The 57671-nt window shown below is 68.5% G+C and carries 50 protein-coding genes (2 of these 50 cut by a window edge); 32 read left to right on the plus strand and 18 right to left on the minus strand.

Features of this window, described 5'->3' with window-relative positions:
* The 6 genes from HII28_RS12555 to HII28_RS12580 all read right to left on the minus strand — a co-directional run.
* On the minus strand, window positions 1–75 hold the beginning of the coding sequence (locus tag HII28_RS12555; protein WP_170025693.1) for a DUF1304 domain-containing protein. 321 nt of this gene lie to the left of the window's left edge; only the first 75 of its 396 coding nucleotides appear in the window; the start codon lies at window positions 73–75; the stop codon falls past the left edge of the window.
* Between the two features lie 119 nt (window positions 76–194).
* The gene (locus HII28_RS12560) at window positions 195–1199 is read right to left on the minus strand and encodes an MDR family oxidoreductase (protein ID WP_170025694.1); all 1005 of its coding nucleotides are present in this window, start codon (window positions 1197–1199) and stop codon (window positions 195–197) included.
* A 111-nt stretch (window positions 1200–1310) separates the two neighbouring features.
* A complete protein-coding gene (locus tag HII28_RS19915) occupies window positions 1311–2030 on the minus strand; it encodes a hypothetical protein (protein WP_205864646.1) in 720 nt (239 codons plus the stop codon).
* Window positions 2031–2224: 194 nt separating this feature from the next.
* Window positions 2225–3511, minus strand: coding sequence for an ABC transporter permease (locus tag HII28_RS12570; protein WP_170025695.1), 1287 nt, complete (start codon window positions 3509–3511; stop codon window positions 2225–2227).
* On the minus strand, window positions 3508–4260 hold the full coding sequence (locus tag HII28_RS12575) for an ATP-binding cassette domain-containing protein (protein WP_170025696.1): 753 nt from the start codon (window positions 4258–4260) through the stop codon (window positions 3508–3510). The genes HII28_RS12570 and HII28_RS12575 overlap by 4 nt, the downstream gene beginning before the upstream one ends.
* Before the next feature lie 197 nt (window positions 4261–4457).
* Window positions 4458–5516 (minus strand): substrate-binding domain-containing protein, encoded by a 1059-nt coding sequence (locus tag HII28_RS12580; RefSeq protein ID WP_170025697.1) that lies wholly within the window; start codon window positions 5514–5516, stop codon window positions 4458–4460.
* 440 nt (window positions 5517–5956) lie between these two features.
* Here HII28_RS12580 and HII28_RS12585 point away from each other — a divergent pair, with 440 nt between their 5' ends.
* On the plus strand, window positions 5957–7354 hold the full coding sequence (locus tag HII28_RS12585; RefSeq protein ID WP_170025698.1) for an LssY C-terminal domain-containing protein: 1398 nt from the start codon (window positions 5957–5959) through the stop codon (window positions 7352–7354).
* Between the two features lie 18 nt (window positions 7355–7372).
* On the opposite strand, the gene HII28_RS12590 is transcribed toward HII28_RS12585, so the two are convergent.
* Window positions 7373–8317 carry an NAD(P)-dependent oxidoreductase gene (locus HII28_RS12590; protein WP_170025699.1) on the minus strand — a complete coding sequence of 315 codons (945 nt, stop codon included), beginning with the start codon at window positions 8315–8317 and terminating at the stop codon, window positions 7373–7375.
* A gap of 155 nt (window positions 8318–8472) precedes the next feature.
* On the opposite strand from HII28_RS12590, the gene HII28_RS12595 reads away from it, so the two are divergent.
* Window positions 8473–9129 (plus strand): TetR/AcrR family transcriptional regulator, encoded by a 657-nt coding sequence (locus HII28_RS12595; protein ID WP_170025700.1) that lies wholly within the window; start codon window positions 8473–8475, stop codon window positions 9127–9129.
* 90 nt (window positions 9130–9219) lie between these two features.
* On the opposite strand, the gene HII28_RS12600 is transcribed toward HII28_RS12595, so the two are convergent.
* Window positions 9220–10158 (minus strand): aldose 1-epimerase family protein, encoded by a 939-nt coding sequence (locus HII28_RS12600; protein ID WP_346769292.1) that lies wholly within the window; start codon window positions 10156–10158, stop codon window positions 9220–9222.
* Window positions 10159–10291: 133 nt separating this feature from the next.
* Here HII28_RS12600 and HII28_RS12605 point away from each other — a divergent pair, with 133 nt between their 5' ends.
* The 11 genes from HII28_RS12605 to HII28_RS12650 all read left to right on the plus strand — a co-directional run bounded on the left by HII28_RS12605 (window position 10292) and on the right by HII28_RS12650 (window position 22017).
* Window positions 10292–10993, plus strand: coding sequence for a YoaK family protein (locus tag HII28_RS12605; protein WP_170025702.1), 702 nt, complete (start codon window positions 10292–10294; stop codon window positions 10991–10993).
* Between the two features lie 456 nt (window positions 10994–11449).
* Entirely contained in the window at window positions 11450–13090 is a 1641-nt protein-coding gene (locus HII28_RS20275) for a glycosyltransferase family 39 protein (RefSeq protein ID WP_346769293.1), read from the plus strand.
* Window positions 13087–13842, plus strand: coding sequence for a polyprenol monophosphomannose synthase (locus HII28_RS20280; protein WP_346769294.1), 756 nt, complete (start codon window positions 13087–13089; stop codon window positions 13840–13842). Before HII28_RS20275 ends, HII28_RS20280 begins: the two co-directional genes overlap by 4 nt.
* Window positions 13843–14006: 164 nt before the next feature.
* The gene (locus HII28_RS12615) at window positions 14007–14528 is read left to right on the plus strand and encodes a YbhB/YbcL family Raf kinase inhibitor-like protein (RefSeq protein WP_346769295.1); all 522 of its coding nucleotides are present in this window, start codon (window positions 14007–14009) and stop codon (window positions 14526–14528) included.
* 151 nt (window positions 14529–14679) lie between these two features.
* The gene (locus tag HII28_RS12620) at window positions 14680–15360 is read left to right on the plus strand and encodes a nicotinamide mononucleotide transporter family protein (protein ID WP_170025704.1); all 681 of its coding nucleotides are present in this window, start codon (window positions 14680–14682) and stop codon (window positions 15358–15360) included.
* A 135-nt stretch (window positions 15361–15495) separates the two neighbouring features.
* Window positions 15496–16581: a dipeptidase gene (locus HII28_RS12625; RefSeq protein ID WP_170025705.1), complete on the plus strand. Its 1086-nt coding sequence runs from the start codon at window positions 15496–15498 to the stop codon at window positions 16579–16581.
* A 129-nt stretch (window positions 16582–16710) separates the two neighbouring features.
* Entirely contained in the window at window positions 16711–18294 is a 1584-nt protein-coding gene (locus tag HII28_RS12630) for an ABC transporter substrate-binding protein (protein WP_170025706.1), read from the plus strand.
* Window positions 18272–19363 carry an ABC transporter permease gene (locus HII28_RS12635; RefSeq protein WP_240977347.1) on the plus strand — a complete coding sequence of 364 codons (1092 nt, stop codon included), beginning with the start codon at window positions 18272–18274 and terminating at the stop codon, window positions 19361–19363. The genes HII28_RS12630 and HII28_RS12635 overlap by 23 nt, the downstream gene beginning before the upstream one ends.
* 152 nt (window positions 19364–19515) lie before the next feature.
* A complete protein-coding gene (locus HII28_RS12640; protein WP_170025707.1) occupies window positions 19516–20388 on the plus strand; it encodes an ABC transporter permease in 873 nt (290 codons plus the stop codon).
* Entirely contained in the window at window positions 20385–21242 is an 858-nt protein-coding gene (locus tag HII28_RS12645) for an ABC transporter ATP-binding protein (protein ID WP_346769296.1), read from the plus strand. The genes HII28_RS12640 and HII28_RS12645 overlap by 4 nt, the downstream gene beginning before the upstream one ends.
* A complete protein-coding gene (locus HII28_RS12650; protein WP_170025708.1) occupies window positions 21232–22017 on the plus strand; it encodes an ABC transporter ATP-binding protein in 786 nt (261 codons plus the stop codon). Before HII28_RS12645 ends, HII28_RS12650 begins: the two co-directional genes overlap by 11 nt.
* A gap of 65 nt (window positions 22018–22082) precedes the next feature.
* Here HII28_RS12650 and HII28_RS12655 read toward each other — a convergent pair whose 3' ends face one another.
* Window positions 22083–22721, minus strand: a complete 639-nt coding sequence (locus HII28_RS12655) for a LysE family translocator (RefSeq protein ID WP_170025709.1) — start codon at window positions 22719–22721, stop codon at window positions 22083–22085.
* 131 nt (window positions 22722–22852) lie between these two features.
* Here HII28_RS12655 and HII28_RS12660 point away from each other — a divergent pair, with 131 nt between their 5' ends.
* The 6 genes from HII28_RS12660 (at window position 22853) to HII28_RS12685 (ending at window position 29880) form a co-directional block, all read left to right on the plus strand.
* Window positions 22853–24391: an MmgE/PrpD family protein gene (locus HII28_RS12660; RefSeq protein ID WP_170025710.1), complete on the plus strand. Its 1539-nt coding sequence runs from the start codon at window positions 22853–22855 to the stop codon at window positions 24389–24391.
* Between the two features lie 233 nt (window positions 24392–24624).
* A complete protein-coding gene (locus tag HII28_RS12665; protein WP_170025711.1) occupies window positions 24625–25752 on the plus strand; it encodes a bifunctional 2-methylcitrate synthase/citrate synthase in 1128 nt (375 codons plus the stop codon).
* Window positions 25753–25895: 143 nt separating this feature from the next.
* Window positions 25896–26444 carry an acyl-CoA thioesterase gene (locus HII28_RS12670; RefSeq protein ID WP_170025712.1) on the plus strand — a complete coding sequence of 183 codons (549 nt, stop codon included), beginning with the start codon at window positions 25896–25898 and terminating at the stop codon, window positions 26442–26444.
* Window positions 26445–26828: 384 nt separating this feature from the next.
* Window positions 26829–27200 (plus strand): MarR family transcriptional regulator, encoded by a 372-nt coding sequence (locus HII28_RS12675; protein ID WP_277348477.1) that lies wholly within the window; start codon window positions 26829–26831, stop codon window positions 27198–27200.
* Window positions 27201–27282: 82 nt separating this feature from the next.
* Window positions 27283–28848: an MFS transporter gene (locus HII28_RS12680; protein ID WP_170025713.1), complete on the plus strand. Its 1566-nt coding sequence runs from the start codon at window positions 27283–27285 to the stop codon at window positions 28846–28848.
* Between the two features lie 39 nt (window positions 28849–28887).
* Complete coding sequence (locus HII28_RS12685; RefSeq protein ID WP_205864649.1) at window positions 28888–29880, plus strand: DNA-3-methyladenine glycosylase 2 family protein; 993 nt, start codon at window positions 28888–28890, stop codon at window positions 29878–29880.
* 31 nt (window positions 29881–29911) lie between these two features.
* Here HII28_RS12685 and HII28_RS12690 read toward each other — a convergent pair whose 3' ends face one another.
* Window positions 29912–30706, minus strand: a complete 795-nt coding sequence (locus tag HII28_RS12690) for a thioesterase family protein (protein WP_170025714.1) — start codon at window positions 30704–30706, stop codon at window positions 29912–29914.
* A 175-nt stretch (window positions 30707–30881) separates the two neighbouring features.
* Between HII28_RS12690 and HII28_RS12695 the strand changes: the two genes are divergently transcribed.
* Complete coding sequence (locus HII28_RS12695) at window positions 30882–31241, plus strand: hypothetical protein (RefSeq protein WP_170025715.1); 360 nt, start codon at window positions 30882–30884, stop codon at window positions 31239–31241.
* A 45-nt stretch (window positions 31242–31286) separates the two neighbouring features.
* Here the strand turns inward: HII28_RS12695 and HII28_RS12700 are convergent, their stop codons facing one another.
* Complete coding sequence (locus HII28_RS12700; RefSeq protein WP_170025716.1) at window positions 31287–32144, minus strand: siderophore-interacting protein; 858 nt, start codon at window positions 32142–32144, stop codon at window positions 31287–31289.
* 40 nt (window positions 32145–32184) lie between these two features.
* Window positions 32185–33096, minus strand: coding sequence for an SDR family oxidoreductase (locus HII28_RS12705; protein ID WP_170025717.1), 912 nt, complete (start codon window positions 33094–33096; stop codon window positions 32185–32187).
* Between the two features lie 164 nt (window positions 33097–33260).
* On the opposite strand from HII28_RS12705, the gene HII28_RS12710 reads away from it, so the two are divergent.
* From HII28_RS12710 to HII28_RS20290, 6 genes are all read left to right on the plus strand, one after another.
* A complete protein-coding gene (locus HII28_RS12710) occupies window positions 33261–33881 on the plus strand; it encodes a TetR family transcriptional regulator (RefSeq protein ID WP_170025718.1) in 621 nt (206 codons plus the stop codon).
* A gap of 34 nt (window positions 33882–33915) precedes the next feature.
* Window positions 33916–34509, plus strand: a complete 594-nt coding sequence (locus HII28_RS12715) for a gamma carbonic anhydrase family protein (RefSeq protein ID WP_170025719.1) — start codon at window positions 33916–33918, stop codon at window positions 34507–34509.
* A gap of 112 nt (window positions 34510–34621) precedes the next feature.
* Window positions 34622–35893 carry an MFS transporter gene (locus tag HII28_RS12720; RefSeq protein ID WP_170025720.1) on the plus strand — a complete coding sequence of 424 codons (1272 nt, stop codon included), beginning with the start codon at window positions 34622–34624 and terminating at the stop codon, window positions 35891–35893.
* 135 nt (window positions 35894–36028) lie between these two features.
* The gene (locus tag HII28_RS12725; RefSeq protein WP_170025721.1) at window positions 36029–39805 is read left to right on the plus strand and encodes a bifunctional proline dehydrogenase/L-glutamate gamma-semialdehyde dehydrogenase; all 3777 of its coding nucleotides are present in this window, start codon (window positions 36029–36031) and stop codon (window positions 39803–39805) included.
* Window positions 39806–40336: 531 nt separating this feature from the next.
* The gene (locus HII28_RS20285) at window positions 40337–41203 is read left to right on the plus strand and encodes a C40 family peptidase (RefSeq protein WP_240977349.1); all 867 of its coding nucleotides are present in this window, start codon (window positions 40337–40339) and stop codon (window positions 41201–41203) included.
* A 265-nt stretch (window positions 41204–41468) separates the two neighbouring features.
* Window positions 41469–43442 (plus strand): C40 family peptidase, encoded by a 1974-nt coding sequence (locus HII28_RS20290; protein WP_240977351.1) that lies wholly within the window; start codon window positions 41469–41471, stop codon window positions 43440–43442.
* Window positions 43443–43516: 74 nt separating this feature from the next.
* Here HII28_RS20290 and HII28_RS12740 read toward each other — a convergent pair whose 3' ends face one another.
* The 4 genes from HII28_RS12740 to HII28_RS12755 all read right to left on the minus strand — a co-directional run bounded on the left by HII28_RS12740 (window position 43517) and on the right by HII28_RS12755 (window position 47154).
* Entirely contained in the window at window positions 43517–44044 is a 528-nt protein-coding gene (locus HII28_RS12740; protein WP_170025722.1) for a hypothetical protein, read from the minus strand.
* 90 nt (window positions 44045–44134) lie between these two features.
* A complete protein-coding gene (locus HII28_RS20735; protein WP_170025723.1) occupies window positions 44135–45799 on the minus strand; it encodes a HAMP domain-containing sensor histidine kinase in 1665 nt (554 codons plus the stop codon).
* Complete coding sequence (locus tag HII28_RS12750; RefSeq protein ID WP_346769297.1) at window positions 45796–46638, minus strand: response regulator transcription factor; 843 nt, start codon at window positions 46636–46638, stop codon at window positions 45796–45798. The genes HII28_RS20735 and HII28_RS12750 overlap by 4 nt, the downstream gene beginning before the upstream one ends.
* Before the next feature lie 78 nt (window positions 46639–46716).
* Window positions 46717–47154 carry an Lrp/AsnC family transcriptional regulator gene (locus HII28_RS12755; protein ID WP_170025724.1) on the minus strand — a complete coding sequence of 146 codons (438 nt, stop codon included), beginning with the start codon at window positions 47152–47154 and terminating at the stop codon, window positions 46717–46719.
* A gap of 257 nt (window positions 47155–47411) precedes the next feature.
* Here HII28_RS12755 and ddaH point away from each other — a divergent pair, with 257 nt between their 5' ends.
* Together ddaH and rocD are read left to right on the plus strand one after the other, a co-directional pair.
* Complete coding sequence (gene ddaH, locus HII28_RS12760; protein WP_240977900.1) at window positions 47412–48203, plus strand: dimethylargininase; 792 nt, start codon at window positions 47412–47414, stop codon at window positions 48201–48203.
* Window positions 48176–49525 carry an ornithine--oxo-acid transaminase gene (rocD, locus tag HII28_RS12765; protein ID WP_170025726.1) on the plus strand — a complete coding sequence of 450 codons (1350 nt, stop codon included), beginning with the start codon at window positions 48176–48178 and terminating at the stop codon, window positions 49523–49525. The genes ddaH and rocD overlap by 28 nt, the downstream gene beginning before the upstream one ends.
* Before the next feature lie 79 nt (window positions 49526–49604).
* Here rocD and HII28_RS12770 read toward each other — a convergent pair whose 3' ends face one another.
* Window positions 49605–50684, minus strand: a complete 1080-nt coding sequence (locus tag HII28_RS12770) for a crosslink repair DNA glycosylase YcaQ family protein (RefSeq protein ID WP_170025727.1) — start codon at window positions 50682–50684, stop codon at window positions 49605–49607.
* Between the two features lie 197 nt (window positions 50685–50881).
* Between HII28_RS12770 and HII28_RS12775 the strand changes: the two genes are divergently transcribed.
* Complete coding sequence (locus HII28_RS12775; RefSeq protein ID WP_170025728.1) at window positions 50882–53158, plus strand: glycoside hydrolase family 3 C-terminal domain-containing protein; 2277 nt, start codon at window positions 50882–50884, stop codon at window positions 53156–53158.
* 219 nt (window positions 53159–53377) lie between these two features.
* The gene (locus tag HII28_RS12780; RefSeq protein ID WP_170025729.1) at window positions 53378–54853 is read left to right on the plus strand and encodes a peptide MFS transporter; all 1476 of its coding nucleotides are present in this window, start codon (window positions 53378–53380) and stop codon (window positions 54851–54853) included.
* Between the two features lie 23 nt (window positions 54854–54876).
* On the opposite strand, the gene HII28_RS12785 is transcribed toward HII28_RS12780, so the two are convergent.
* Window positions 54877–56070, minus strand: coding sequence for a hypothetical protein (locus HII28_RS12785; protein ID WP_170023363.1), 1194 nt, complete (start codon window positions 56068–56070; stop codon window positions 54877–54879).
* 173 nt (window positions 56071–56243) lie between these two features.
* Here HII28_RS12785 and HII28_RS12790 point away from each other — a divergent pair, with 173 nt between their 5' ends.
* Together HII28_RS12790 and HII28_RS12795 are read left to right on the plus strand one after the other, a co-directional pair.
* The gene (locus HII28_RS12790) at window positions 56244–57545 is read left to right on the plus strand and encodes a UDP-glucose/GDP-mannose dehydrogenase family protein (protein ID WP_170025730.1); all 1302 of its coding nucleotides are present in this window, start codon (window positions 56244–56246) and stop codon (window positions 57543–57545) included.
* Between the two features lie 50 nt (window positions 57546–57595).
* Window positions 57596–57671, plus strand: the start of a protein-coding gene (locus tag HII28_RS12795) for an acetylxylan esterase (RefSeq protein ID WP_170025731.1). The gene runs 887 nt beyond the window's last position; only the first 76 of its 963 coding nucleotides appear in the window; its start codon is at window positions 57596–57598; its stop codon lies beyond the right edge, outside the window.

The raw sequence follows: 57671 nt of genomic DNA on the forward strand, positions 1-57671 counted from the left end.
CACGCTCTCCATCGCGAAGATCAGCACGTGCAGCACGGCGGCCAGGGCGATGACCAGCGTTGCGATCACGATCATGCGGCCAGCCTAGGACCGAGGATGTGCGCTCCGGCGGAACCGGGGCGCACGCGTCGGCGCGCCTCCGGGCGCTCCGCGGTGTGTCGGCCGGGAATGCCGCCGGAACGTATCGCGATCAGTCAGCGGCGAACGTCGACGACGGTGCGACCGCGGATTTGGCCGGCCAGGATGCGATCGGCCGCGCCGATGGCATCAGCGAGGCCGATCGTCTCGGTCATGGCGTCGAGCAGGTGAGCGTCGAGGTCGCTCGCCAGTCGTGACCACGCCTCCTCGCGCAGCGAACGCGGCGCCTCGACGGAGTTGATGCCGGCCAGCGTCACACCGCGCAGGATGAAGGGCATCACGGTGGTCGGCAGGTCTGCGCCCCCAGCGAGCCCGCAGGCCGCGACGACGCCGCCGTACGAGGTCTGTGCGAGCACGTTCGCGAGAGTGACGCTGCCGACGGCGTCGACGGCGCCCGCGAAGCGGGCCTTCTGCAACGGCCGTCCCGGCTCGGTGAAGTCCGCGCGGTTGAGTATGGCGGATGCCCCGAGCTCGCGCAGGTAGTCCGCCTCCGTCTCGCCACGACCCGTCGACGCCGTGACGGAGTATCCGAGATGAGCGAGCACCGCGATGGCGACGGATCCGACGCCTCCCGCCGCACCCGTCACCAGCACATCGCCGGACTCGGGCGTGACCCCGCCGCGCTCCAGCGCGAGCACGGCGAGCATCGCGGTGAATCCCGCGGTGCCGATGGCTGCTGCGTGGTGCTGCGTGACGGAATCCGGAACGTGGACGAGTCCATCGCCGCGCACGACGGCGAGCTCGGCGAGACCGCCGTTGCGGGACTCCCCGATCCCGTCGCCGTTCAGGACCACGCGGTCGCCTGCGCGGAACCGGGCATCCGTCGATGTGCGGACGCGCCCCACGAGGTCGATCCCTGGGATGAGGGGCGTGCGCCTCAGCACGCCCGGACGTCCCGCGAGGGCGAGGCCGTCCTTGTAGTTCAGGCAGGAGTAGTCGATGTCGATGGTGACGGCGTCCGGTTCGAGCACGTCGTCATCGAGCGTCAGGAGTCTGGCCGAGTGCGCAGTGATGACGCCGTTCTCGAGCTGCTGGTCGACGTAGTACGCGCGGAACGACATGGCCTCAGCCTAGAGCGGCACCACGCTCGTGCTCGGTGGGTCTTAGAGAGAGGCCGAAGCCCTTGGCGACCGTACTCACCCGGCAGTCAAGCGATCGGATGCGTGCAGTGATCAGGTGAGCGGCGGCCGCTCTTCTCCCTGCTGCTCACCAGGAGCCGGAGCGGCAGGAGGTGCGGGCTGGGCCGGCGGCACGTACGGAGCTGCGGGCTGAGAGGGAGCCCCGGCCGGCGGAGCTGCCGGTGCGACGGGCGCCGCGGCGGGCGGAGCTGCCGGTGCAGCAGGCATGGCGGTGGTGGGCGGAGCGGCCGGTGCCGAGTACGCCGACGGTGCGGGGGAGCCCGCGCTCTGGTAGGCGTTCGCCCCTGCTGCGAGGTCGCGTCCGGGCGCTGCGATGCCGCCGGCGGCGAAGTAGACGTTGGCTGTCGGGAGATACATCAGGATGATGGCGATGATGAGCACCACGATCTGAACCACGGACCACGTGGAGGTCGAGTTCCAGCCGCCGGAGAACCACGGCACGATCGACCCGATGAGCGACAGGATGCCGAGCACTGTGAGCACGACGCGCGCCCAATTGCGACCGTCCCTCATGCGGTTCACGATGATCAGCTCGACGATCGCGACGATGAACACGAAGATCGCGAAGATCAGCACGATGGATCCCGCAGCCGCTCCGGCCACCCCGCCGAGTGCGGCACCGGCGCTGATCGCGATGATGCCAACGATGAGCGCGAAGATCGACCCGATGAGCGAGACGATCGCGCCGATCAACCAGATGACGTATGCCGCGGTCACGACGCCTGGTCGTTTCGCGGGTGCAGCAGTGCTCATGTGACTTCCCCCTCGTCAGCTGCCGGTTCCGGATGCCCCCGCACCGGCCGGTCGGACACCGCGCGAGAACGCGGCTCCACCATCCCGAATCCTACTCGTCGGCCGTCGTGGACCCCGGGATTACGCGGTTCCGCCACGGCGATGGGGCCGGACGATTGCTCGTCCGACCCCATCACCCACGAGGATGCGCGTCGTCAGCGGTTGAGGAGGCTCCCACCGGCGCGAACGCGCGAGAGTGCATCGACGGTCGCCGCCAGGATGAGCACGCCGCCCGTGACGGCGTAGTTGACGCCGGCCGGCAGGTTGAGCAGGCCGAGGCCGTTGGTGATGATTGCGATCACCACGGCGCCGATGGCCGCGTGCATGAGTCGGCCGCGTCCGCCGAACAGGCTGACACCGCCGACCACGGCCGCCGCAACGCCGCTCAGCACGATGGAGACACCGGCCGACGGATCGACCGATCCCACCTTCGAAATGCTGAACAGCTGCGACACCACCGCGAGGAACGAGCAGATGATGAACGCCACCCAGCGGATGGTGATCACCTTGATGCCGGCGCGACGCGCCGCCTCCGCGTTGCCGCCGACGGCGTAGAGGTAACGGCCGAACTTGGTGCGGTCGAGCACGAACGTGCCGATCCACAGGATCGCGAGCGTGATCGGCACGACGATCGGCACACCCTCGACCTTGATGAATCCCGTGCCCCGGTTCTGGCTGAGCAGCCCGACCAGGGTGGCGCCGAGCACCGCGATGACGATCACCTTGATCCAGACCAGGATGATGGCGCGATTCGGAACTCCCGCGCGACGACGCCGTGCGCGGTCCCAGAACGAGGTGCCGAGCGAGACCAGCACCATGACCACGAGCATCGTCCACCCGGCCCAGTCGGGCAGGTTGTTGTTCATGATCGCGAGAACCACCGGATCCTGCACGTTGTACAGGCCGCCGTTGCCGATGATGATCAGCTCGATGCCCTGGAATCCGAGGAAAAGGCCCAGCGTCACGACGAACGACGGGATCCCGACCCTCGCCACGAAGAATCCGATGAACGTACCGGTCGCGATGCCGATCAGGAAGCCGATCAGCAGGGCGATGAGTGACGGCCACTTCGCGACGTCGACCAGCACGATGTAGGCGCACATCGCGACGCCGCCGGTGACACCGGCCGACAGGTCGATCTCGCCGAGGAGGATCACGAACACCAGCGCCATGCCCAGCATGACGAGGGTGGCGGACTGCGTCAGCAGGTTCGCGAAGTTGCGTTCCGTGAGGAAGTAGGGGCTGAGGAACGAGAACAGGATGCCGAGCACGATGAGGCCGCCGATGGCCGGCAGAGCGCCCATCTCCCCACCGCGCAGACGCTGGAAGTAGGCACGGACCTGGTCGCCGATCCCGCCCTCGACGCCGCTGCCGATGAGGTCGCCGACCATCGGGTCGGGCAGAGCCTCAGTGGTCTGTGCTTCGCGCGCGTTCGTGCTCATGCGGGTTCTCCCGTGTAGGTCTTGCTGCCGGTGATGTAGCCGACGACGTCGTCGTACGTCGTCTCGCTGGTCTTCACCGACGCCACCATGCGGCCCAGGTAGAGCACGCTGATGTAGTCGGCGACCTTGAACACGTCGGCCAGGTTGTGGCTGATGATGATGATCGCCACGTTCTGCGCCGCCAGACGCGAGACCAGGTTGAGCACCTGCTCCGTCTGCGCGACACCGAGCGCGGCGGTGGGCTCGTCGAGGATGACCAGTCGCGACTTGTTGATCACTGAGCGGGCGATCGCGACGGACTGGCGCTGACCGCCGGAGAGCGACGACACCTTCTGCCGCACGGACTTCACGGTGCGGACCGAGAGCTGCTGAAGAGCACGGCTCGTCTCGAGCTCCATCTGTCCCTCGTCGAAGGTGCCCCACCGGGTCTCTTCGCGGCCGAGGAACATGTTCTGCACGATGTCGAGGTTGTCGGCCAGCGCGAGGTCCTGATAGACGACCTCGATGCCGAGCCGGGATGCCTCGCGCGGGTTGTGCAGCACGACGGTGTCGCCGTCGAAGGTCACGATGCCGTCGTCGTACGGCTGCACGCCGGCGAGGCCCTTGATCAGGGTCGACTTGCCGGCGCCGTTGTCGCCGACCAGCGCTGTGACCTTGCCGGGATAGGCCTTCAGGTCGACGCCGCGCAGCACGTCCACCGGGCCGAAGCTCTTCTTGACTCCCGTCAACGAGATGAGCGGCTCATCCATGTGTCGGGTTCCTTTCGTTCGGATTCGCGTCAGGGTGTTCGCCGTCGCCACGGGGGCGTGGACGGACGGCACATGACTCAGGGGTCCCGCCAGACCGTTGCATCCGCGGGCGCGGAGCACGATGACGGGACCCCAAAGGGGCTTCGCGGCGGACCTTCGGTCCGAGCACGAAGCCCCCTTCGGATCAGGCGATGCGGTTAGTGAACGCCGTACTTGGTGCAGGCGGCTGCCACGTCACCGGTGCAGATGTCGCTCGCCTTGGCATTGCCGTCGTCGATGACCTTCTGCACGTTCGACGCGGTGATCAGGATCGGCGTCTCAGCGATGAACGGCACCCCGCCCACGTTCTGTGTGATACCGGAGGGCTTCTTGCCCTTCAGCAGCGTGATCGCCAGGTCGGAGGCGGCCTTCGCCTCGTCCTGGTACGGCTTGTAGACCGTGGAGGTCTGCTTGCCGAGCAGCACGTTCTGCAGACCGGCGGTGGAGGCATCCTGTCCGGTGACGGGAACCTTCAGGCCGTTCTTGTCCAGAACCGAGATGACGCCGGACGCGTTGGTGTCGTTGGCGACCCAGACGGCGTCGACCTGACCACCGAGCGAGGTGAGAGCCTGCTCGAAGTTGGTGGCCGACTTGTCGGCGTCCCAGATCCCCGGCGGCTCGGCGGCCGGCTTGATACCGGCAGCGGACATGATCTTCACGGCGCCGTCGTGGAACATCTTGGCGTTGCCGTCGGTCGGGTCGCCGCCCATGTAGACGACCTTGGCGGTCGCCGGGTCCTTACCCTCTGCCTTCAGCGCGTCGACGATCGACTGACCCTGGAGCTCGCCCACCTTCTCGTTGTCGAACGAGACGTAGTAGTCGGCTCCGGCGATGGGGCGGTCGTAGGCGATGACGGGGATTCCCTGCGCCTTGGCTTTCTTGGCCACCGTGACGCCCGCGCCGTTGTAGTCGACGAGGAGCATCACGCCGCAGCCCTTGTTGAGCTGCTGGTCGGCGATGGTGGCGTACTTGCTGGTGTCACCCTGCGCGTTCTGGATGTCGGCGGTGAAGCCGGCGTCCGTGATCGCCTTCTGCAGAGCAGGGCGGTCGCCGTTCTCCCAACGGGGCGACGACACTGCGTCGGGCAGAATCACGCACGCGCGCGTCTTGCTGGCGTTGTCAGTGCTGTTACCGCCGCTTCCACTCGAACAACCCGCCAGCAGAAGTGCTGACGCGCTGGCGAGAACGGCGAGGGAAATCATTGACGATTTCTTCACGTCTCTCTCCTTTGATGAGACTCGGACTCCTCCGGGGATCGCCGCGTTCAACTTCCGAATGCGGCATAGGTGATCATGCACTGTTTCGTGCCGCGCCGACACATTTCGGGGCCACAATCCGATAACGGTTGAGTAACTTACAGACAGGTCAGTAAGAGGCTGCATCCCGCTCCCCGTCTGGGAAGTCGCCTCAGGTCGACCCGGTGGCCACCCGACTGGGGGGCAGCGGATGCCCGTGAGCGCCCACAGAGATCGCTTTCCTTCGACTCCTGACGAAAGCACCGAATTCTGTTCGGTCTGAATCTGCGCGGGATCCGGTCTCGGACCGGCCGGCGGAGGCAGGCGGATCGACCTGCCGGGCCAGGAGCAGCGGAGGCGGGCTGGCGACGATCGGCGGCCGGAGACGTGATGATCGTCACGCCCGGTCATAGCATGGGCGCATGTCGGTCGGGGGTGCGGCGCAGGGGGACACCGCCGTGCGCGAGCCGCGCAAGAGGCCGGCACGGAACATCCGCTGGCGCCTGGCCAGCGCGCTCGACTACCTCTACTTCCTGATCGCGGCGCTCGCGGCGATCTGGCTGGCGTGGCTGCTGGCCGTGGAGAGCTTCAGCTGGGGATGGTGGCTGATCCTCTTCTTCGTGCTGTTCTGGGCGTTGCTCGCGTACCTCGTTCTGCCGCGGCTGCACAGCATCCTGACCCGCATCTATGTGCCGAACTACTTCATCGGCCGCGCGCGTACGAGTGACGGGCTCCTCGGCGACCCGATCAACCTCGCCGTGCTCGGGAGTCAGGCCCAGCTAGAGACGGCGATGGCCGAGGCGGGCTGGACCCGCGCCGATGCGGTGACGGCTCGCACCAGCTGGCGCATCGTGACAGCGACACTGTTGCGCCGGAGCTACGACGAGGCCCCGGTGAGCCCTCTGCTGCTCTTCGGGCGCCAGCAGGACCTCGCCTACCAGCAGGAGGTGCTCGGCAACCCGGCCAAGCGGCATCACGTGCGCTTCTGGAAGTGTCCGGAGGACTGGCGGCTGCCGGGCGGCGAGCCGGCAGAGTGGCTCGGTGCTGCGACGTTCGACAGGCGCGTCGGGTTCTCGCTGTTCACCCTGCAGATCACGCACAAGATCGACGCGAACACCGACATCGAGCGCGATCACGTCGTGAGGTCCATCGAGCACGCGGACGCCGGCGTGTGGCTGAGCGTGATCCGCGACTTCTCGACGGGCTATCACGCCCGCAACGGCGGCGGCGACTCGATCATCACGGACGGCGACCTGCCAGTGGTGGATCTGCGCGGCATCCGCTCGCGCGCCGAGTTCGAGGACGAGACGGATGTCGTCGAAGCGGCCGCCGACAAGCGTCCCGTCTCGATCGCACTCGGTGCAGCCCTGCTGGCGCTGCGCGCGGTGGCCGGCGTGGTCTTCGTGGTGATCACCGCCACCCACTGGACGGACTACGTGCGCTCACTCACCATCGACGTCGAGGGGGCGCAACAGGACCTGGTGAAAAACGTCGTCCTGTCGGTCGCGGTGTTCGCGCTCGTGGTCACCGTCGTGGGGCTGCTCGTGCAGTTCGCGCTCATCACTCTGATCTTCCGCGGCAGCAACTGGGCGCGCATCCTGTCCATGACGCTGAGCGCAATAGCGGTGATAGCGGCTGCCGTCGACTTCTTCAACGGTGGTCCGCAGGTGAGCCTGCGAGCCAATCTGCTGGGGCTGCCCCTGGACATCCTGGTGCTGTTCGCGTTGTCGTCCGAGCGTTCGAGCGCTTGGACGCGGCGCATCCGCTATCTGCACATCGAGCGGCGGTCGGAGAAGCGCGCCTCGCGGCAGCCTGCCTGATCGACCGGGCGAGTCCGCTCAGCGGTGCGCTGGTGCCGCCAGCTGTGCGGCGCTCGCCGCCACGCCTTCGCGGATCGACGGATACCTCGGCGCCCAGCCGAGCTCGCGTCGCGCTTTCTCGTTGGACACCAGCATGCTGACGCCGTCCATCATGGCGGCGCCGTAGGGCGCCATCATCCGCAGCACCCAATCCGGGAGCGCGAACGGACGGGGAGCTCCCGCGGCCGCCGCGATCTCGTCGAGCACCTCGCGGAACGTCACGCTCGTGTCGTCGACGACGTTGTACGCCTCGCCGCCCGTTCCGTGCTCCAGAGCCGCGACAGTGGCGGATGCCGCATCCGAGTGGTGCACCCAGGCCAGCCGGCCGCCGGTGCGGGCGCTCGGCAGCGTGCGGTGACGCAACATGGTGACGATGGTGGCGAGATCCGCTCCGTAGAGGAGCCCGTAGCGCACGGCGATGCCGTCGATTCCGTCGGCCGAGAACGCCTGGCGCTCGTTGGAGGCCATCGCGACCAGGTGTTCGTCGAACGCGTCGTGCTGAGGGACGCCGAAAGGGGCATCTTCGGTGAGGGGCGCTGTGCCGAGGTCGCGGTATCCGTACCCGAAGACCATGGACTGCGTGACGAAGCGATCGGCGCCGACCTGGCGGGCGACATCGAGCAGGTTCGCGGTGCCGACGGTGCGCAACACGTTCGTCCCGCGCATGTCGGAGTGGTGCAGCGGCGCCTTGCGGAGTGCCGTGAGGTCGCTGATCACCGCATTCGCCTCGACTCGCTCTGTGGCGAGCAGCAGCGCGTCGCGGTCCAGCACGTCGGCCGTGACGGACGAGGCGCCGAGCTCGCCGAGACGGTCGACGCCTGCCAGGCCGCGCACGATGCCGACGACCTCGTGGCCCGCGGTCATCAGCCGAGCGACGAGCGGGATGCCGGCGACGCCGGTCGCTCCCGCGATGAGTACTCGCATGATCGTTCCTTTCCGATTCGAAAGTAAGTACTTACTTTCTAGATCGGATAAGATGAAACCGCAAGGGGTCATCGCACGATGTGCGCGGAACGGTCGTTGCAGTGCGGTGGCCGGCAACGTTCCCGCAGAAGGCCGACACAGGGGAGGATCGGGGGATGGCGATCAAGGAACGCGCGGATGCCACAGCAGCCGGCCCGGACGCACCGGACGCACCAGCTGTCTCGACGGCGAAGTCCCGCGTGCTCGACGCGGCCATGCGGCTCTTCGGCGAGCAGGGCTATGCGGCGACCTCGGTCGCTCAGATCGAGGCTGCGGCGGGACTCCGCCCCGGATCGGGCGGCCTGTACCGTCACGTCGCCTCCAAGCGCGACCTGCTCGAGCAGGGCGTGCGCCGCGTGCTCGACGGACCGAACGACGTCGCCGAAGCCCTCGCCGCCACACAGAACGAGACGGATGTCGCGCCCAGCGTGCGGCTCAGGGCCATCGCCGAGGCCGGACTCGCGCGCCTCGATCACGATCGAGACCTCAGCCGCATCATGCTCCGCGACCTTCGCGAGTTCCCGGAACTCGCGGCCGACGTCCGTCGCTACGAAGTGGACGGCGTCACGGCGGCGCTCGCCGCGTGGCTCGGGGCGCGGGCGACGGTGACGGGCGCGGACGTCGATGCGGCGGCATCCGTCATGGTGTCGGCTGTGAGCCACTTCTGGACGATGACGGACGCCACAGGTGCGGCCCCACTGGAACTCGGCCGCGCCCGATTCCTCGACGCGCTCGTGCTCATGGTGACGAGCGCGCTGGGGCTCGACGGCTGACCCCGTTCACCAGGCTGCCATGGCCTGCCCGCGCGGTCGGCGAGCCGTTCCCCATCGAGGGATTGCGTCACCGCCCGGTGTCGCCCCGAGTCAGAGTGCGCTGATCCTCCAGCCGGCGGTCGTCGACTCGTCCGGCTGCAGCACGATGAGGTCGGTGCCGGAGTTGAAGGCATCCGGCGGGCAGGTCATGGGCTCGACGGCCATGCCGAGGCGGCTGGTCGCCGGGTTGTCCTGATCCGCGGTGTGCACCTGCACCCAGGGGCACGCGGCGTCCCAGCGCATGGCGACGCCGTGTCCGTCCGGTGCCATGAGCTCGACGGAGGCCACGCCATCCGCATCCCGAGACAGCGCCGTGAACGCGTGGTCGATGAACAGGTCGCCGACGAGCCGGGCCGAGCGGAAGTCGTACGCTGCCGGCGGCTCGGATCCGACGACCGCCGTGGCAACGCCCGCCAACGCCACGGGCGAGAGGCGGTCCGGCGTGACCATGAGGATCTCGGATGCCGGCAGCAGCATCGTCCACTCGTCGACGCGGCCGGACCCCGCAACGAGATACGGGTGCGGTCCGGTGCCGAAGGGAGCGGCATCCGCTCCGGTGTTCCTCGCGACCACCGATGAGAACAGGCCGTCGTCGTCGAGGCGGAAGACGACGGTGAGGTCGATGCGGTGCGGGTAACCCTGCTGCGCCTGGATCGTCGTGGTCAGCTCCACGAAGTCGTCGCCGCGGTCGCGCACGTCGAAGTCCTGCCAGACGACGAGGCCGTGCAGCGCGTTGGCCAGGTGCGGCTCTGTGAGTGCCACCTGCTGCTCGATGCCCGCGAATGAGTAGCGGCCGTCCACGATGCGGTTGGGCCACGGCGCGAGTGTCGCGCCGCGGTAGGCGGGCCGCACCTCGTCGGCGCCGAAGGGCACGACGAGATCGCGGCCGGCGTGGGTCAGCGACCGCAGAGATGCGCCGACAGAGGCGATGGACGCGGTGTAGTCGCCGTGTTCGAGGTCGATGGACGTTCCGGAGAGGGGGATGCTCACCCCTCTATTCTGCCGGGTCCGCGAACCGTCGTGAGAGCGCTCCCACAACGATCGGCTGATCACCCCACTACGCGGCCCGTTCCGGCGGGTGCGCCGGGCTGTGGTGAGATCGATCGGACGACGGGAGCACCACATGGCCAAACAGTGGGGACTGCACGAGCGCACGCACCTCGGATTGATGCTGGCACTCACCTTCTCGACGGGTGTGGTCGATGCGGTCGGCTACCTCGGCCTCGACCGCGTCTTCACCGGCAACATGACGGGCAACGTCGTCATCCTCGGCATGGCTCTGCTCGGCGCCGACAACCTGCCGATCATCGGTCCGGTCATCGCGCTGGTGTGCTTCATGGCGGGCGCGGCGATCGGCGGACGGACGCTGCGCCGCGTCGACGCGGGCTGGACGCGGCTCTCGACGACGGTGTTCACGGGGGTCGGCGTCGTTCTGCTCGCGGCCGCGGTGGTGTTGTTCGCCGCCGGGCGGCATCCGGAGCAGGCGCTGCAGTGGACGGTGACCGGGATGCTCGGCCTCGCGATGGGCGCACAGGCGGCGACCGCCAGGCACATCGCCGTGAAGGATGTCACGACCGTCGTCGTGACATCCACCCTGGCCGGCCTCGCTGCGGACTCCGTGTTCGGAGCCGGGAAGGCGCAACCGTGGGCGCGTCGAGCGGGAGCCGTCGTGCTGATCGGGCTCGGTGCGGTTGTCGGTGCAGCAGCGGTGCACCTCGAGCCGTCGCTGGGACTGCTCGTCTCCGCTGTGATCGTGCTCGTCGTCGCCGGATGGGGGCACGTCGCGACCGGCGGCCCGGTGCCCGAGGTCGCTGCGGAGGCGTAGCCGGCGGTTGGTCGGGAACGATTCGCCGCACGTGCGTACCGCTCGTGCGCACAGCTCGAGGGACTCGGTCCGCGGGTGAAAAGACCCGCATTGTCTACTGTTCGTCACCCTGAGGTAACGTACAGAGAGCACACTTCTGAGAAGAAGTTCACCCCATCGCTAACCAGGGGAAGGCGAACGCCCAGGCCGCCACGATGATCTGGATCCGTGGCCGCGCACTCGGCGCCGGCGCGATGGATGACGCGGGGAGCGGCGGTGACGACAGCACGAGCGGGGGCCGGACGATCGGGGCGATACAGCGCCACGGTCACCGGCGGGCATGCGCCCGAAACCCTCGGCGAGGCTTCGAGTGGTCTGAGTCGGACATCGGACTCATCCGCGATGACCGCACCGCTGCGCGTCCCGGGCCGACGGCCCCCCGGGGCACGGGGACTCCGCCGCCATCGCGTCGCCGTCGTGGCCACTCTGCTCGGCATCCTCGCCTTCGTCGTCTCCTGGATCGGATCGTGGATCCCGTCGTTCTGGGGCGATGAAGCGGCCAGCATCATGTCGGCCGAACGGCCATGGGCGTCCCTGCTGGCGGAACTCGGTCGCGTGGATGCCGTGCACGGCACGTTTTACGCCATGATGCACGTCTGGATCGACTTCTTCGGGGCCAGCCAGCTCTCAACGCGGTTGCCCAGCGCGATAGCCGTCGGCGTCGCGACGGCCGGCATCGTGGTGCTGGTCGAGCGGTACGGCGGCCTTCGGCTCGCCGTCACCGCGGCCGCCGTGTTCGCGATCCTGCCGCGCACCACCTATATGGCGACCGAGGTGCGGTCGTACGCCATCGGCACGGCCTGTGCGGTCTGGCTGACGGTGTTGTTCCTGCGGCTGGTGACCAAGCGAACGACGCGCATTGTGCCGTGGGTGGGGTTCGGCGTCGCGTACGCGGCCTGCATCTACGTGTTCCTATACCTCTCGCTGATCGCCCTGCCCTTCGCGGCCGTGCTGCTCTGGATCACGCGCGGAAGGTGGGGCGCGATCGCTCGGGCCGTGCTGAACCCGCGGTCGGCTGTGTCGGCGGAGCTCACCCTCGACCGTGCGGTCTGGGTGCGCTGGGTCGCGGCGACCGCGGGCGGGGCGATCCTCGCCCTGCCGGTGATCGGATTCGCGCTCAAGGAGCACGGCCAGATCGCGTTCCTCGGTGAGCATCCGGGCGTGACCTTCCTCACGTTCACGGTGAACCAATGGTTCGACACGGACTGGGCGATCGCGATCGCGGCATGGGCGATCCTTCTCGCGCTGCTCGTGGCGGGCATCGTCGCGTGGAGTCGACGGCGCGGCTCCTCCGCGCGCATGCTCCCCGGTGCGCGCAGCGTGCTGCTGGTGTTCGCGGCCGCGTGCTTCGTGCTTCCGCCCGCCGCGCTGCTCGCCCTCAACTCGTTCGTACCCGCGTACACGGTTCGCTACATGTCCTTCACCACGCCGGCGCTGGCCATTCTGTTGGCGGTCGCGCTCGAGGGAGCAGCGAAGTGGGTGACAGCGCGATGGGCAGCCAGAGGGAGAGCGGATGCTCGCGCCGGCTCTCTGCGGATGCACACGTGGCGCACATCCTCCGTCGCCATCGCTGTCGCCGTCGCCCTCCTCGCGGTCATCGCCTATCCCGGATACCTCGCCCAGCGCGGTCCGTATTCGAAGAACGGCGGGAGCGACTGGGCCGAGGTGGCCGCCGTCATCCAGCAGAACTCGAAGCCGGGGGACGACATCGCCTTCGACGAGACGACGCGACCGTCGCGGAATCCGCGACTCGTGATGCACCTCTACCCGGCGCAGTTCGCGAACGTCGTCGACGTCACCCTCGAGATCCCCTACGTCGACAGAGACTCGCTGTGGGACAAGGCGTACACCATCCCGGAGGTGGCCGGTCGGCTCTCCGCTGGCAACGGACGCGTCTGGCTCATCGAGTATCGCGGTCCGGACAAGGAGGGCGCCATCGCCTCCACCGGCATGCGCGAGCGGATGGCCGCTCTGCGCGCCCAGGGATTCGAGGCCACCCAGACATTCACCCTGCACCGGGATGTCGTTTACCTTTTTACGAGAGGAACAGGGTCGTGAACGCAATCGTCATCATCCCGACCTACAACGAAGCGCAGAACATCGCGTGGATCGTCGGCCGGCTGAGGAACGCGGTGCCAGAGGCATCCGTGCTGATCGTCGACGACTCCTCTCCCGACGGAACGGGTGATGTCGCCGACGGCCTCGCCGCCGCGGATCCGGCCGTCAGCGTGCTGCACCGCGCGGGCAAAGAGGGACTCGGCGCCGCGTACCGCGCAGGAATGCGGTGGGCGCTCGAGCGCGGTCACGACGTCCTCGTCGAGATGGATGCCGACGGCTCGCACCGACCGGAAGACCTCCCAGCCATGCTCGCCGCTCTGAGCAAGGCAGACGTCATCGTCGGATCCCGCTGGGTGCCGGGCGGCGGCGTCGTCGGATGGCCGTTCTACCGCAAGGCGATCTCGCGCTGCGGCAGCGCGTACGCACGCTTCGCGCTCGGTGTTCCGGTGCGCGACATGACGGGCGGATATCGGGTCTTCACCTCCGACGCGCTCGAGCGCATCGACCTCGACGCCGTGCTCAGCCAGGGCTACTGCTTCCAGATCGACATGCTGTGGCATGCGCAGGTCGCGAGGCTTCGCATCCGGGAGGTCCCGATCACGTTCCCTGAGCGCGAGCGCGGCAGCTCGAAGATGTCGGGCACGATCGTGTTCGAGGCGATGCTGCGGGTGACCGGATGGGCGATCGGCTCGTTCCCGGCGCGCATCCGCCGTGCCTTCGCGAAGGAGCCGGCGGCGGCCAGCACCCGCTGAAGGGGTCCGAAGGGCCCTGGTCACCACGGCCGCGGCTGACGACATCGAGGGCGGGCGCCGAACGGACCACGCTCCTGGAGGTAGCGGCGTGCACGCCACCGCGCGCTACGGCGTATCGTGCGGACTGCGGTGCGCGGTGCGCACGAAACGAGCAGGGAGGCATCGTGGCCGAAGATCCTTATGAGCGGTTCGGAGCCGTGCCGCAGTTCACCGTGACGAGCGAGGATGTCGCTGACGGGCGTCCGGTTGCCGCGTTGCATCGCGGCAGCAAGGGCAACACGTCACCGCAGCTGTCGTGGAGCGGGTTCCCGGAAGGGACGAAGAGCTTCGCGGTGACCATTCATGATCCGGATGCGCCGACCGGCGCGGGCTTCTGGCACTGGGCCGTATACAACATCCCGCCATCGGTGACCTCGTTCGATCGCGGGGCCGGAAGCGCGGGCGGCTCGATGCCGGCGGGAGCGTTGCAGCTGAAGAACGAATACCGGGAGGTCGGATTCGCCGGCGCCGAGCCGCCGGACGGAACCGGGCGTCACCGCTACTACGTCGTCGTGCACGCGGTGGACGTCGACCGGCTCGACCTCGATCCCGAGTCGACGCCGTCGGTCCTGGGCTTCAACCTGCACTACCACACGCTGGCGCGAGCGGTCATGGTGCCGACAGCGGCCTTCGACGATCCGGACTGACGTCGCACGTGCGGGTCCCCGGCCGAGAAGTCGCGAAACGCGATGCCGGTGCGTGCCCGAGCGCGCATTGTGACGTCTCGATGAGGTTCCACGGCCACGGTGCGCATGGGCGACAATGTTGCTTCGTATGCACGAGCAGATTTCTAGCGGATTGACCGCCTTCGCCTGGCTGAACACCCAGTTCAGCCTCTTCGGGCTGCCGGTCTACTGGTCGGACTTCATCGGCAACATCCTGGCGCTGGCCACTGTGGTGCTGGCGCTCAAGCGGTTGGTGTGGGCGTGGCCGGTGCAGATCCTCGGATCCGTGTTCCTGCTCATCGCGAGCCTCAACGTGCATCTGCTCGGCAACGCGGGACGCCAGATCATCATCATCGTTGTCGCCAGCTGGGGCTGGGCGATGTGGGGCCGCAACAAGCAGCAGCAGGGTGAAGTGCACGTTCGCTGGGCGTCGTGGCGCATGCGAATGGTCCTCATCGCCTCGATGCTCGTCGGCACCGCGCTGGTCACGCTGCTGCTCAAGTCGATGAACCTGTCGTTCTATCCGGGAGCGCCGTGGTGGCTCGTGGCCTGCGACGCCTGGATCTTCGTCGGCACGGTCATCGCCATGGTGGCTCAGGGGCGCCGCTGGGTCGAGTTCTGGTTCGTCTGGATCGCGGTGGACGTCGTCGGAGTGCCGCTCGCGGTCAGCTCAGGGTTGTACTTCTCGGGAATCGTCTACGGCATCTTCTTCGTGCTGGTGCTCATCGGCATCCGCGACTGGGTGAAGCAGAGCGGACCTGCCCGATCCGTGAAGGCGACCACCACGCCGATAGATCTTCCGCCCGCGGCCTGAGCCCTGGGCCGATTGGCGCGTCCTCGGTCGCGAGTGAGCCTCGGTGCGAGTGATCACCGCCGGAAACCGGCCGACTCGCTCCGTTCGTGCAGCGTGCTCCAACACCCCAGGCGCGGCTGGCCCTAGGTTCGACGCATGACTCCTCGTGACACTGCCGCCGTCGTCGCCGAGGCGCTCGACCTGTGCCCGATCGTCGACGGACACAACGACTGGGCATACGAGAACCGGCTGAACCGCCAGTACTCCGTCGAAGGCCTGGATGAGCTGCTCCCGACGGACACGGACATCCCGCGACTGCGTCGTGGCGGAGTCGGCGCGCAGTTCTGGTCCGTGTTCGTCGAAGACGACGGATCAGGGGCCGCTGCCGTGCAGGCGACGCTGGAGCAGATCGACTGGGTGCATCGTCTGGTCGCCCGCTACCCGGGCGACTTCGAACTGGCCCGTTCGGCCGCCGACGTCGCGCACGCGCGGTCGCGTGGCCGCATCGCGTGTCTCCTCGGGGCCGAAGGCGGCCATCAGCTGAACGACTCGCCTGCGGTGCTGCGCATGTACGCGGCGCTGGGCGTGCGCTACCTCACGTTGACGCACCTCCGAACGTCGCCCTGGGCGGACTCCGCGACCGACGAGGCAGTGCACGACGGCCTGAGCGAGCGTGGCAAGGCGTACGTGCGGGAGTTGAACCGCATCGGGATGCTCGTCGACCTCTCCCACGTGTCACCCGCGACGATGCACGCGGCGCTGGATGTGACATCCGCTCCGGTGATCTTCAGTCACAGCTCTGCTCGCGCGCTCGCGGACAATCCGCGCAACATCCCGGACGATGTTCTGGCGCGTCTGTCGCACAACGGAGGCGTTGCGATGATCACCTTCGTGCCGCAGTTCGTGCGCGAGGACTTCGGGCAGTGGTACGAGTCCGATCGCAGCGAGCCGATGCCGCCGGTGACGATCGCGGATGTCGCCGATCACGTCGAGCACGCACGCGACGTCGCCGGGATGAGGCACATCGGACTCGGTGGCGACTTCGACGGAACGGATGTCTTCCCCTCCGGACTCGAGGGCGTCGACGGCTATCCCGCACTGCTCGAGGAGCTCGCCGCACGTGGCTGGAGCAGCGGCGAACTCGCCGGACTCGCCGGCGCGAACGCGCTTCGGGTGCTCGCGGAGACGGATGCCGCCTTCGAGTCGGGCCGTCTCACGAGCCCTCCGGTGCTCACGTTGTAACGAACCCGCGCCGTTTCAGGCGAGCCGAAACGTCGGCGAAACGGACCGCCCTTACGGTGTAGGAATCCGTGCGGTCCCCCGGCATCCACCCACGGATGCTGCGCCGCGAACCCAAGAGAGAAGGCACCCATGATCCGCTCTCAACTCAGCCCACGTGGCCGTCGACTCGCTGGTGCGGTCGTGATCGCTGCGAGTGCCGCCATTGTGCTGGCCGGCTGCTCGGGCGGAGGCGGTTCCGGCGGCGGCGGCAAGACGCTCGTCGTGGACAACTCGTTCGACCTCAAGACGTCGGATCCGGCACGCGCGTTCGAGCTGACCGGATCCATCGTCGACCGTGCTCTGTACGACACGGTTCTGACGTTCAAGGGCAGTGACGTCACGAAGCCGGTGCCGTCGCTCATGTCGTTCACCGAGTCATCCGACGACAAGACGCTCACCCTGAAGATGGAGGGCAAGCACTACTTCTCGAACGGCGACCCGGTCACCGTCGACGACGTCGTGTTCTCGCTGAAGCGCGTGCAAGGCATCGCAGGCAACCCGTCGTTCCTGCTCGACGGCGTCACAGTCACGAAGAAGGACGACACGACCGTCGTGCTCACCAGCAAAACGGCGAATCCCGCGCTCCCGTTCATCCTGCCGAACCCCTCGCTCGGCATCGTCGACTCGAAGCTCCTGCAGAAGAACGGCGGATCCACGACCAAGTCGGATTCCGCGGAATCCTTCCTCAACAAGACCTCGGCAGGCTCGGGGCCCTACATGTTGTCGTCGTACAGCGTGAACACCAAGGTCGTGTTCACGCTCAACCCGCACTACGCAGGACCCAAGCCCGCATACAGCAAGGTGGTTCTCGAGAACGTCGCCGGTCCGACGCAGAAGATCAATGTGCAGGCCGGATCCAGCCAGGTCGCACTCGACCTCAACGCCGACCAGGTCTCGGGCCTCGGCACGGGCAAGACGAAGGTGATCAAGGGCGTCTCGCCCGACCTCATCTACCTGTGGTTCAACCAGGACTCGGCAGTCTCCGGCGGCGTCACCGACAAGCAGGACTTCCTCACCGCTGTGCGCAAGGGCATCGACTACAGCAAGATGCTTTCGCTCTCCGGCGAGGGCGCGACGCAGCCGGGCGGCATGGTGCCTTCGCAGTTCCTCGGATCCATCAAGCCCGACTCGACCAACACGTACGACGCCGCAGCAGCGAAGGCAGCCCTTGCGAAGAGCGGATACTCGGGACAGTCCGTGACGTTCTCGTATCCGAACGACATCACCATCAACGGACTCCAGATGGAGACCCTGGCCCAGGCACTCCAGTCCCAGCTCGGTGCGATCGGCATCAAGCTCACGCTTGCTCCGTCGCCGATCTCGACGTTCCTCGACGCGTATCGGGCGGGCAAGCTGCAGTCCGGGATCATGTACTGGGGCCCGGACTTCCCGGACCCGTCCGACTACCTGGTGTTCAACCCCGGCGAGGACCTCGGTCTCCGCGCCGGTTGGAAGGCGGGAGCGGACGACACGGTGACCGCTGCACAGCAGGCGGCGCTCGCGGCCAGCGGGGATGCCCGCGCTTCCGCGTACGCGGACTGGCAGCGCGCACAGAACGCCACGGGACCGTTCGTGCCCGTCGTGCAGCCGGCGCAGTACGTCGTGACGGCGTCGAGCATCACGTCGCTGGAACTGAACCCCGTGTGGACTGTTGACCTCGCTGCCATCAAGTAGCGAAGTCGAGCTGGCGTCGGCCGGTGCCAACCGTGCCGGCCGGCGCCGCCATCCGCTGCTCCGCTACATCGGGATCCGCTTCGGCATCAGTTTGCTGCTCGTCCTCGGCGTGACGATCATCACGTTCGTGCTGACCAACCTGGTGCCGGCCGACCCCGTGCAGGCGGCGCTCGGCGAACGTGCGGCAGGCGATCCGAAGATCGTTGCCGCGTTCCGCGAGGCTCAGGGCCTCGACAAGCCGGTCGTCGTGCAGTACTTCATCTATCTCGGCCACCTGCTGCAGGGCAATCTCGGAACGTCGACGCAGACGCACAATCCGGTCACGCAGGACCTCGCGGTCGCCTTCCCCGCCACGGCCGAGCTGGCGCTCTTCGTCATCGTCTTCTCCGTGATCATCGGCATCGGACTGGGGCTGCTGGCAGCGCTGCGGCACAACCGGCTATCGGATCAGGTGATCCGCGTGTTCAGCCTGATCGGCATCTCGATCCCGACGTTCTGGCTCGCCGTGGCGCTGTTCTTCGTGTTCTTCTACCTGCTCGGATGGGCGCCGGGTGCCGGACGCCTCGATCCGGCGACGACCCCGCCGCCGACCGTGACCGGCATGTACACCGTTGACGCCCTCCTCGCCGGGCAGTGGGACACGTTCGGGGATGCGCTGTCCCACCTGGTCCTTCCCGGCTTGGTGCTCACCCTGTACACGGTCGGTCTGCTCGTGCGGTTCTCCCGCTCCGGGGTGCTGGATGTGCTGTCCCAGGACTACGTCAAAGCCGCACGCGCTAAGGGACTCCCCGCGCACACCGTGGTGTTCCGCTACATCCTGCGCGGCTCCCTGCTGCCGATCCTCACGATCGTCGGCCTCGCGTTCGGATCCCTGCTGTCCGGCACAGTGCTCACCGAGCAGGTGTTCGGGTGGGGCGGCCTCGGTCAGTACGCGTACAAGGCGGCGACCACGCTCGACCTTCCCGCGGTGATGGGCGTCGGCGTCGTGGTCGGCGTCGTGTACATCGCCATCAATTTCATCATCGATGTGGTCTACGGCTTCATCGACCCGAGAGTGAGGGTGCAATGAGTGCCGGTGCACAGGCATCCGCCGATCATGCAGCCGCTGACCGGACAGCCGCCGATTCGAAAGACGCCGACCGCACAGCCGGTGCGGGCACGCCGGAGGACGAAGCGGCTTCCGGACACGTCCTCGATGGAGGTCCTGACGCTCGCCGGATCATGAAGACGCCACCGTGGAAGCGGCGGAGGGGTCCGCTGCTCGCGCCGCAGTGGCGGCGTCCGATGGCCATCGTCGGCGTCGTGGTCATCGTGTCCTGGCTCGTGATCGCCGTCTTCGCCCCGCTGATCGCGCCGTACGATCCGCTCGCGCAGGACTTCCCGCGGCTCGCACCGCCTGACGCGGCTCACTGGTTCGGAACGGATGTGCTCGGTCGCGATGTGCTCTCGCGCACGCTGTACGGGTCCCGCGTCTCCCTGCCGCTCTCGCTGATCCTCGTGCTCTCCTCGATGATCATCGGATCCGTGCTCGGCGCCATCGCCGGATACTTCGGCCGCGTGGTCGACGAGGTCATCATGCGCATCGCGGACCTCGTGTTCGCGTTCCCGACGATCATCCTGGCGATGATCGTGGCGGCATCCCTCGGCCCCAGCCTGCTCAACGCCGTCGTCGCCCTCCTCGTGGTCTCGTGGCCGAACTACGCGCGCGTGACGCGCGCGCTCGTCCTCTCCGCGCGGCAACAGGAATACGTCGTGGCCGGCAGGCTGCTCGGCGCCGGGTCGTTCCGATCCCTCTCCCGAGACGTGCTTCCGAACGTGGCGGCGCCGGTGTTCGTGCTCGCAACGCTCGACTTCGGAAACGCCATCCTGCTGCTCTCGGGCCTGTCCTTCCTCGGTCTCGGGGCCGTTCCACCTACGCCGGAATGGGGTGCCATGGTCGCCGACGGCGTGCAGCAGTTCAGCAGCTGGTGGCTGGCGGCGTTCCCGGGCTTCGCCATCTTCACTGTGGTCGTCGCCTTCAACTTCGTGGGCGATGCGCTGCGCGATGCGCTCGATCCGCGCACGGCCGAGGCGGTATCGGAGGTGTCGATGTGAGCGGGACGGATGCCGCACGCGGGCTGTCGATCCGCGACCTGACGCTGACCATCGCCACGAAGCAGGCGGAGACGCCCATCTTGCGCGGGATCGACCTGGAGGTGCCGGCCGGACATGTCACGGGGCTGGCCGGCGAGTCCGGATCCGGCAAGACGATGACCGGCCTCGCCGTGTGCGGGCTGCAGCCCGCGGGCTCCGTCGTCGGCGGAACGGTCGAGCTGAACGGCGAGCGGATGTCGGTGCCGAATCTCCTGACCCTCCGGTCCCACGCCCTGAACCGGGTGCGCGGACGCGAGGTCGCGATGGTGTTCCAGGATCCGACCGCGAGCCTGCACCCGATGATCTCGCTCGGTGGCCAGCTCACCGACCACATGCGCCACCACCTCGGCCTGTCCAAGAAGGATGCCCGCGACCGCGCCGTCGGACTGCTGGAGCGCGTGCACGTTCCCAGCCCGCGCGAGGCGCTCGAGCGATACCCGCACCAGTTCTCGGGAGGACAGCTGCAGCGCATCGCGATCGCCTCGGCGATCGCCTGCGATCCCGGCGTGCTCATCGCCGACGAGCCGACGACGGCGCTCGACGTCACCGTGCAGGCCGGCGTGCTGCGGCTTCTGCGGGAGCTGTGCGACGATCTCGGACTCGCCGTTCTGCTCGTGACGCACGACCTCGGCGTCATGTCGTCGGTCGCCGACACGATCGCCGTGATGCATCAAGGCGAGATCGTCGAGCACGGCGACCGTTACCAGGTGATCAGGGATCCCAGCAGCGACTACACGCGCTCACTGATCGAGTCGCTTCCGCACACCCCGCCTCCGGGAGCGGGTCTCGACCAGGAGGTGCCCGATGCCCGCTGAACTCGTTCTCGAGGACGTCACCGTGACCTACCGGCAGAGCGGACGCGCCGAGCTCCGTGCCGTCGACGGCGTCAGCCTGACGCTGGCGCCCGGCGAGGTGCTCGGGCTGGTCGGCGAATCCGGCTGCGGCAAGTCGACACTCGCTCGTGCGGTGTGCGGACTCGAACCGCTTGCCGGCGGACGCATCCGTTTCGGCGGCGAACCGATACCGAAACTGGGGATGCGCGCGCGACCCGCGCGGCTGCGGCGCATCCAGATGGTGTTCCAGAATCCGTATGCGTCGCTGAACCCGCGCCGTCGCGTCGGCAGCCAGGTCGAAGACGGACGGCGTGCGGCGGGCGGCGGTGCGTCATCCGTCACCGAACTCCTGGCCGATGTCGGGCTCGACGCGGATGCCGCGCGCCGCTACCCGCACGAATTCTCCGGCGGTCAGCGGCAGCGGGTGGCCATCGCGCGGGCGCTAGCCGCGATGCCCGACGTGCTGATCGGCGACGAGCCGATCGCTTCCCTCGATGCGTCGCTGCAGGCGCGCATCGCGACGCTGATGCGCGACGTCGCCAGCAAGCGGGGCGCCTCCCTGTTGTTCATCAGCCACGACCTCTCGGTCGTGAGGATGATCGCCGACCGCATCGCCGTGATGAGCGCGGGCCGCATCGTCGAGTTCGGCACGGCAGAGGACGTGTGGGCGCACCCGCAGGATCCGTACACTCGGCGCCTGCTCGCAGCGATCCCGATCGCGGACGGACAGGGCACCCTGCCGGGTGCGGCCGTCTGAGCCCGAGCGACCACCCGCGCCCCAGCGGGCGAAACGAGTCGATGGGCAGGGCGGCCGAGTACGGCTCAGCTCTTGTTGCCGGACAGCGCGAGCACTCCGCCGAGCCCGATCAGCATCACGCCGCCCGTCGCGGAGAGCCGTTCGGAGTTCTTGGGCGACTTCGCGAACCACCCGCGCGCCAGCGCGGCCAGGAAGACCCAGGTGCTGTCGGACAGCACAGCGATGACGAAGAAGACGACTCCGAGGATCATCATCTGCAGCGGCACGGCGCCGGCGTGGAAGTCCACGAACTGCGGCAGCACGGCGACGAAGAAGACGAGCAGTTTGGGGTTGCTGATTCCGACCAGGAAGCCTTGGCCGAGCATCTGCATCGCCGACTTCTTCGGCCCCTTGGCGACGGCGGTCAGTGCTCCGTCCTTGCGGTGCCGAATCGCCTGAATGCCCAAGTAGACGATGTAGAGCGCGCCGGCGAGCTTGATGACCGTGAAGATCACTATCGACTGCGCCACGATGAAACCGAGCCCCAACGCGACGGCGGCGACCAGCGGGATGATGCCGAGGGAGTTGCCGAGCACGCTCAGCATGCCGGCGCGACGACCGAGCGCGAGCGACCGTCCGATGGCGAACAGCACGCTGGGCCCGGGGATGATGATGATCACGAACGCGGCGACGGCGAACGCGCCGAGCGTGGCGATGGAGGGCATCCCCACAGAATAGTGCGGGCTGATCAGGGAGAAAAGCCGCATAGCAAATGACCGGCCGGCAAGTCTGAAGATCCACCCGGATGGAGGACGCGGTACTGCCGTCGTCATCGGGTCCCGGTAGGTTCGATCGGGTGAACATCACGCACGTACGCACGCACCGCAGCGATGAGAACCTGCCCCGTGAAGAGCAGTTGGCCTTCAAGATCGCTCAGGTCGCCGCCGACCCGGTGGAGGTCTCTGCCGAGGTCTCCGACATGGTCGTCAACCGCGTCATCGACAACGCGGCCGTCGCCGCGGCTTCGTTGCTGCGGCATCCGGTCGCGGCAGCGCGGGCTCAGGCGCTGGCGCACCCCGTCTCCGTCGGCGGCGACGGGTCGAGTGTGTTCGGAACGGATGCCGCACGACGTGTCAGCGTGGAATGGGCGGCGTGGGCGAACGGCGTGGCCGTGCGCGAGCTGGACTACCACGACACGTTCCTCGCCGCCGAGTACTCGCATCCGGGAGACAACATCCCGCCCATCGTTGCCGTCGCCCAGCACCTGGCGACCGAGCGTGGGATCACAGGGCTCGACGTCGTGCGCGGCATCGCCACCGGATACGAGATCCAGATCGACCTCGCCAGAGCCATCAGCCTGCACGCGCACAAGATCGACCACGTCGCCCACCTCGGACCGTCGGCCGCCGCCGGAATCGGAACGCTGCTCGGTCTCGACGCCGAGACGATCTTTCAGGCCATCGGTCAGGCCCTGCACACCACCACGGCCACGCGCCAGTCCCGCAAGGGCGAGATCTCGAGCTGGAAGGCCTTCGCGCCCGCGTTCGCGGGGAAGATGGCCATCGAATCCGTCGACCGCGCCATGCGCGGCGAGACCAGCCCGACCCCGATCTACGAGGGCGAGGACGGCGTCATCGCGTGGCTGCTCGACGGTCCGGAGGCTGTCTACGACGTCTCCCTGCCCGACCTGGGAGAGTCCAAGCGTGCCATCCTCGATTCCTTCACGAAGGAGCACTCGGCCGAGTACCAGGCGCAGGCATGGATCGACTTGGCGCGCAAGCTGCACAACGAATACCCGATCATCTTCGACGACCCCGACCGCATCGAGTCCGTCGTGCTGCACACGTCGCACCACACGCACTTCGTGATCGGATCCGGCGCCAACGACCCGCAGAAGTACGATCCGAACGCGTCGCGCGAGACGCTCGACCACTCGATCCCGTACATCTTCACCGTCGCGCTGCAGGACGGTGAGTGGGATCACCTCAGGTCCTACGCACCCGAGCGCGCTTCGCGTCCCGACACCGTAGCGCTGTGGCGCAAGGTGACGACGCAGGAAGACGAGGAGTGGACGCGCCGCTACCACTCGCTCGATCCCAAGGAGCACGCGTTCGGCGGGCGCATCGAGATCACGATGGTCGACGGGTCCAAGGTCGTCGAGGAGATCGCCGTGGCCGACGCGCATCCGCAGGGTGCCCGACCGTTCGGACGGGACGACTATGTGAAGAAGTTCCGCACGCTGGCGGGCGACGTGCTCGAGGCGTCCGAGATCGACAGGTTCCTGGAGGTCGCGCAGCGACTTCCCGAGCTCACCGCCGAGGAACTCCCCGGGCTGAGCTTCACGGCGCGTCACGGTGTGCTGGCCTCGGTGGAGAGCCCGCGGGGACTGTTCTGAATCGTTGTGTGCGCGGCGCTCGTCCGGCGCACCGCGGTCGGCAGGGTGCGTGGTGCTTCCGGCGGCGTACACGCCGCCGCCTCGAAACGCGTGCTGCGCTCTCGAGAGCTCGTCCCGACAGCCGAGCGATGTGCCGTAGGGCACGACCACTGATCGAGGTGAGAAGGGCGGCTGATCATGTCGGGCCGACCAGTACGCATGAAAGACTGGCCTGACCGGAGCGAAGGAGCACCATGAGCGAGCAGGATCCCGAGATTCGCAAGGGATTGGCCGGTGTCGTCGTCGACACGACCGCCATTTCCAGCGTCAACCCCGAGACGAATTCGCTGCTGTACCGCGGCTATCCGGTCCAGGAGCTGGCCGCGAAGTGCTCGTTCGAAGAAGTCGCATACCTGCTCTGGCACGGTGAGCTGCCGAACGACGACGAACTCGAGGCGTTCGAGGCGCTCGAGCGCGGACAGCGCTCGCTGCCGCCGAACGTGCGGCGCGCGATCGACGACTTGCCGACATCCGCCCACCCGATGGACGTGCTGCGCACCGCCGTCAGCGTCATCGGCGCCGACGACTCGGATACCGAGTTCGGAGCGCTCGCCGATCCGTTCGCGGTCGTCTACCCGAAGGCGCTGCGGATGCTCGCGCAGCTCCCCGCCATCGTCGCCTACGACCAGCGTCGCCGTCACGGCCTGTCGCTGGTCGAGCCGCGCGACGACCTCGACTACGCCAGCAACTTCCTGCACATGACGTTCGGCGAGGTGCCGGACGCGGATGTGGTTGACGCGTTCCGCGTCTCGCTCGTGCTCTACGCAGAGCATTCCTTCAATGCCTCGACGTTCACGGCGAGGGTCATCGCCTCCACGCTGTCGGATGTCTACAGCGCCGTCACCGGCGCCATCGGCGCGCTGAAGGGGCCGTTGCACGGTGGGGCGAACGAGGCCGTCATGGTGGCGTTCGAGGAGATCGGATCCGCCGACAACGCCGAGGCGTGGCTCGACAAAGCCCTCGCTGGCAAACGCAAGATCATGGGCTTCGGTCACCGCGTGTACAAGAACGGCGACTCGCGCGTCCCGACGATGAAGGTATCCCTCGAACGACTGGTGGAGCACTACGACCGGCCCGACGTGCTGGCGCTCTACACCGCACTCGAGCAGGCGATGGATGCCCGCAAGGGCATCAAGCCGAATCTCGACTACCCGAGCGGTCCGGCCTACAACCTCATGGGGTTCGACACGGCGACCTTCACGCCCCTGTTCGCGGCGGCGCGCGTCACCGGATGGACCGCTCACGTGATCGAACAGCTCTCGTCGAACGCGCTGATCCGTCCGCTGTCGAAGTACGACGGGCCGGCGGAGCGTCACCTGTAGGCGACGGCTGCGCCCTCCGGCGCTCGCGGGAGCGGTGCCCATTCGGGCACGAGCACCGGTGGGCACCACGACCCGCCGATCGGCGTTGTGGGAATCCGACATGCGTATCGCTGCATCGTGCACGACGCGGATAGCGTGACCGCATGCACATGCTCTTCCGCACGATCCTGCATGCCTGGATCTCCCGCTTCGGCAAGCAGGTCGGCCACTACGACGTCGTGTCGACGAAGCTGCGCGTGCTGCCGACGGATCTCGACATCCTCAGGCACATGAACAACGGCGTGTATTTCTCGCTGTTCGACATCGGCCGGTTCGACCTCATCCGTCGCAGTGGAATCTGGAAGATCTTCATGGACCACGGGTGGTACCCGGTGGTGGCGTCCGAGACCATCACGTTCCGCAAGTCGCTTCAGCTCTGGCAGGCGTTCACGGTCGAGTCGCGCATCATCGGCTTCGACGACAAGGCCGCGTACATGCAGCACCGCGCCGTCGTGAACGGCGAGATCTACGCCGAGGCCTTCATCAAGGCGCGGTTCCTCAAGCGCACCGGCGGCACCGTGCCGGTCGCCGACCTGCTGGATGCCGTCGGCCAGGTGCCGCCCGCCCTCGAGCTCCCGGAGTGGCTGGTGCGCTGGGGCGACGACGTGAAGCTGCCGTCCACGCGCGCGGAGGCGCCCAGCACCTGGGAGTGACGTCCTCCGTCTTCGATTCAGGGAGACCCGAGCGCCGAGGGCAGCAAACGTCGTCGAGAACAGCGGAGTTGCTGCTGTTCTCGAGCTGAGAGCGCGGACACTGCTGCTGCTGTTGCTGCGGGTTATCGGTCGACTCTTCAGGCCAACTGTTCAGTTAAACTGAAGAATCTGGTATCATAGAGACATGGCCACCCCGTCCGCACACGCGTCAGGTACCGGTCTCGGCCCGAACCCGACCGGCATCGATGAGCGTGTGCGGGGTGGGGGTCCGAATCGGCGGATGCCACGTCGCTGCCGGGTGCGGAGAGCACCTCCGGCATTCTCACCGGCACCGCCGAGCTGGCGGAGAGCATCCGTGCACTGTCGGGCAGGCTCGCCCGTCGTCTGCGCGAGCAGAGCACGGTCGGCGACTACACGCCGTCGCAGAAGAACGTGATGGTGCGGCTCGACCGCGAGGGATCCGCCACGCTGTCCGCCCTGGCGCGGGCAGAAGGCATGAAGCCGCAGTCGATGGCCTCGATCCTCACCACGCTCGCCGAGGCGTCCATGGTGAGCAGCCAGCCGGATCCGAACGACAAGCGCCAGCACCTCTGGGCGCTCACCGACCAGGCCAGGGAGGCCCTTCTCGCCGGCCGGGCAGCACGCATCGACTGGCTCGCGCGCTCGATCCGCGACTCGCTCGACGCCGCGGAAGAGGCGGAACTCCGACGCGGCATCGAACTGTTGGCCGGCGTCGTCGACGGCCGAACGGGCTGATCGCGGGGGTCCGTCGAACGGACGGACAGCGGAACGGGATCCCCACCCGTAGCTGCGGTCGACGATCGCATGCGAGAACTCCATGACAGGAAGTCACACCACGAACCCGAAGCGAATCGCTTCCGGGACCGGCGACGCAACGTCGTCGGCGCCCGCCATCGAACCCCAATCCATCGAACCGACGAGCCTTGTGCAGGTCGACGCCGCCCCCGACGGGCAGCGCACGCCCACCGCGACCGCCGCTGTCCCCGAGGCTCCGGTCCCGGCAGCCTCTGCACCCGTCCCGAAGCCCTTCGGCTGGCGTTTCACGGCGCCGCTCCTGCTCGGCTCGACGCTCAACCCGATCAACAGTGCAACGCTCGCCACCGGGCTCGTCAGCATCGGCGTCGACATGCACCTGGGGCCAGGGCCGGCGGCCACCCTCATCTCGGTGCTCTACCTCTGCAGCGCCATCATGCAGCCGACGATGGGCAAGATCTCCACGCTGCTGGGCGCGCGGCGCACGTTCCTCACCGGAATCGTCATCCTCTTCGTCGGCGGCGCGGTCGGAGCCTTCGCGCCGAGCTTCGGATTCCTTCTCCTCTCTCGAGCCCTGATCGGCGTCGGCACCTCAGCTGCCTATCCGACGGCGATGGCGCTCGTGCGCCGCCGTGCCGACGCCACCGGATCCGGTGTTCCGAGCCGAGTGCTCGGCAACTTCTCCATCGCCGCGCAGGTGAGCGCGGTGATCGGACTGCCGCTCGGCGGCATCCTGGTCGGCCTGTGGGGCTGGCGAGCCCTCTTCGCCATCAACCTGCCCGTGGCGATCATCACCTACCTGTTCACCATGCTCGGCGTGCCGAAGGACGCTCCGCGCGAGCGACGAGGCGGGCGCGGCATCCTCACCGCCCTCGATCTGCCCGGAATCGGGCTGTTCGCCGCCACCATCGTGTCGCTGCTCGTCTTCCTCGGCGACCTGAAGGCGCCGATCTGGTGGCTTCTCGCGGTGTTCGCGGTGCTGCTGGTAGCCCTCGTCCTGTGGGAGCGACGCGCGAAGAGCCCGATGATCGACGTGCGGATGCTCGCCCGCAACTCGCCCCTGCAGCGCACCTACCTGCGCCAGACGCTCGCCGCGCTGGGCATGTACACGATGATGTACGGCGCACCCCAGTTCCTCGAGGACGGCATGCACGTGGATGCGGCGACCGCCGGCCTGATCATGCTCCCGATGTCGGCGGCGAGCATCGTGCTCGCTCGTGTCGTGTCGAATCGCGGATGGGTGCGCTGGCCGCTGGTGACCGGCGGGATAGCGCTGATCGGTGCCGGCGCCGTCGGCCTGTTCCTCACGAGCGAGTCGAGCTGGCTGATCGCGGTGGGCATGAGCCTGCTCGTCGGTGTCGCGAACGGCTTCACCGGCTTCGCCAACCAGGCGTCGCTCTACACGCAGACACGTGCGGACGAGATCGCCGTGGCATCCGGCCTCTACCGCACGTTCGCCTACATCGGCGCGATCTTCTCGTCGAGCCTCATCGGCCTCGCGTTCGGGGCGAAGGCGACCGACTCCGGATTCCACACCATGGCATGGGTGGTCGGCGCCCTCGGCGTTGCGCTCATCCTGATGACGGTGTTCGACCGCCGGATCCCGAAGGTCGCGGGCGAAGCGCGCTGAGCCGTCTGACTGTCGGGGGTGGCGCCGTAGCCTGGATCCATGTCCTCGATCGCCGCTGCGCCCACCGCAGGTGACGCGGCGGATCCGCGACCGGGATCCGACGACCGGCCGGTCGGGCCGGTGACGTGCGAGTACCGGCCGCGAACGCCGATCGACCTGCGGCAGACGCTCGGGATCCTGGGCCGCGGCACCTACGACCAGACCACCATCTGGGACGCCAAGGGCGTGTGGCGCACGTTCAGAACGCCCGTCGGTCCGGTGACGCTTCGACTGGAACAGCGTCCGGACGGCGTCGACGCCGCAGCGTGGGGGCCGGGTGCGGAGTGGGTGATCGGGGGTGTGCCCGAGCTCTTGGGCGCGGGGGACGATTGGAGTGCGCTCGACGTGGCGCGGTATCCGTTCCTGGCCGAAGTGCTGCGCCGGCGGCAGGGAATGCGGCTGCCGCGCACGCGGCGCGTGCTGGAGGCGCTCGCGCCGGCGATCATCGAGCAGAAGGTCACCAGCCTCGAGGCGTACCGGGAGTGGGCGCGCATCGTTCGCTGGTATGGCGAGATCGCGCCGGGCGTGCACGAGGGGTTCGTGCCTCGCGACTTGCGGGTCTGCCCGTCGGCGCACACGCTGAGACATGTTCCGTCGTGGGAATGGCATCGACTGGGTGTCGATCCGAACCGGTCGCGCACTCTCGTGCTGGCGAGCCGGTCGGCTGATTCGCTGGAACGCATCGTCGACGACGGGGGAGCGGATGCCGCCGCCAAGCTTCGGACGATCTCCGGCATCGGCGTGTGGACGGCCGCGGAGACGCTGCAGCGCTCGCACGGCGACCCCGACCAGATCAGCCTGGGCGACTACGGCCTGAGCAAGACCGTGGGATTCGCGCTCACCGGATCCCCGACCGACGACGACGGCATGCTCGAACTCCTCGAACCATGGGCCGGGCAGCGTCAGCGCGTGGTGCGTCTGATCCTGGCATCCGGACGTGCGCCGGCGAGACGAGCGCCGCGCGCCACCATCACCGACCACCGGTGGCGGTGACGCGGACGGCCCTCAGCCGACGGGTCCGACCTCACGGCCGAACGGTCAGCGACTGACTCGATGCGCCGAGCGGCCCTGACTCGTCGAACAGAACGGTGTGCGTGAGTCCCGCGCCGTCCGGTCCGAAGCTGACGCTCGTGTCCCCGCCGATCCACTGGCCGGCCGGCTCGCGGAACAAGTGAGCGGTGAGGTCGAGATTCGGGAAGGCGACCTGGGTCGGCGGCATCCGAACAGTCATCCCGTTGGCGATGTCGATGACGCCGAGCAGCCGTGCGACGGGTGATATCGGTTCGCCCTCGAGCAGCGGGATCCGCGGCCGCAGCCAGAAGGATGCCCTTCCCGGCTCGACCTGCCGCCGCAGCGTCTCGACGGTGTCGACGAACCCGCCCGGCCAATCCGCGGATGCGCTCCACGGCTCGAACGTCTCGCGCGGGGCGAGCGACGGGATCCCGGATCCTGCGACCGACGTGGTGTCGCTGCGCTGCATCCACCACGCCCTGGCGATGATCGCCGGCCGGGCGTCGTGGCTCAGCACGGCCTCGACGAGCTCGATCGTGCGGCCAGGGCGCAGCATCCGCACCTCGATCTCGACCTCCTCGATCGGGAGCACGCCGAGAATGTCGTACGAGACGCGGGCCAGCAGCATCCGGTCCGGCCGTCGCGACGCATGCTCCTGCTCGATCACGTGCGCGATGAGTCCGAGCGCCGGAGCGACGTGCTGTTCGTCGATGTTCCAGGCGCCCTGCACGGCGAGCGTGGCACGGAACGCGGATGCTCCGGTGCGCTCGAAGTACGCGGAGGGCTCGGCGGGGCGCTCAGCAGGCATCCTCGGATGCTACGTGCTCGCTCCCGGCATGCCGAAGGACGTTGTGCCGCTCCTGCACGTCGCCGCCTCGTCGGCCGGTCATCTTGTGGCGGTGCCACGGGAGCGGGTCGCACGGCTCGGGTGAAGCGATGACGGATGCGACCGCGGCCGCGTCTGCACGTTCTAGCCTGCGCGCATGAGTTCGAAGAGCAAGCAGGGGCCGCACCGCGAGGAGACACTGCCGGTCAACCGAGGTCTGCTCGGATGGCTGGCCGGCCTCATCACGGCCGTGATCATCGCGTTCCCGCTGTCTGCGGCGATCGCCTACGCAACGCACCCGTCGACGCGGAAGCTGTTCGGTGAGCACCTGTCCAACGCATCTGCAGCTGGATTCGCCACGTTCTGGTGGATCCTCGCCGTGCTGCTCGCGGCGCTGCCGTTCCTGGTCGGCTTCGGCATCTCGAAGCTGTCGGCCAAGTGGCTCGCGATCTTCGGTGTGATCGTGGTCATCCTGGTGATCGGCCTCATCGTGCTCGGGCAGATGTTCGCATTCTGACGGAGAAGTAGGTCCGGCTGCTCCGCGCGAACCCCGGCGGACGGATCAGTCGGGATCCGACGGGTCGATCGGCTCGTGGTGGTCGCGGTTCACCACGCCTCGCTTCCAGTACCCCTGAACGTCCAGCTGATCGGGGCGAAGCTCCGCCTCGTGCTTGAGGTACCGCCGTACCGGAATCAGAGCGGATGCCTCTCCCGCCGCCCACACGTAGACATCCGGCCCCAGCTCCAGCGACCGGACGGCCTCCTCCAGTTGTCCGGGTCCGTCCTCGCGGTAGAGCCATTCGACGGACGCCCGCGCCAGCTGCTCGGCGGACAGGTACGGCTCCACCTCTTCGTCGGCGACGTCGAGGAGGGCAGTGATCCGCGTGGTCTCCGGCAGCAGGTCGAGCCAGCGGGTGAATGAGGGGAGAGCCGTCTCATCCGCGATGAGCACGGCCTCCGCGACGTCCTGCGGAGCCTCGCGCGACCCGCGCGGCCCGGCGACGGCGATCTCGTCACCGGGCTGCGCGGCGGCGGCCCACGCTGAGGCGGGACCGCCGCCCGCTGGATCCTTCGGGTTGCCGTGTGCGGCGGTGGGTGAGTGCAGCACGAAGTCGAGGTCGAGCTCGGCTGCACCGAACGGCGCAGGGCGGAACTGCTGTGGCGTGTAGTCGCGGGAGATGATGACGCCGCTCGTCGGCCGGTGGATGCCGTCACCCCGCAGCTCCGGAACCGTCAGCACTCCGGTCACGGGGTCGGGGAAGAACACCTTGACGTGATCCGTCGGGCCGGAGGAAGCGAAGTCGTTCAGCGCATCGCCGATGAGCGTGACGCGCACCATGGAGGGCGTGAGCTGCTCGATGTGCGAAACAGTCAGTCGACGGATCGCCATCTCGTGGCGGATGTGCACTCGTGCGGCCATGATCAGACGCTACGCCCGAAGCCCAGCTCGCAGAGCCGGACTACACGAGTGTCCGCACGGCGCGGTCCGCATAGTTCTGCTCAAGGTCCTCCAGGAGACCGATCTCCCGAGGCTCCCAGCCGAGGAGCGCCCGGGTGGCCGTGCTGGTCGCCGCGAGATCGCGTGCGAAGAATCCGGCCAGGAATCCGAAGCGGTCCTGTGCGTCATCCGTCGAGACGGAGTCGACCGGAATGCCCAGTCCCCGTCCGATCGCCTCGGCCATCTCCTTCGTCGGGACGCCCTCCTCGGCCGCGGCGTGCAGGATGCTGCCGCCCGGCGCCTTCTCGAGCGCGAGGCTCACGAGACGGCCGGCGTCGTCACGGTGCACTGCGGCCCAGCGCTGCGATCCGTCGCCGATGTAGCCGGACACCCCGTTCTCGCGGGCGATGCGCACGAAGGTTGCGCTGAATCCGTGGTCGCCTGTGCCGTGCACGGTCGGCGCGAAGCGCAGGGACACCGGAGCGATCCCTCGCGCGGTGAGGTCGAGCGCGAACCGCTCGGCACCGCCGCGGGGACTCTCCGCGCCCACGTGCGGGGACTGGTCAGCCTCGGTCAGCGGCCGACCGTTCTCCGCACCCGCCATGCCCGAGGCGAACAGGAGCTTGCGTCCGCTGCCCTCGAGCGCGTCGGCGAAGGTCTCGAGTGCGGCGCGCTCCGTGCGTCCGGAGGCGGCGAAGTCCGAGAAGTCGTGCTTGAAGCCGAGGTGGATGACGGCATCGGATGCCGCGGCCCCCGCCCGCAGCACGTCGAGGTCGTCGAGCCCGCCGCGCACGGGCGTGGCGCCGGCGGACTCGAGGGCGGATGCCGAGGCATCCGATCGCGCCAGTCCGGTCACCTCGTGGCCCGCCGCCAGCAGGTGGGGGACGACGCCGGTTCCGATCCAGCCGGATGCCCCTGTCATGAAGATGCGCATGAGACGTACTCCTTCTCGCCCGTCGAGCCGTCCGTCGGGCACCGATGGCGCGCGCCGTGGCACACGAGCGTCATCGATGGTGTGATGTCAGTTGCTGACATCAAGAACGCTAGCACTGATGTCAGTATCTGTCATCACTGTGCGGCATCGGTAGAATCGACGCCATGACTAGGTGGGAGCCGGATGCGCGTGGCAGGATGCAGCGCGCAGCTCTCGACCTGTACGCGGAGCGCGGCTTCGACGAGACGACGGTGCACGACATCGCGCAACGGGCGGGCGTGACCGAGCGCACCTTCTTCCGTCACTTCTCCGACAAGCGAGAGGTGCTCTTCGACGGATCACACGAGCTCGAGCAGGTCGTCGTGCGCGGGCTCGAGGAGTCTCCTTCATCCGTTCCCCTCGAGATGGTCGCTGACGGCTTCGCCGCAGCAGCGCCCTTCTTCGACGAGCGGCGCGAGTGGTCGAAGAAGCGGTCGGCGGTGATCTCCGCCGAAGGCAGTCTGCTCGAGCGCGAGCTGCTCAAGCTGTCGACCATGGGCGCCGCGATCACGGAAGCGCTTCGCGGCCGCGGAGTCGGCGACCGGGACGCGGAACTCGCCGGCGACCTCGGCGTCGCTGCATTCGGCTGTGCCTTTCAGCGCTGGATCGACGGCGACTATGCCGCCGTGGCCGGGGATGGCGCCGGCTTCGCCGAGTGTCTCCGCGACACCTTCCGCGACGTCTCCGGCGTGTTGCGCGCGTGCGACCAGGTCGCGGCGCCCCAGGTGGAGAACGCTGCCATCTAGCTCCTGCAGCTCGACCAACGATCGGAGCCATCCCATGCTCGTGCGTCATCGCGGCCTCCAGCCGAGCGTCGATCCGTCGGGGTACGTCGCACCGACAGCCGTGCTCGTCGGCGACGTGCGCATCGCGGCCGGCGCGCGCATCCTGCACGGTGCGGTCGTCACGGCCGAGGACGGCCAGGTCGTCATCGGCGAGGACGCGGTCGTCATGGAGAACGCGCTCATTCGTGGAAGGGCGGCTCATCCGGTTCGTATCGGCGCGGCTGTCTTGGTCGGGCCCAACGCGCACCTGAACGGATGCGTCATCGAGGACGAGTGCTTCATCGCGACAGGAGCCGCACTGTTCCCCGGCAGCCGGATCGGGTCAGGAGCCGAGGTGCGCATCAACGGCGTGGTGCAGGTGAACACGGTCGTCCCATCGGGCGGCGTGGTGCCGATCGGATGGATCGCCGTCGGCGACCCGGCGGTCATCCTGCCTCCGGAGAGTCACGAGGAGATCTGGGCGATCCAGCGCGAGCTCGACTTCCCGGGAACGGTCTACGGCGTCGACCGCGGGGTTTCCATGCGCGAGCTCATGCGCCGTCAGTCGTCGTACTACGGCGAGCACGCGGAAGACCAGGTCGTCGGGTAGGGCCGGCGCGGCCGGCCATCCGCAGACCTCTCGAGACGAAATGGCAGGAATCCAGCGGAGATAGGCGTTCTTGCCACTCGTTGCCGATGGCGCCGCCCGCCACTGTGGTGACATGACGACCACGACCCGATCGGATGCCGCGCCGCACCTGCGCATCGCACGTCGCCTCGCCCCCGCACAGGCTCTGTACGTGTTCGGCAGCTCCGTCGACCTGACGCTGACCGGCATCGTCGGATCGCGACTCGCGCCGACCACCGCGCTCGCGACGGTGCCGTTCAGCCTGATCCCGGTGGTCGCCGTCGCGACGACCTTCGTCATCTCGCGCTTCATCGGCCGCCTCGGATACCGCAGAGTGTTCGTCTCTGTGGCGTTCGTCGCGGTGCTCGCGGGTCTGGTCTCGGCCGTGGCCGTGCAGCTCGACCTGTTCTGGCTGTTCTGCGTCGGCACAGGGTTGATCGGTGCGTACTCGGCCGGCGCCGGCTACTACCGGTACGCGGCGGCTGACGCATCAGGATCCCAGCGCGCACGCGCCGTCACCACGGTGCTCGCCGGCGGCCTCGTCGCGGCGCTCCTCGGGCCGTTTCTCGCCACGTGGGTGAGCGGGCTGCTGCCCGTCGCGTTCGTCGCCAGCTATCTGCTCGTCGCGCTGTTCGGGGCGCTTGCTGCGGTCTGGAATCTGACGCTCCCGCGGGAGCTGGCGGAGCTCGGACGCGGTGCTGCGGGCGGGGGACGGAGCGGTGAGGCGGCATCCGCGCCCGAAGACCGACCTCGGACCCGAAGGGTGCTGTGGCGCCAGCCCGTGCTGATCGCGGGCGTGGCGGCCACCTCGTTCGCCGCCATCTCGATGACGTCGATGATGACCGCCGGACCGATCGCCGGCATGGCCATGGGACACAGCGAAGCTGATGCCGCGCTGGCCGTTCAGCTGCACATGATCGGCATGTTCGCGCCCGGCTTCGTGATCGCGCGGGTCATCGGCCGCTTCGGCGAACGGTCCATCACGGTCGCCGGCGCCATCCTCGTCATCGTCGCGGGCGCCGCTGCCGCATGCAGCACGGCGGAGTGGGCGTTCCTCACGGCCATGTTCGCGATCGGGGTCGGCTGGAACTTCGCGTTCAGCGGTGGCAGCGCGCTCATCACGGATGCCTACCGACCGTCGGAGCGAGGCCGCGTGCAGCCCATCGCCGAGGTGATCACGAACGGTTTCCAGGTCGTCGGTTCGCTGAGCGCCGGCGTGCTCGCCACGGTTCCCGGATGGCGGATGCTCGGAATCGCGCTGATCGTCCTATCCGTCGTCGTCGGCATCGGTGTGGCAGCCGTGCGGCGCTCAGTGCGCTCCAGCGCACCGGATGCCGCCACTGCGTCGCCCGCTGCGGATGCCTGACCCCACTCCCGCGTCACCACCGGCGGCGGCGACGCACTGACGTTGCGCGGGGGGCATGAGGCGCGCCCATCCGTTGCGCCGCACGCCGCATCGACAATGGCCCCCGTTCAGGGTGCCGGAATAGTCTTGGGATCCATGGCGCAGGACAACGGCATCCGCACCCCCAGCGGTCCCCTTGGCGATGGCGGCTCACCAATTCCCGACGACGACCTCGGCACCCGGTCGATCGAACTCGTGCGTGCGTGGCTGCAGGCCTCCGACGCGAGAGACGCGATCCCCGAGGCGTCCAAGCGCGATCCCGCGGCTGAGCGGCTCGCCGGACTTCTGCGCGACCCCCGCGGCCTGGACTTCGCTGTCGGATTCGTCGACGGCGTTGCGCGTCCTCAGGACGTCTACGTGGCGGCGAAGAACCTCCACGCGCTCGCACGCCGGATCCCGCGCTTCCTGCCGTGGATCCACCGCGCGGCCATCGCGGTGGGCGGCACCATCGCTCCGGCGATCCCCTGGATCGTCATCCCGATCGCGCGCCGCGTGCTGCGGTCGATGGTGGGGCACCTCATCGTCGATGCGACTCCGGCGCGGCTGGGGACGGCGATCGCGCGGCTCCGGGACGGCAACGGGGTGCCGGGTGGCGCATCCGATGGCGGCGTTCGGCTCAACCTCAATCTGCTCGGCGAGGCGGTGCTGGGTGAGAACGAGGCGGATGCGCGGCTGGAGGGCACGCGCGAGCTGCTCGAGCGCGAGGACGTGGACTACGTCTCCATCAAGGTCTCCAGCGTCGCGAGCCAGCTGTCGATGTGGGCCTTCGACGAGTCGGTCGCGCGCGTGGTGCAGCGGCTTGCGCCGCTGTATCTCTTCGCCGCGGCATCCCCGACGCCGAAGTTCATCAACCTCGACATGGAGGAGTATCACGATCTCGACCTGACGATCGCGGTGTTCAAGCGGCTGCTCGGCGACCAGCGGCTGCTCGGTCTCGAGGCCGGAATCGTGCTGCAGGCCTACCTGCCCGACGCCCTCGATGCCCTCCAAGACCTGACCGAGTGGGCCCTTCACCGCAGGGCGGCCGGCGGCGCACCCATCAAGGTGCGCATCGTGAAGGGCGCGAATCTCCCCATGGAGCGGGTGGATGCCGCCGTGCACGGCTGGCCGCTCGCCCCGTACGACGGCAAGGTGCTCACCGACGCCAACTACAAGCGCGTTCTGGACTGGGCGCTCACCCCGGAGCACACCCACGCGGTGAAGATCGGCGTCGCCGGCCACAACCTGTTCGACGTCGCCCACGCCTGGCTGCTCGCTCGCAGCCGCGGCGTCGACGACCGCATCGACTTCGAGATGCTCCTCGGCATGGCCACCAGGCAGGCGGATGCCGTGGCCGGTACGGTCGGGGGGCTGCTCCTCTACGCGCCCGTCGTGCACCCGCGGCACTTCGACGTCGCCATCTCCTACCTGATGCGTCGGCTGCAGGAGAACGCGGCCGACGAGGACTTCCTCTCCGCGGCTTTCGAGCTCACGGAACAGCCGAGCTTGTTCGAACGCGAGAAGGCGCGGTTCCTGGCTTCGCTTGCCGAGCTCGAGGGGGAGGAAGGACCGCGCGGACTCGCGCCGCTGCCCAACCGTCGCCAGGACCGCGCGCGCGAGTGGGTGGAGTCGGATCCGACCACGCTATTCCACCCGCGCCCTGCACCGGTGGATCCGGCGGCGGAGGCGCTCGAGGAGGGATTGACGGGCGTCGTGCTGGGACTGGACAAGATCCAGCGCGGCAGCGGCCTCTTCCCGACGACCGGCGTCGTTCCGCTCCCCGAAGTCGGTTCCGTAGCACCGGATGCGTTCCCCGAAGAGGGGCAAGCGCCGCAGGACCGGGTCTTCCGCAACGAGTCCGACACCGACCCTTCCTTGCCGTCGAACAGGGCATGGGGGCGTCGCATCCTGTCATCCGTCTCCACGTCGACGGCCGGCGAGGAGACGCTGGCGCGTTCCCGCGTCGACGACGAGCGGATGCTCGACCACCTGCTGGCAGGCGTGCAGGCGACCGGTGCGCAGTGGGGCGCCATCTCCGGAAATGCACGCGCCGCGACCCTCGACCGTGTCGGCCTCGCACTCTCCGCGAACCGCGACCGCCTGATCGAGGTGATGGCCTCCGAAACGGGTAAGACGATCGCGGAAGCGGATCCCGAGGTCAGCGAGGCCGTCGACTTCGCGCACTATTACGCGGCACTCGCCCGCGAGCTCGACACGGTGCAGGGCGCCAGGTTCGTGCCGTCGCAGCTCACCGTCGTGACGCCGCCGTGGAACTTCCCGGTGTCGATCCCGGCCGGCAGCGTGCTCGGTCCGCTCGCCGCCGGCAGCGGAGTCGTTCTCAAGCCGGCTCCGCAGGCCAGGCGGTGCGCCGCAGTCCTCGCCGAATGCTTCTGGGAGGCGGGCATCTCCCGCGACCTCCTCGTGCTCGCCGATGTCGAGGAGGGTGCGCTCGGCCAGGCGCTGATCGCGAATCCGCGCGTCGATCGCGTGATCCTGACCGGCGCCTACGACACGGCGAAACTGTTCAAGAGCTGGCGTCCCGACCTTCCGCTGCTCGCCGAGACGAGCGGCAAGAACGCGATCATCGTGACTCCGAGCGCCGATGTGGACCTTGCGGTCGCAGATGTCGTGAAGAGCGCGTTCTCGAACGCCGGCCAGAAGTGCTCCGCCGCGAGCCTGGTCATCCTGGTCGGGTCGATGGGATCCTCCCGCCGCTTCCTCGACCAGCTCGCGGATGCCGCGGAGAGCGTCTACGTCGGCTGGCCCGAGCAGCCGGTGAGCTGGATGGGTCCGCTCATCGAGCCTGCCCGCGGCAAGCTCGCCTGGGCGCTCACCGAGCTTGAGGAGGGCGAGGAGTGGCTCGTCACCCCGCGCAATCTGGACGACACGGGCCGCCTCTGGTCGCCGGGCATCCGCACCGGCGTGCAGCCTGGATCCCGCTTCCACCGGACAGAGTTCTTCGGCCCCGTGCTCGGCGTCATGCACGCCCGCACGCTGGAGCAGGCGGTCGAGCTGCAGAACGCCGTCGACTACGGCCTCACCGCCGGCCTCCACTCGCTGGATCCCGACGAGATCGAGTACTGGACCTCTGCCGTCGAGGCCGGCAACCTCTACGTGAATCGCGGCATCACCGGCGCGATCGTGCAACGCCAGCCGTTCGGTGGCTGGAAGCGCTCGTCGGTGGGTGCCGGGCACAAGGCCGGAGGCCCCAACTACCTGTTCGGGCTCGGCAGCTGGGTCGGCGATGCCGGGGCATCCAGCTCCAGCCTGCACCTGCGCGGTCTCGACTCCCGGGTCACGCGGATCATCGAAGCCGGCCAGCCGTCGATGAGCTACGAAGAGTTCGACCTGGTGCGCCGGTCGGCGCTCAGCGACGCGATCGCGTGGGCGAACGAGTTCGGCGTGACGCGGGATGCCGCGGACCTCGGCGTCGAGCGCAACCTGTTCCGGTACCGGCCCGCTTCGGTGAGCATCCGGCTCAGCGAAGGCGTCGGCATCCCGGCGCTGCTGCGCGTGCTGGCGGCGGCGGCGCTCGTGCGCGGCCGCTTCGACGTGAGCACGCCAACACGGCTGCCGCGGCCGCTGCGCGAGGCGCTGCACGAGATCGGCACAGTGGATGTCGTGGAATCCGATGCCGCGTGGCTGCAGCGCGTGTACACGTCGGGCGTCTCCGTCGACTCGGAATCGCGGGCGACGGACCGTGTGCGGCTCATCGGCGGCGATGCGTCTGGACTTGCGCAGGCGCTCGGGGAACGGATCGACGTGGCCGTGTTCTCGGGGCCGGTGACGGCATCCGGACGCGTCGAGCTCCTGCCGTTCCTGCGCGAGCAGGCCATCTCCATCACGAACCATCGCTTCGGCAGCCCCACGGCGCTGACGGCCGACATCCTCTGAGCGGATGCCGACCTTGCTGGCGGTGGGCCAGACCCAGCACCCGTCCGCCCGTGCAGAAAATGCTCTTCGCGGCGTCCGAAGCGCATTTTCTGCACGTCGGACGGGATTTCGCGGGACCGCGCGACGGCCGCCGAACCTGGCACGGCCCGCAAGAGGGCCTGATGATTTCCTGACAGAGAGTCAGTAGCGGCGGCGTCCGCATCCGTCGACACGGCATCGGAAAAGCTGGTCGATCGACCAGCCAGCGGCGCGTGCGGGTGTCTCCACGGGTGTCCGCGGATCCGCGTCAGCATGCGGAACGCGCGTCACAGTGCGGCCCATCGGCGCGCCGTTCGGACGGCGTTCGACCGGTCGGCGATCCGTGGAAACTGCCCCTGATCGGCTTCTTGAGAACCTGGGCGCCTGCTGGGCGGCCCTCGGGGACGCACACCTACGGTGGAAACCGGCCGGCTTGAACCGGCCTTTTGTTTTGCACCCGAACGAAACATGGTGGCCGCAGTACGTGCGGGCCACCCTCTAGGTACCCGACTCATGCGCCTCCCCTCTTTTACGTACGAAAACCTGAACAACGTCGTCGCCCGCGGACGCTCCGCCATGGCGACAGGTCTGCGACCGGCCGTCGCGGGAATCCGCGACGCCTTCGGCCTCGGCCGGCGTGACGCGGCCCATCTCGCTGTCCCGGTGCCCCACCGGATGCCTCGCCGCCGCCTCGTAACGCTCGCCGTCGCCGGCATCTCGTTCGGCCTGGTCGCCAGCCTGACGACGGCTTTGCCGTCGTATGCGGCGCACGCCGAGACGATCCAGCAGTCCGCGATGGCATCCACGAGCCACCTCACCACGGCTCAGGTGCAGCAGGCGGCCCTGCACACCGCAATCCTCAACGCCGCGTCGCACGGCGACGTGCAACGTCTCGACGTCGCATCAGACGTCGCGACTCCGGCCGCGGTGCAGGACACGTTCTCCACCGTCGACGTGGTCGCCAACCTGCAGAGCCACTACGGCATCGACCAGGCGATGGCGCAGCAGCTCATCACCACCGGCAACCCGAGCGGACGGGCCGCGATCGTCTCGACCGCGATGAGCTACCTCGGCACGCCCTACGTGCTGGGCGGGGCATCGCACAGCGGCATCGACTGCTCTGGCCTCACGATGGTCGCCTACGCGGCCGCCGGTGTCGGCCTCGCGCACTACGTTCCGACCCAGGATGCCGTCGGTTCGCGGATCTCCGCGGCCGACGCCCGGCCAGGCGACCTCGTGGTCTGGGACGACGAGGACCACGTCGGCTTGTACATGGGCAACGGCATGGTCCTGCATGCGCCGACCGAAGGCCGCAACGTCGAGCTCGACCCGCTCACCCAATGGGCGAGCATCCCGTACCACTTCACACGTCTGATCTGAGATCCCTGACAGGAGCGATGGCGGGACCCGAGCGGTCCCGCCATCGCTGTTTCCGGCGCCATCGCCCACCCATCCGGTTCTCTAGCCGCCGTTGTGGGGCGCCCGATGGGTGTCGGCAACGCCGGATCCGGCGACATCCGCAGTTGCGTCCATAAGACGATCCGTTAGTGTGGAACGTGGTCGGCTCAGCCGTCCGCATTTTGGGGGACACGGAAGTCATGTCGTCCGTACCCCGCGTGCGGAAAGAGGAGCAGGCTGGGAGCGCATGGGTCGGAGAGCAGCGGCGGCCGGACCCGACCGCTCGTCGGCAGACGACGATGGCACCGTCGACTCCTTCGATGACGCATCGGGTCTGAACGTCTTCGCCGGCCTCTTCGAAACGGACCCCACCAAGCCCGACCGGGCGCCGGCCCCGCGCCCCGCAGTCCAGGCCGCACCGACGGCCGAGGTCCCGGGCACTCCGGCGTACGCACCGCCGCCGCTGCCCGTTGCGACATTCCCGCCTGCCTCGATGTGGCCGACACCCGCGCAGCCGGCGACGCCGCAGGACGCGGGGTTCCGACCTCCGTCGTCCGCTGGCCATGCAGCGCCTCCCACCCCGCCGGCGTCCGCCGCTCAACCGCTCTCCGGCTCAGAGGCCTGGCCCGGAATTCGCCCGGAGCCGGGCGCCGGGCTGTCGCGCCGCGAGGTTCGTGAGCAGGAGCGTGCGGCACAGGCGGCGTCCGAGGAATCCGCGCCCGCGCAGCCGATCCGCGCCATGCCGACAGGACCGGGGCTGCCGACACCACCGCTGACCAATTCGCCGGCTCAACCGCCGGCTCCGACCTGGGCCCCCGCGCCCGCCTCGGCACAGACGCCGGCTCCGACCTGGGGCCCCGCGCCCGCCTCAGCACAGACGCCGGCTCCGACCTGGGCCCCCGCGCCCGCCTCGGCACAGACGCCGGCACCGACGCCGGCCTCGGCCCCGACGCCGGCGGCGCTCCCCTCTCGCCGCGCTCTGCGCGAGGCGGCCAGAGTCGCGGCTGAACCCTCCGAGCCGGCGGCACAACAGGCGGCATCGGCTGCTGCTTCGCGGCACGAGAGCAACGGCCCGTCGGCTGGTCCCTTCGGCGGTGCGAATCCGGTCCCAGCCGGCAGGGAGAACGCGGCACCCGTCGAACGGGCGGTTCACGATCAGCCCGTCGACTTCGATCAGGTGCTCGGTCTCGATGCGGCTGCCGAGTCGGGCGGGTTCGGCGGCGATCAGGTGACGGATCCTCGCTCTGCCGCGCGACCGACGGCCTTCGCCGCATCCCAAGGGTTCAGCGACGCTCGGGAGCAGTTGGCGCAGCGCGGTCCGGGCGACGCGACCCAGCCCATCCGTCCCGAGCAGTGGAAGCGCGATCGGAGCGCTAGGGTGTCCAGGCCCGTTGACGACGTGCAACCGGATGCCGGGTTCGAGGACCGCGCTGGTCGGGCCGATCACTCCGCGAGCTCGGGAGGCGGGGCATCCGCGGCCGACGTGCACGGATTCCGTCCTCGGAACAGCGCAGTCGGCGACCAGCCGGGAGGCCGCATGCCCGGGGCTCCCGCGCATCGGGCACGGTCATCCCGCAGGTCGGCTGCGATCGCCGGTGGGGCGGTGCTCGCACTGATCCCAGGGCTGATGTTCGCCGCCCCGGCCAACGCCGCCGAAACGCTCAGCCCCGACCAGCTTCAGGCAACGATCGACAGCAACTCGAAGCTCATCGCGCAGAGGCTGCAGGTCTCGGCCTCGGTCAGCGGCAGCGCGGTGCAGACGGAGAACTACGTCGCAGGCGCCATCGCAGGCATCGTCGCCGCCGAGTCCGGGCCGGACGGCGCCGCGGTCGCGGTTGCCCTCGCAGAGGCGCTCCAGCACGGCGGTGCCCGCGAGAAGATCGTGGAGACAGCGCTCACCTACCTCGGCGACCCGTACGTGCTCGGCGGTTCGTCGCACGACGGCATCGACTGTTCCGGCCTCACGATGGTCTCGTATGCGGCGGCCGGCATCTCCCTGGTGCACTACGTGCCGTCGCAGGATGCCGTGGCCACCACCATCTCGGAAACCGACGCCCAGCCGGGAGACCTCGTCTTCTTCAACGACGAGGAGCACGTCGCGATCTACCTCGGCGGCGGCATGATCATCGAAGCTCCGGACTACGGCATCCCGGTGCGGATCGTCTCCCTCTCCACCTGGTCCGGCATCGGATACCACTTCGGACGCATCCTGCCGAACTGATCGCCTGGTCGGCTCCGCGGATCCGGCACGAGAATCGGACGAAGCGCTCGGCCTCGTCCGAACGGCGATGTGAGTCAGGCCGGGCGTTCCCCGTAGTCGGGCAGGTCGTGCGCCCGCAGGGCAGGAGCGAACCGTTCGGCGATCTCGGTGCCCGACAGAGCGAAGTCGCGTCCGCTGGCGTATCCGGCGGTCCATGCGATCGTCAGGTAGACCGCGAGGTCGAGACGGTGGACCAGCCAGCCCAATTGCGCGTCATCCGCTGCACCACGGCAGAGGCAGTCGTAGAGCTGCTCGCCCCAGGCCCTCATCGCTTTGCGGCCGGCCGGCGTCTCCAGGGTCGAGGCGAGCTCGACGAACGACCACGCGGCGACGGCTTCCTCGCGGAGCAGAATCGGCTCACTGAGGTGCTCGCCGGCATCATCGGCATGAGCCGCCGACGCCAGCCTGCGCTCGGCTGCCGTCAGGGACGTCAACAGGGATTCGCCGTAGCGTGCCCGCCGTTCCCTCCGCGCGCTTCTGGCGGAGACACTGAACGTGATGATGCCGCCGAGGGATGCGCCGAGCAGCGCCGCCAACACGTAGATCGCCGCGTCGAACCCCATGACGGCAAATGTAGCTTCGTGTCGGGGTGCCGCAGGGTGCCACCGCGCGGATCACCCTCTGGGCTCACCCATGGTGGCTCGGCAGGCAGCTCATTCTGCGGCGTCGCCAGGCGGCGTCAGCTCTCCGGATGCTGCCCGCTCCTCGGCCGTCGCGAGGTCGTCCGGCACGTCGGCCGACTCAGAAGTGTCGCGGTCGTCGCGTTGTGCGACGGCGACCGGCAGCGTGATCTCGACGGTGAGCCCGCCGCCAGGTGACGGAGACAGTCGGATCTCGCCCGCCGCCGTGTCCACCAGCCCCGCGACGATCGCGAGACCGAGTCCACTGCCGGTCGTCGTGTTGCGCGCCTCATCCACGCGGGTGAAACGGTCGAGGGCGATGGGCACGAAATCCGCCGGCATGCCCGGACCGTCGTCGACGACCGCGAGACGCACGGAAGCGTCATCCTGCGCCAGTCGTGCGGTGATGGTTCCCGAGCCCTGGTCGCTGCCGATCGCCTTGATGGCGTTCGCGATGAGGTTGTCGACGATGCGGCCGAAATCCTGCGTCGACATCGCGACCGTTCCGTCATCCGTGGTCTCTTCGGATACCTCGAAATCGATGACGGACTCGACGCCCTGAACCAGCGACGCCTGACGCATGCGGTCGATCGCGGCAGCGAGCTCGTCCTCGAGCTCGATCCAGCTCGATGATCCGCGCGTACCGTGCGCGTCGATCCTGGAGAGCTCGAGCAGGTTGGTCGCGAGGGTGGAGAGTCGCAGCACGGTCTGCTGGGCCTGCCGCACGTCGGCGAGGAGCGCATCCGCGTCGCCGATGTCCAGTTCGGCCAGCTCGAGCTCGCCGCGCAGCACAGCAAGCGGGGTGCGGAGCTCGTGGCTGGCGTCCGAGACGAGCTGCTTCTCGCGATCAGCGGATGCCCGCAGCGCCTCGATCAAGCCGTTCAGCGTCACCGCAAGGGCAGCGAGCTCATCGCGAACGGGCGGCACCTCGAGCAATTCCCCGCTCGTGCTGCCTCCGCGCATGGCGTCCTCGCGGGCGACTTCCGTGCTCGGCGTCGCGCCGGATCCCGTCGTCGTCCGCCGCCGTTGAGGACGGATTCCATTCGCCTGAGTACCCGGGATCGCGAAGTCGGGTTCGCCGCCATCGCGGCGGAATCCCTCCGTCTGTCTGCGCGAGATCGCATCGGCTTGCCGCCGCATCACGTTCACCGGGCGCAAGGCCGTGCGGGCCAGAATGTACGACGCGAGGGTGAAGCAAGCAACGAGGATCGCGGCGCCCACGATGAGAGCGGCGCTCAGCCTGTCGAGCACGAGCTGGTTGGCATCCTCGTTGCGCGCCGTGACGACGTACCAGACGCCGGTCGCCGTCTCGACGGGCCGCACCCGCACCGTGTACTCGGCGTTCGCCGTCTGCACTTTCGTGAACGTCTCGGTCTCCTCGCGCGGAGCCTTTCCGTATGGGCGAAGCGACTTCGGAAGGCTGGAGACGCGCACGTCGCCCGCCGGCGAGATGAGGGCGATGTACTGGCCGTCGCCTGGGACGGCGTCGAGATCGGTGGCGTGCCGCTGCAGCTGCTCCTCGAAGGGCTCCGCATCGTGACGCAGCAGTGTCACCGTCGCGTTGTTGAGGATGGCGTTAACGCCCAGCCGGATCCCCACGACGGCGACCACGCCGACGAGAACGGCGATGATCAGGCTGCCGACCGCGATCCGAGCCGTGATGGAGAGACGGCTGGAGAAGGATCGGATCCAGTTCACCGGTCCGGCTCGGTGGGGGCGGAATCCTGCGCGCTGCCGGCAGCGTCCGCGGTTCCGGCGGCGTCGGACAGCGCGTCATCCGTTGACGATGCAGCACCCGACGACTCGGAGGCGCCCGCGTGCTGGTCAGCGGACTGCTTGGCGGCCACCGAGGGATCGACGGTCTCCAGTCGATACCCCAGTCCGCGCACGGTGGCGATCCGGAGCCCCGTCGCCGAGGCGTCGAGCTTGCGTCGCACGTACGACACGTACTGGTCGAGCACGTTCTGATCGATGTGCTCGTGGCCGCCCCAGATGTCATCGAGGATGTCACCGCGCGTCACCATCTCGCCTGCGTGGAGGGCCAGGAGCCGCACGAGCGAGAACTCCCGCGGGCTGAATGCCACCTGACGGCCGTCAGCGGTCGCCTTGTGCTCGAGCGAATCGATCGTGAGGTTGCCCACCTTGAGGGTCGGCTTGGCCGACGCATCCCTGCGCAGCAGCGCTCGCAGCCTGGCGGCGAGCTCCGCGAAGGCGAAGGGCTTGGTGAGGTAGTCGTCGGCGCCGGAGTCGAGACCGAACACGCGGTCTTCGACGGCGTCCCGTGCTGTCAGCAGCAGAATCGGCATGGTCTTGCCGGACTCGCGCACCCGGCGGCACAGCTCGAATCCGCTCATTCCGGGAAGCATCACGTCGACGGCCAGCGCGTCGACGGTGTTGTCGCGCAATGTGATCAAGGCGTCGACGCCATTGTCCACCGAGAGCACGTCGTAGCCTTCGGCCGCCAATCCTCGCCGGAGCAGGCGGGCCATGTCGGGGTCGTCCTCCACGACGAGGAGGCGCGCAGTCGTATCGTCCACTCCACCATGGTCACAGAGGGCGCTGAGCGAGTCGAGAGGGAATGCTATGGACGCACTCAGGCTCTGCCCGCCACCGCCTCAGTCGAGGTCGCGGTGCACGAGACGGGAGAGCACGATCGCGCTGCGGGTGTGGTCGACGCTGGGAGCGACGCGCACCCGTTCGAGTGCCGCCTCGAGGCTCGGGATGTCGCGCGAGCGGATTCGCAGAATCGCATCAGCGCTCCCCGACACGGTGCACGCATCTGCCACCTCCGGCACGGCGGAGAGGATGCGCTGCAGTTCGCTCGGCGAAACGGTGCCGCGGCAGAACAGCTCCACGTACGCCTCGGTGCTCATGCCGTCGATGGTCGGATCGACGTTGATCGTGAACCCGCGGATGACACCGTCGGCGACCAGGCGGTCGATGCGGCGCTTCACGGCGGATGCGGACAGGCCGACACGCGAGCCGATGTCGCCATACGACGCGCGGGAGTTATCACGCAGGAGGTCGATGATGTTCCGATCCAGGTTGTCCACGGCGTCATTCTAGGGTGATCCGTTGCGCCTGACCGACCAATTGCGCACGAATCGTGCAGCAGATGCCACACACCGCGCAAGATCCCGGTGCGACACTGGAAAGCATGACCGCTCTGGACTCCACCGACACGCGCCACCGCAACGGATCGCCCGCCACGCAGGCATCCGCGCCGGATTCCGCCTCCGTGCCCGGCGCCGGCACTGCGACCTCGAAGGCGCCCGTGCAGCACCTGGTCCCGTCGCACCGAACGTATCTGATGTGCCGGCCCGAGCACTTCACGGTGAGCTACCGGATCAACCCCTGGATGCATCCGCAGGACCCGACGAACACGGCCAAGGCCATCGAGCAGTGGACCACTCTCTACGACACGTTCGTGGGCCTCGGGCACGACGTGCACCTCATCGACCCGCTCGAGGGCCTGCCCGACATGGTCTACACGGCCAACGGCGGATTCATCATCGGCGGAATCGCCTACGGCGCACGGTTCGCGTATCCGCAGCGTTCACCCGAGGGGCCGGCGTTCATGCACTGGTTCGCCGACAACGGTTTCGAGGTCGTCGAGCCCGAGCGGGTCAACGAGGGCGAGGGGGACATCCTGCTCGTCGGGCCGCGCATCCTCGCCGGCACCGGATTCCGCAGCACCGTCGAGAGCCACGCCGAGCTCGCCGGCATCTACGGCCGCGAGGTGGTCAGCCTCACGCTCGTCGACCCGCGCTTCTACCACCTGGACACCGCCATCTCCGTGCTCGACCCGCTCGAAGACGACGAGAACGCGAACATCGCGTACGTGCCCGCCGCCTTCGACGACGCGAGCCGTCGCACCCTCGAGACGCTGTATCCGGACGCCATCATCGTGAGCGAAGAGGATGCCGGCATCCTCGGTCTCAATTCCATCTCCGACGGTTACAACATCGTCATCGCGAAGCGTGCTGTCGGCTTCGAGAAGCAGCTGCGTGAACGCGGATACAACCCGATCGGAGTCGATCTCTCCGAGCTCCTTCTCGGAGGAGGAGGCGTGAAATGCTGCACTCTGGAACTGCGCCGCTGAGCGGCCGCGCAGCTGCACCGGTGGTCGAGCCCGTTGAAACCGGGGACCCTGACGAGCAGGTTTCGCCCCTTCGGCAGGGACGGGGCAGGCCGAGCTCGACCAGCGATGGTCGCGGCTCGAGCGGCATCGCCGACGGCCTGCTGCGCCTCGAAGACGAGCACGCCGCGCACAACTATGCACCGTTGCCCGTGGTGATCGCCTCCGGCGAGGGCGCATGGGTCACCGATGTGGACGGCAACCGCTACCTCGACTGTCTGGCCGCCTACTCGGCAGTGAACTTCGGACACTCGAATCCGAGGCTCGTCGCCGCGGCCAAAGACCAACTCGACCGCATCACCCTGACCAGCCGCGCCTTCCACCACGATCTGCTCGGTCCGTTCGTCGCCGAGCTGGCGGCGCTCGCCGGCAAGGACATGGTGCTGCCCATGAACACGGGAGCCGAGGCCGTCGAGACCGGCATCAAGGTGGCGCGCGCGTGGGGCTACCGCGTGAAGGGCGTCGCGCCGGATAGTGCGAACATCGTGGTCTTCTCCGGAAACTTCCACGGTCGCACGACCACCATCGTGGGATTCAGCGACGATCCGGATGCCCGTGACGGCTTCGGTCCGTTCACCCCCGGATTCCGCTCCGTGCCGTACGGCGATGCTGCGGCGGTCGCCGAGGCGATCGACGAGAACACGGTCGCCGTGCTGGTGGAACCGATCCAGGGCGAGGCGGGCATCATCGTGCCGCCGGACGACTTCCTGCCAGGGCTCCGGCAGCTGTGCACCGACAACCGCGTGCTCCTGGTCGCCGACGAGGTGCAGTCAGGACTGGGACGGGTCGGCGAGACGTTCGCGTGCTCGTTGTGGGACGTCGTGCCCGACGTGTACCTGCTCGGCAAGGCGCTGGGCGGCGGCATCATGCCGGTCTCCGCAGTCGTCGCCGACCGGGACGTGCTCGGCGTGATCCGCCCAGGGGAGCACGGCTCGACGTTCGGGGGCAATCCGTTGGCCTGCGCGGTCGGCATCGAGGTGATCCGGATGCTCGCAACCGGCGATCTGCAACGTCGCGCCCGCGAACTGGGCGACCACCTTCGCGGGCGCCTCCAGGATCTCGTCGGTCACGGCGTGACCGCTGTGCGCGGAGCCGGCCTGTGGGCCGGAGTGGATGTCGATCCCGCGATCGGATCCGGACGGGAACTCGCCGAGCGGATGCTGCGCCGCGGCATCCTCGTCAAGGACACGCATGGTGCGACGATCCGCTTCGCGCCACCGCTCGTCGTCGAGCAGGCCGACCTGGACTGGGCCGTCGAGGAGTTCGCGGCGGCCCTCGCGGAGTAGCGCCGGAGACTGGGCGGGGGTCGCTCAACCACCGGCGGCCCGGTCAGTCAGCCCTCGGCCACCTCCCGGCCGTCACCGGTCAGAACTCCGCGACGCGCACGCCGAGCCATTCGCCGAGCTCGGCGATCTCCGCGCGCACCATCTCGTCTTCCTCCGGTTCGAACGGGATGAGCTGGTGCACCGCGTCGACACGCAGCACCTCGTTCTCACGGTCGACCGTGGCGTCGAGCATTCCCATGAAGACGTCGCCGATCAGAATCGGGTGGGCGAAGTATCCGTATTTGCGCTGCGACTTCGGCTTGTACTGCTCCAGCACGTAGTCGAAGTCGAAGATCTCGCGCAGTCGCGGCCTGTCGAACAGCATGCCGTCGTACGGATTGAGGAAGGCGACTCGGCCGTCCGCGTCGTCGTCGAGGGCGGCGATGGCACGCGGATCCACCCGGTACTTCCGTTTGGATCCCTCGATCACCGCCGGCTCGCCCGCCTCTCCCACCGGAGTCCACGGTGAGCGCTGCTTCGCGATGCCTGCGGCTTGCAGGCGGCGTTCGTCCAGCATCCGCGCGGCCTCATCCGCAGGGTAGTCGGGCAGATCGGCGGGGAAGGCGCGTTCGGCGATGTCCCAGACCCGGTGGCGCCCTTCGCGGCGGACGACTCCGATCTGGCCGGTCCGTGACAGGAAGTCCAGCATGTGCGGCACCTGGTTGGGGCCGTACCAGCCGGCCTCAGAATCCCGCGCGACGGCGGCGGTGTCGGGGATGTCCGAGGCGAGCAGCGGACCCTCGGCGCGCAGCCGGGCGAGCACCTCGTCGCGGAACTTCTCGTTGGCGGCGATCCACTCCTTGGTGCTCTCGCGCAACGGCCTGGTGCGCATCCAGGGCAGCATGAGCGGCAGCAGACTGATCGGACGGAACGTGCCGTCGAACTCGAACAGCGCGCGGTCCATCTCGACGGCCTTCGTCAGCTGGCCGGCCTCGTACGACCACCCGATGCGGGACCAGAGGATGGTGTGCTCAGCAGGCGCGATCGTCGCGGTCGGATCGATGCTGATCGTGCCGAGCTGCTCGGCCACCTCCACCACGTCGCTGGGACGCGCTGCATCGAGCAACTGAGCGCGCACGATGATGCGCCGCGCCTCGTCGCGGGTGAGGTGGTGGGTCACGTCGTCGAGGGTAGTCGCGACAGCCGACGCGTTGCGAGCAGGGTCCTCTGACGCGTTGCGAGGACCGGAGCATGCAACGAGGACCGGAGATCTGCTTCGGTTCTCGTGATGAGAGCGCGACCCTTCCGGTTTTCAGCGCGATCGATGCATCCGGGGTTTTCAGCACGATCGATGCATCGGCGGACACAATGTATGCCATGGCCAAAGACGTCGATGCCCTCCTGTCCCAACTCACCCTCGAAGAGAAGGCCGCCCTCGTCACGGGCGACGGCTTCTGGCATACCAGGGCAGTAGAACGCCTCGGGATCCCGGCGATCACACTCAGCGACGGACCGCACGGCGTGCGCCGTCAGCCAGCCGACCAGGAGAACGGGATCGGCGGCAGCTATCCGGCCACCTGCTTCCCGCCCGCCGTCGGACTCGGATCCACGTGGGACGCCGAGCTCGCGGAACGCGTCGGAGCGGCGCTGGGCGACGAGTCCATCGCGCTCGACGTGCAGGTGCTGCTCGGGCCGGGCATCAACATCAAGCGCTCGCCGCTGTGCGGACGCAACTTCGAGTACTTCTCCGAAGACCCGCTGATCGCGGGCGAGCTCGGTGCGGCGCTGATCCGCGGCATCCAGTCGAAGGGTGTCGGCACGTCGCTCAAGCACTACGCCGCCAACAGCCAGGAGACGGATCGCTTCCGGGTGAGCGCCGACATGGACGAGCGCACCGCCCGCGAGATCTACCTCGCCGGATTCGAGCGAGCCGTGAAGGATGCCGCGCCCGCGACGATCATGGCCGCCTACAACAAGCTGAACGGTGTCTACGCGACGGAGGATCCGTGGCTGCTCACCCAGGTGCTGCGCGACGAATGGGGATTCGAGGGGCTGCTCGTCTCCGACTGGGGCGCGGTGAACGACAGGGATGCCGCCGTCGCGGCCGGCCTCGACCTGGAGATGCCGGAATCGGAGGCTGGCCCAGCGGCGATCGTGGCCGCGGTGCGAGCGGGATCGCTCGACGAGGCATCCCTCGACGCCGCCGTGCGCAACGTGCTGAAGCTCGTCTTCGATCACGCGGACCTCAAGCCGGCAGACGGCACCACGCTCGCCGTTCCGAGCGAGCAGGTCGAGGAGCATCACGCGCTGGCCCGCGAAGTCGCGTCGCGGGCGGCGGTGCTGCTCAAGAACGACGGCGGCATCCTGCCCCTCTCGCCGGACGCCTCCATCGCTGTGATCGGCGAATTCGCCCGCAACCCGCGGTACCAGGGCGCAGGCAGCTCGCAGATCGAGCCGACGCGGCTGGACGACGCGCTCACCGAGATGCGCAAGATCGCGGGACCCGACGTCACGTTCGCGCCGGGCTTCACGCTCGACGGCAGCGGCGATGCGGGCGCATTGACGCGCGATGCTGTGGCCGTGGCATCCGCTGCGGAATTCGTCGTGCTGTTCCTCGGGCTGCCGTCTGCCGCGGAGTCCGAGGGATACGACAGGGAGCACATCGACCTGCCCGCCGACCAGCTGACGCTGCTCGCGGAGGTGGCGCAGGCGAATGCGAACCTCGTGGTCGTGCTCTCGAACGGTTCGGCGGTGCGCGTGTCGAACTGGGAGGGCGGAGCCCGCGCGATCCTCGAGGGATGGCTGCTCGGCCAGGCGGGAGGCGGCGCGACCGCGGACATCCTGTTCGGCGTCACGAACCCGTCTGGACGTCTCACCGAGACGATCCCGGAAAAGCTCGAGGACAACTCCGCCTACCTCGACTACCCAGGACGCGACGGTCACCTCTCCTACGGCGACGGCGTCTTCGTCGGGTACCGCTGGTACGACGCGCGCGAGCTGCCGGTGAGCTACCCGTTCGGCCATGGACTCTCCTACACGAGCTTCGAGTTCTCCGGTCTCTCGCTCAGCGCGGAGGGAGCGGATGCCGACCTCGCCGTGCACGCGTCCGTCACCGTGACCAACACCGGCAACGTTGCCGGACGCGAAGTCGTGCAGCTGTACGTGAGTGCACCGAGTGCCGAGGTGCGGCGCCCGCAGAACGAGCTGCGCGGATTCCGCGTCGTCGCGCTCGAGCCCGGCGAGAGCCGTGAGGTGGGCTTCACGCTCGGATACCGCGACTTCGCGTACTTCCACCCCGTGCTCGAGCGGTGGTACGTCGAGAACGGGGGCGTGGACATCCTGGTCGGGGCGAGTTCGCGCGATATCCGCGAGCGCGGCAGCGTCGAGCTGCGGGTGAACGAGCCCGTCGTTCCGCTCGACCGCCAGTCGTCCCTCGCGGAATGGATGAAGCATCCAGGCGGCCAGAAGGTGCTCGCCGGAGTGATGCAGCAGGCCGCGACGCAGAACCCGGAGGCCGTCGGCATGTTCCAGAACCAGGAGCTCATGGCGATGATGGGCTCGATGCCCATGCGCCGCATCGTGCGGTTCCCGGGCGTCGGCATCAGCGACGAGGTCGTCGACGGGCTGATCGCGCAGGCGAACGCCGCGGTGTAGCCGGGGGTTTCCGGTTCTCGAGATCTCGTCTCGACGGCAGAAAGCACCGTTCTCGTGGCCTGTGGTGAGCAATTTCTGTTGTTGAGACGGGATCTCGGTGCCCGCACCGGACCGAGGAGGAGCCGGGGCCGCCCCCGGCCCCGACGCCCGGGGCCCGGACCGACGCGACGGGCGCCCCAATCCTTTGTGCCCGCCACCAAGGGGCCTAGCCTGAAGACCATGAGTGCGGACGCGGGGGCGCCGACCGACACGACGCGGCACGAAAACGAGAAGACCTTCTTCGGCCAGCCGAGATCGCTGGCCAACATCTTCGGGGTGGAGATGTGGGAGAGGTTCTCCTTCTACGGCATGCAGGGCATCCTGCTGCTCTACCTCTACTTCGGGGTCACAGAGGGCGGCCTTGCGATGCCGAAGGCGGTCGCCGCCGGCATCGTCGGGGCGTACGGCGGCGCCGTATACCTCTCGACCATCATCGGCGCATGGATCGCGGACCGGCTGCTCGGATCCGAGCGCGTGCTGTTCTACAGCGCGATCGTCATCATGTGCGGCCACCTCTCGCTCGCACTCATCCCGGGGTTCGGCGGTCTCGGTGTCGGACTGGTGCTGATCGCGGTCGGATCCGGCGGCCTCAAGGCCAACGCCACGGCGGTGGTCGGGACGCTCTACGACGAACACGACCCGCGGCGTGACGCCGGCTTCTCGATCTTCTACCTCGGCATCAACCTCGGAGCGTTCCTGGGACCCCTCCTCACCGGGCTGCTCCAGTCGACGATCGGGTTCCACTACGGATTCGGGCTGGCCGCCCTAGGAATGGCCATCGGGCTGGTGCAGTATTCGTTCGGCCGCAAGCGGCTTCCCGCAGAGGCGAGCGTGGTGCCCAATCGGCTGCCCAGGTCGAGGTACGTGCTCTGGATCTGCATCGCCGTGGCGGGCGTCGCCGTCATCGTCGTCCTGACCCTGGTCGGCGTCATCCGCGCGACGAACCTGTCGTTGGTCGTCATCGTCGTGACGATCGTGGCGGCCGTGGCGTACTTCGTCGTCATCCTCAGCAGCAACCTGACGGATGTCGAGCGCAGCCGCGTCTACGCCTTCATACCTCTCTTCGTCGCGAGCACCGCGTTCTGGTCGCTGTACCAGCAACAGTTCACGGTGGTCACGTTCTACTCGGACACCAGGCTGAACAGGGATCTCTTCGGATGGGACTTCCCCATCTCGTGGGTGCAGTCCATCAACCCGATCTTCATCATCATCCTGAGCGGCGTCTTCGCGGCGATCTGGACGAAGCTCGGCGAGCGGCAGCCGTCCACCCCGATCAAGTTCGCGCTGGGCACGGCGATCATGGGGGTGGCGTTCCTGCTGTTCCTGCCGTTCGCCGGCGGGGGTGAGAACAGCACGCCGCTCATCGCGATGGTGGGCATCCTGCTGGTCTTCACGGTCGCCGAGCTGTTGCTGTCGCCCGTCGGACTTTCGGTCACCACCAAGCTGGCGCCGAAGCACTTCCACGCCCAGATGGTGGCGTTGTTCTTCCTCACGGTCGCGCTCGGCACTGCGCTGAGCGGGCAGCTCGCCGAGCTCTACTCGCCGGAGACGGAGGGGTGGTACTTCGGAATCCTCGGCGCGATAGCGATCGTGATCGGTGCGATCCTGGCGCTCATGGCGCCGATGATCCGCCGGCTCATGCGCGGAGTGCGGTAGCCGAGCGAACGAGCGAGGTCCGGTCAGTTGGCGAGTGTGCCCCACATCACGAGGTACCAGATCGAGACGCCCGTGCCCACCGCGAGCGCGGCGCCTCCAGCGATGATGCCCGTCAGCGCGAACGCGCGAGGCTTGCCGCCGAGGTAGCTGATGATGCCGAAGGCGATGGCGGCGAACGCCGGCACCCAGGCCGCGAAGCTGAGGATGGGAAGGAACGAGAAGACGGCGGCGATGATGCCCGCGATCATCGCGATGACGCCGAAACGTGCCCGCCGGTTCGCTGCCGGTCGCGCAGGGGTGCTGTCGCCGAGCGCCCAGCGGATGGTCGCGGCGTCCGCGGAATCCGGATACACGAGGTCCTCGGCCTGTACCGGATCCAGCGGGTATCCGAATGCCGCGTCCTTCTGGGCGGCAGCCTGCGCGGCACCCTGCGTCCCGCCGACCGGCAGTTGACGGTATCGGGTTTCGGCGATCGGATCCGCTTCGCTCGCGTCAACGGGCACCGAACCGGCGGCATCCGGAGCGGGCGGAGCGGAGTAGGTCGGCGGAACAGCATAGGCCTGTTGCGCATACGGCTGTGCTGCCTGCTGCGCCTGTGCCGACGCCTGCGGGTCCGGCCGCGTGGGCGCCTCGAATTCAGCCGCGTCGCGCCGTTGCATCTCGCCGTAGGGAACCGTCGGATACGACTGCTCGACGTGCTGCGAAATGGGTGCGAAGAAGGGGGCATCCGGAGCCGCAGGCGGAGGTGTGGCAGTGGTTGTCTGCGGCACGTACGGAGCAGGAGGCGGAGCCGCGTACTGCGGCGCGACGGGCTGCGGCGGAGCGTACTGAGGAGCGACAGGTTGCGGCTGGGCGTATTGAGGGGCGACGGGTTGCGGCTGGACGTACTGCGCGGAAGTCGGTGGAGCGCCGTACTGGGGAGCGGACTGCGGCGGGGCATACTGGCTGACGGCCGGTGCGCCGGCCGCGCCGGGGGTGGAGGCGAACGGCGGCGGAACGATCCCGTCCGGTGCCGCAGAGTCCGGAGGATAGTGAGCAGCGATCGGCCGCATGATGGTGGATTCCTCGACCTGCAACTCGGTGGTCGCACCCTGGCCGACCGATGCCACACGATGGACGGCACGAGAGATTCCGGTCCACTCGGTGCCGGACCAGTACAGCTCCTCCGCGTCGTTCCACGGATTCGGGTACCAACCCGCCGGAATCTCTGCTGTCATGCGAGGAATCCTAACGTCTGGCGAGCCCCGGACGAGGGGTCGCGTCGGCGCGGGCGGCGGCGTCCGTTCACCTCGTCGGGGTACGTTCGTGCAGGGCGCATCGAAGCCGTCACGGATGCCGTGCGCCGCCTCCGTCAGCGGGTCCCGGCCCGCGCACACCCCGTGAGGAGACCATGAGAATCTCGGTGACCGGTTGCGGCTATCTCGGCGCAGTGCACGCCTCGGCGATGGCGAAGCTCGGACACGATGTCATCGGCATCGATGTGGACGAACCCAAGATCGCCAGCCTCGCGCAGGGAGAGCCGCCGTTCTTCGAGCCCGAACTGCCCGAGCTGCTCACCGCGTCGATCGCATCGGGCCGGCTGCGCTTCACGACGGATCCCGCCGCCGCAGCGGAGGCCACCGTGCACTTCGTCGCGGTCGGGACGCCGCAGACATCGGATGGCAACGCCGCCGACCTGAGCTACGTGGATGCCGCGATCGACGCGCTGCTGCCCCACATCGGTGATGGCCACGTCGTCGTCGGCAAGAGCACAGTGCCCGTCGGCACGGCCGCGAAGCTCGCAGAGCGGATCCACGAGACGGGTGCGCGTCTGGTCTGGAATCCGGAGTTCCTGCGCGAGGGATACGCGGTGCGCGACACCGTCGAGCCCGACCGGCTGGTCTACGGCGTCGAGCCGGGCGACGATGCATCGGTCGCCGTGCTCGACGAGGTCTATGCGCACGCGCTCGAACTCGGCACGCCGCGCATGGTCACGGATTTCGCCACGTCGGAGCTGGTCAAGGTCGCCGCCAATGCGTTCCTCGCCACGAAGATCTCGTTCATCAACGCCATGGCCGAGATCGCGGAAGCGACGGGTGCCGACGTGACCCAGCTGGCGGATGCCATCGGCCACGACAGCCGCATCGGCCGCCGGTTCCTGAACGCCGGCGTCGGGTTCGGCGGCGGGTGCCTGCCCAAGGACATCCGCGCGTTCACCGCGCGAGCCGAAGAGCTCGGCCGCGGTGAGGCCGTCGCGTTCCTCAAGGAGGTGGACGGCATCAACCTGCGACGCCGCAAGCGCGTCGTCGATCTGGCAACGGCGGAGCTGGGCGGATCCGTCGTGGGCCGCAAAGTGGCGGTGCTGGGCGTCACGTTCAAGCCGCACTCGGACGACGTGCGGGACTCGCCGGCGCTCGACGTCGCGGTGGCACTCAAGGGACTCGGTGCCGCCGTGGTCGCGGTGGACCCGAAGGGTGTGGCGAACGCGAGGGTGCGGCATCCGCAGCTCGACTATGCGGAGGATGCGACGGATGCTCTGCGCGGTGCCGACCTGGTGATCCTCGTCACGGAATGGCCGGAGTACGTGGGCCTGGATCCCGTCGCCACCCGCGAGCTCGTGGCCGGCGCGACAGTCATCGACGGTCGCAACGCGTTGGATCGCGATGCCTGGGTCGGCGCAGGATGGCGCTACCGCGGCATGGGCCGCAGCTGACCAGCGGTCGATCTGGAACTCGAGGCTCCAGCGCGCCATAAAATGGTCGGATGTTTGTCGACCTCCCCGAAGCGCAGCTCCGTGCGCTCACCAGCGACCAGCTCGATCCCGACGACTTCGATGCCT

It is taken from the genome of Planctomonas sp. JC2975 (assembly GCF_012985205.1).
In the GTDB taxonomy this organism is placed as follows: Bacteria; Actinomycetota; Actinomycetes; order Actinomycetales; family Microbacteriaceae; genus Humibacter.

Coding starts and splice junctions, on each gene's coding strand:
- rocD (WP_170025726.1), top strand. CDS start 48,176: ATGCTGCACTCTGGAACTGCGCCGCTGAGCGGCCGCGCAGCTGCACCG.
- HII28_RS12720 (WP_170025720.1), top strand. CDS start 34,622: ATGACGACCACGACCCGATCGGATGCCGCGCCGCACCTGCGCATCGCA.
- HII28_RS20290 (WP_240977351.1), top strand. CDS start 41,469: ATGGGTCGGAGAGCAGCGGCGGCCGGACCCGACCGCTCGTCGGCAGAC.
- HII28_RS12640 (WP_170025707.1), top strand. CDS start 19,516: ATGAAGACGCCACCGTGGAAGCGGCGGAGGGGTCCGCTGCTCGCGCCG.
- HII28_RS12685 (WP_205864649.1), top strand. CDS start 28,888: ATGTCCTCGATCGCCGCTGCGCCCACCGCAGGTGACGCGGCGGATCCG.
- ddaH (WP_240977900.1), top strand. CDS start 47,412: ATGTGCCGGCCCGAGCACTTCACGGTGAGCTACCGGATCAACCCCTGG.
- HII28_RS12785 (WP_170023363.1), bottom strand. CDS start 56,070: ATGACAGCAGAGATTCCGGCGGGTTGGTACCCGAATCCGTGGAACGAC.
- HII28_RS12655 (WP_170025709.1), bottom strand. CDS start 22,721: ATGCCCTCCATCGCCACGCTCGGCGCGTTCGCCGTCGCCGCGTTCGTG.
- HII28_RS12780 (WP_170025729.1), top strand. CDS start 53,378: ATGAGTGCGGACGCGGGGGCGCCGACCGACACGACGCGGCACGAAAAC.
- HII28_RS12715 (WP_170025719.1), top strand. CDS start 33,916: ATGCTCGTGCGTCATCGCGGCCTCCAGCCGAGCGTCGATCCGTCGGGG.
- HII28_RS12570 (WP_170025695.1), bottom strand. CDS start 3,511: ATGAGCACGAACGCGCGCGAAGCACAGACCACTGAGGCTCTGCCCGAC.
- HII28_RS12630 (WP_170025706.1), top strand. CDS start 16,711: ATGATCCGCTCTCAACTCAGCCCACGTGGCCGTCGACTCGCTGGTGCG.
- HII28_RS12650 (WP_170025708.1), top strand. CDS start 21,232: ATGCCCGCTGAACTCGTTCTCGAGGACGTCACCGTGACCTACCGGCAG.
- HII28_RS12790 (WP_170025730.1), top strand. CDS start 56,244: ATGAGAATCTCGGTGACCGGTTGCGGCTATCTCGGCGCAGTGCACGCC.
- HII28_RS12680 (WP_170025713.1), top strand. CDS start 27,283: ATGACAGGAAGTCACACCACGAACCCGAAGCGAATCGCTTCCGGGACC.
- HII28_RS12690 (WP_170025714.1), bottom strand. CDS start 30,706: ATGCCTGCTGAGCGCCCCGCCGAGCCCTCCGCGTACTTCGAGCGCACC.
- HII28_RS12605 (WP_170025702.1), top strand. CDS start 10,292: ATGGCCAAACAGTGGGGACTGCACGAGCGCACGCACCTCGGATTGATG.
- HII28_RS12700 (WP_170025716.1), bottom strand. CDS start 32,144: ATGGCCGCACGAGTGCACATCCGCCACGAGATGGCGATCCGTCGACTG.
- HII28_RS12665 (WP_170025711.1), top strand. CDS start 24,625: ATGAGCGAGCAGGATCCCGAGATTCGCAAGGGATTGGCCGGTGTCGTC.
- HII28_RS12590 (WP_170025699.1), bottom strand. CDS start 8,317: ATGCGAGTACTCATCGCGGGAGCGACCGGCGTCGCCGGCATCCCGCTC.
- HII28_RS12595 (WP_170025700.1), top strand. CDS start 8,473: ATGGCGATCAAGGAACGCGCGGATGCCACAGCAGCCGGCCCGGACGCA.
- HII28_RS12575 (WP_170025696.1), bottom strand. CDS start 4,260: ATGGATGAGCCGCTCATCTCGTTGACGGGAGTCAAGAAGAGCTTCGGC.
- HII28_RS12625 (WP_170025705.1), top strand. CDS start 15,496: ATGACTCCTCGTGACACTGCCGCCGTCGTCGCCGAGGCGCTCGACCTG.
- HII28_RS20285 (WP_240977349.1), top strand. CDS start 40,337: ATGCGCCTCCCCTCTTTTACGTACGAAAACCTGAACAACGTCGTCGCC.
- HII28_RS12670 (WP_170025712.1), top strand. CDS start 25,896: ATGCACATGCTCTTCCGCACGATCCTGCATGCCTGGATCTCCCGCTTC.
- HII28_RS12725 (WP_170025721.1), top strand. CDS start 36,029: ATGGCGCAGGACAACGGCATCCGCACCCCCAGCGGTCCCCTTGGCGAT.
- HII28_RS12705 (WP_170025717.1), bottom strand. CDS start 33,096: ATGCGCATCTTCATGACAGGGGCATCCGGCTGGATCGGAACCGGCGTC.
- HII28_RS19915 (WP_205864646.1), bottom strand. CDS start 2,030: ATGAGCACTGCTGCACCCGCGAAACGACCAGGCGTCGTGACCGCGGCA.
- HII28_RS12695 (WP_170025715.1), top strand. CDS start 30,882: ATGAGTTCGAAGAGCAAGCAGGGGCCGCACCGCGAGGAGACACTGCCG.
- HII28_RS12740 (WP_170025722.1), bottom strand. CDS start 44,044: ATGGGGTTCGACGCGGCGATCTACGTGTTGGCGGCGCTGCTCGGCGCA.
- HII28_RS12585 (WP_170025698.1), top strand. CDS start 5,957: ATGTCGGTCGGGGGTGCGGCGCAGGGGGACACCGCCGTGCGCGAGCCG.
- HII28_RS12560 (WP_170025694.1), bottom strand. CDS start 1,199: ATGTCGTTCCGCGCGTACTACGTCGACCAGCAGCTCGAGAACGGCGTC.
- HII28_RS12710 (WP_170025718.1), top strand. CDS start 33,261: ATGACTAGGTGGGAGCCGGATGCGCGTGGCAGGATGCAGCGCGCAGCT.
- HII28_RS12775 (WP_170025728.1), top strand. CDS start 50,882: ATGGCCAAAGACGTCGATGCCCTCCTGTCCCAACTCACCCTCGAAGAG.